The organism is Gordonia sp. NPDC003504, assembly GCF_053587995.1.
Genome location: NZ_JBSFPC010000003.1, coordinates 1 through 57,671, shown reverse-complemented (window position 1 = coordinate 57,671; position 57,671 = coordinate 1). Strand labels below are relative to the sequence as shown.

Sequence of the window (57,671 nt, the reverse complement as noted above, 5' to 3'; positions counted from 1 at the left end):
CACCGAGGAGACGACGACGTACGAGACGCCGGAGACCACCACGGAGACGACCACCGAGGAAACCACCACGGAGGAGACGACCACCGAGGAGTTGCCGGAGACCACACCGGCCGGCTGACGCCGGGCTCGGCCCAACGCGAGAACGTCCCCGTGAGCGCGGCTCACGGGGACGTTCTGCTGTGATCGGCGAGGTGTGCCGGTCACCATCTGTTCAACGCGCAGCGGACGTCGCGGCGACGATCCCTACCTGTACCAGCCGGGCATGGTCGTCGACGACGAGGACGTCGGCCGCCAGTCCCGGCCGCAGATCGCCGACACCGTCGAACCCGAGGGTGCGTGCCGGTGTGCGCGAACACATTTCGACTGCGGCGATGAGCGCCTCGGCGGTCACGATGTCACCGCCGGACAGTCCGCGGGCGGCGCGCCGGAACAGCAGGGCCATGGTCGCGGTGCTGCCCGCGATCGCCCCGGTGTCGCGGACCCGCGCGACCCCGTCGATCACGTCGACGTCGAGGACCCCGAGCCGGTAGGACCCGTCGGACATGCCTGCCGCGGCCATCGCATCGGTCACCAGCGCGACCCGGCCCACGCCGGCGACCCGCTCGACGTAGGTGGCGAGGTCACGGTGGATGTGGACGCCGTCACCGACGAGTTCGACGGTCACCCGCTCGTCGGATAGGAGGGCCAGCACCGGTCCGGGTTCCCGGTGGCGCAGTGGCCGCATCGCATTGTACAGGTGAGTACCGACCCGCGCGCCGGCGTCGATGGCCGCACGGGTGCGGTCGTAGGTGGCCTCGGTGTGGCCGAGGGCCACCACCACGCCGGCGTCGGCGAACTGCCGAACGGCGTCAATGCCGCCGTCGAGTTCCGGTGCGAGCGTGACCATTCGGATGGTCTCCCCACCGACGCGCAGGATGTTCGCGATCTCGGCAGAATCCGGGTCGCGCAGGGTGGCCGGGTCGTGGGCGCCGCATCGCGCGTGCGACAACCAGGGCCCTTCGAGGTGGATGCCGGCCACCACACCCGCCTCGACCAGTGGCCGCAGGCGCCGGACGTGCGTGATGAGGTCGTCAGACGACGCACTGACCACACTCGCCAATGTTGTTGTGGTTCCCTGGGATCGGTGGAATTCGACGGCGGTGTGGACCTCGGCGGTCACGCCGTCGGTGTAGCTTCCACCGCCGCCACCGTGGACGTGCATGTCGACGAAGCCGGGGACGAGCGTGGCCTCTGGAAGATCACGATCGGCGGGGCTCGGCGGGAGTCCCTCCCCGACGTCGGCGATGCGTCCGTCCTCGACGGCCAGCCACCCCGGCTCCAGGGCGCGCCCGCCACTGATGATCCTTGCCGCCGTGACGATCTCGCGGGAAGTCATCTCGCAGGAAGTCACAGTGTCTCCGTCACCTTGCGCAGCCCGCGTGGGGTGTCGGGGTCACCGCCCCGCGCGATGGCCAGGTGCAGGGCCAGTTGCTGGAACGGAATGATCTCCAGCAGCGGCGAGAGTGCCTCGGGAGCGCCGACGGGAAGTTCGACACCGCCGGTCAACTCGGACACGTATTCCGTTGCGCCGACGCCGAAGACGTCGGCGTCACGTTCGGCGAGACGTTCCAGGACCTGGACCATCGCCGCACCGCCGGCACCCTGCGGCACCACGGCGAGCACCGGGACCTGCGGGTCGACGGTCGCCAGTGGTCCGTGCAGGAGATCGGCACCGGAGAATGCCTGCGCCGACAGGTACGAGGTCTCCATCAGCTTCAGCGCGGCTTCCCGCGCCGTCGGATAGGAGTAGCCGCGGCCGGTGGTCACCAGCCGTTGGGCGAACCGATACCGTTGCGCCACAGCACGAATACGAAGCTCGCCGCCCAGTACCGTGGCCGCCAGATCGGGCAGGGCGTGCGCATCGGACCCGTCGCGGCCGGCCATCCCTTCCGACAGCAGGTACAGCGCCAGGAGTTCGGCAGTGTAGGACTTCGTTGCGGCAACGGACTTCTCGGCTCCGGCGTGGACCCGGACCTCGAGTTCGGCGGCGTCGGCCAGCGGTGAGGAGTCGGCGTTGGTGATGGCGAGGGTCATCGCTCCCTGTTCACGGGCCACCTGCACCGACTGCACGAGGTCGGGGGAACCGCCGGATTGGCTGACGGCGACGTAGAGGACGTCACGCAGATCGGGGCGGGCGCCGTAGACCGTCATCGTCGACGGGGAGACCAGTCCGGCGGGCAGTCCGTGCCGGATCTCGATGAGGTACTTGGCGTACAGCGCGGCGTGATCGCTGGTGCCGCGGGCCACGAACTGGACGAAGCGGGGTTTCCTCTCGGCGATATACCGTGCGACGGAGAGTATTTCGTCGGCTCCCTCGCGGAGCAGTCGTTGCCAGGCGTCGGGTTGTTCGGCGATCTCGGCGGCCATCAGGTGGCCGGGCTGGTCGGTGACGGGTGTTCGGGTGAGGGTGTTCATGAGTGTTCTCCTTGAGGTGTGAGGCCGACGTCCGATGCGAGACGCAGGTGGCCGGACCGGGCGGCAGGTCGGTCAGTGGGTGTCGAGAAGTGCGGCGGCGAGCCGTGCGGCGCCGTGCACCGGGTCGACGCGCAGCACCCGGATGTCGGTGATGTCGCGGGGTGCGACGAGGTCGCGGAGGCGGCGCTGTAGTTCGGGTTGGTGGACGACCTGTCCGCCGGCCAGGACCACCGGACCGGTGGAGCCGAGACGGTCGGCGACCTGGCCGATCAGGTCGGCCAGGGCCGCAGCCGCGGCGTCGATGATGTCGTTGCTGCGCGAATCCCCCTGGGCGGCAAGCTCGAAGACGACGTGGGCACGGCGCGCCCAGAACTGGCGGTCGGCGCGGGTGTAGAAGAGGTCGTGCAGGCCGGCGACGCCGTCGACCTCGCATTCGGCGGCCAGACGTGTCGACAGCGGGGCCGGTGAGCGGCCGGTGTCGTCGTCGCGCAGGGCTCGTCGCACCACTTCGCGGGCCACCCAATAGCCGCTGCCCTCGTCGCCGAGGAGGTGTCCCCATCCGCCGGCCCGGGCGTCGGTCTCACCGGTGCGGCCCCAGGCCACCGATCCGGTGCCGGAGATCAGGGCGATTCCCTCGTCGAGGCCGGCCGCGGCCAGAATGAGGTGGGTGTCATGCACGACACCGATCGCCGCTCCGGGAACACGCTCGGCGAGAAGCTGTTCCAGTCGTGCGACGCTGGCCGGGGTGTCGGCGCCGGCGGAGCCGGCCATCACCGCATGGACGCCGGCGGCACCGCCGAGCGCCTCGATGGCGTCATCGAGTTGCCGTCCGGCCTCGGCCACGCCCATCGACGAGACGTTGGCGCTGCCGACGATGGTCTCGGCGACCACCTCACCGTTCTCGGTGCGTATCGCCTGGGTCTTGGAGCCGCCGATGTCGAAGGCGAGGGTCACGACCGTGCCGCCCGCCGCCGGGATGGTGGTGGCCGTGGCGGTTTCGGTGGATGCGTTCTTCATCGTGACACCTGTGTCCGTGTGGTGTTCTCGACGACGGTCGTGGCCGGCCAGCGGCCGCCGTTCTGCCAATAGTGTTGGATGTCTTCGAGTTTACGGCCCTTGGTCTCCGGGGCCAGGAAGTAGACGAAGACCATGCCGATGACCGCGAATCCACCGAAGACGGCGAAGGTTCCGGCGCCGCCGATCGCGTTGATGAGCGAAAGCGTGAACGCCGCGACGATGGCGTTGGCCACCAGGTCGGAGGTGAGCATCGCCGACGATCCCTGCGAGCGCAGGCGGGCCGGGAATGCCTCGCCGGCGTAGACCCAGACCAGGGCGCCGAAGCCGAAGGAGAATCCCATGGTGAACACGACGAGTCCGGTGAATCCGAGGATGTGCGCGGCGGTACCGTCGCCGTGCATCGGGCCGTAGGTGACAATGAGCATGCCGGTGGCGATCACCATCGCGCCGATGCCGCCGAGCAAGATGGGGCGTCGTCCGGCGCGGTCGACGGACAACAGCGAGATGATCACCGCGGCCAGGCCGGCCACCTGCACCAGCGCGGGCAGCATGAGGGTGCCGAAGTCGCCGGTGAAACCCATGTCCTCGAACAACTTCGGGCTGTACTAGACCACCGCGTTGATGCCGGTGATCTGGATCAGGAAACCGAGGCCGACGACGAAGACGGTGGCGCGCAGCCACGGACGACGGAACATCTCGGTGATGCGGCCGGCGGACTCCTCGGTCAGTGCGCGCTGCATCTCGCCGATCTCGGTGTCGACGTCGGCGTCGGGGTCGATGGCCCGCAGCGTCGCCCGGGCCTCGTCGACCCGGCCCTTGGAGACATACCAGCGCGGGGTGTCGGGCATCGTGATCAGGATCAGCGTGACCAGCAGGGCCGGGATGGCTGCGAGGCCGAGCATCCAGCGCCACGCGCCGTGACCGGCCAGGAAGTAGCCGATGACGTAGCCGGCGATGATGCCGACGATGGTCGCCACCTGGTAGGCGACCAGCATCGCGCCGCGGGTGCGTGGGGGTGCGGATTCGGCGACGAAGACCGGTACCACCACGATGGACACGCCGACGGTCACCCCGAGTAGCAACCGCGCTCCGAGAAGGGTCACATTGGTCGGCGCGAAGGCGCTGAACAGGGCGAACAGGCAGTAGGTGGCGCCGACCGCGACCATCGACCGCTTACGGCCGATGCGGTTGGCGAGCCAGCCGGCGAAGATGGCTCCGACGATCTCGCCGATGACGACGGCGGTCGCCAGTGCCTGTTTACCCGTATCTCCGAGTCCGAAGTCGGCGGCGATGAACTTGAGTGCGGCGCCGATGTTGCTGCTGTCGTAGCCGTAGATGACGCCGATGCTGGCGGCCGCGATCCCGACGAGCAGGCCCGACGACCTCGCGTGTACCGGGGGTGTGAGTGTTGCCATGTCGAGTGCCTCTCGAGCGTGAATTTATTGGTGTAGACCAATTGGGAGTGCAGTTAGATTGGCATATACCAATATGGGCCGTCAATGGGTACGCTCGGATTCATGTCGACGTCCTCCGTCCGGACGGCACCCGCTTCCGGTGACCGTGCCCCGCAGCCACGCTATTTCCAGGTCAAGCTTGCGCTCGAGAAGCGCATCGCCGAGTTGGAACCGGGGATGTCGCTACCTCCCGAACGCAAACTCGCCACGGAGTTGGGAACCTCGCGCACGACATTGCGCCGAGCGCTGGCCGAACTCACCGCCGAGGGCATCCTGAGCAGCACCCAGGGCAGCGGAAACTATGTGGCCCCACCGAAGCTGGTGCATGTGCGGCAACTGACCTCGTTCAGCGACGACCTCGGCGCCGCCGGCCTGGCCGTGCACTCGGAGATCATCGATGCCGATCAGCCGTCCACCGACGCCGATCTCGCCACCCACCTCGACATCGACAAAGGCGCCCCCGTCGACCGCCTGGTCCGCCTGCGTATCGTCAGCGACGAACCACTGGCCCTCGAAACCGCCTACCTACCAAGACCTTTGGACGGACTCGTCGATGCCGTCACCACCAGCGGCTCGCTCTATGCGACCCTGGCCCGGTTCGGCATCGAGATCTGCGACGTCGAGGACAGCGTGCAAACCGCGCTGGCCACGCCGGATCAGGGACGGCACCTCAAGGTCGCAACCGGAACCCCACTGCTGCTGATCGAACGCACCTCGCGCGACGCCGACGGCCGCATCGTCGAGTGGACCCGATCGTTCTACCGCGGCGACCGCGTCAGATTCGTCGCACGCGGAACGCTCTGAGCCGCTCCACCCCACTCACAGCGCTCTCCACCTCACTGGGCTGACCCGCACCCGGCCGGCCCACTCGCGCGAAGAACCACCCCAGCACACGTCTCGACAACCGGTGACGACGCTCGACCAACAGAAAGCCCTCCCCGGCCACGGGCCGGGGAGGGCGCTGGTTCTACCTTCTGGTCAGGCGCTGGCCGACTCCAGTTCGTCGGACGCTGCCGCGTCGGTGACCGGCTTGGTCCGGGTGAACTCCAGGTGCGGATCGGCGACATCCATCGCGAACGACTTACGGTCCTTGTAGTAGCTCATCGACATCGACCACGGCTCCTCGACGCCCTGCTTGGGCAGGTTCGCCAGCGACCGCTGGACGTATCCGGCGCCGAAGTCCAGCAGCGGACGCGTCCCCATGTCCGGGTCTGCGATCGGCCGCACGGCCGGGTAGCCACGCGCATCCATGTACGCGAGCAGGCGGCAGAAGTGCTCGCACAGCAGACCCACCTTGAGGGTCCACGACGAGTTGGTATATCCAATGGCCAGTGCGAAATTCGGGATTCCACTGAGCATGAAACCGCGGTAACAGACGGACGTGGACATCTCGACGGGCTCACCGTCCACGCTCAATGCCACCCCACCGAACAGTTGCAGGTTGAGTCCGGTCGCCGTGACGATGATGTCGGCCTCGAGTTCCTCACCACTTTCGAGCAGGATGCCCGTCTCGGTGAACGTGGCGATGCGGTCGGTGACCACCGACGCCTTGCCCTCGCGGATCGAACGGAACAGGTCGCCGTCGGGTACCGCGCAGAGTCGCTGATCCCACGGGTTGTACGGCGGGTTGAAGTGCTTGTCGACGTCGAAGCCCTCGGGCAGGAGCTTCTTGTTGATGGCGCGGATGACCTTTCGCGACGCGTTCGGGAACCGCTGGCAGGCCTCGTACAGCAGCCGCTGCTGCGCAATGTTCTTCGCACGCGCCAGCGCATACCCGCGCTCGTCGCCGAGTACCGCGCGACCGATGTTGGCGACCGGATCGTGTTTGGGCAGCGGAACGATGTAAGTGGGTGTGCGCTGCAGCATCGTGATGTGCTCGGCCTTCTCGGCCATGGCCGGAAGCAACGTTACCGCAGTGGCACCACTACCAATCACCACGACCTTCTTGCCTGCATAGTCGAGGTCCTCCGGCCAGTGCTGCGGGTGGATGATCTGACCGCCGGCGCCGGTGAACCGCTCCACGCCCTCGAACTGCGGGGTGAACCCTTCGTCGTAGTTGTAGTAGCCGGCCCCGGAGAACATCCAGTTGGCCTTCATCTGGATTCGCTCGCCGGTGTCGGTGCGGTCGATGTCCACCGTCCACAGGCACTCCTGCGACGACCATTCCGCCGAGATCACCTTGTGGCGGTAGCGGATCTTGTCGCCCAGGCCATCCTCGTCGATGGCCTCGTGCAGGTAGTCGAGGATGCGGTTGGCGTCGGCAATGGACTGCTTGTCGGTCCACGGTTTGAACGCAAAACCGAAGGTGTGCAGATCCGAATCCGATCGAATGCCCGGGTACTTGAACAGGTCCCAGGTCCCGCCCGGGACGTCGCGACCCTCGATGATCGCAAACGACTTGGCCGGCAATTCCTTGGTCAAGTAGTGCGCGGCACCGATACCGGAGATGCCGGCACCGATGATGAGTACGTCGACGACGTCGACGCTGGGGGCTGTCTCGGGCATCTGTTGCTCCTCGTACATGGCCAGGAATATGACACCCGGCGTTGTTACATTCCAGCATGCGGGTGCGCCGCACGTCACACCAGGGACGTTGTGCACATATTCGGCATCACTGACAGTGCATAATGCCACAATGGATGGAGAATGGCCGGAGGTCTCCCCCGAGGTGCGAGACCTGATCCGTCAGGCGTCGATACTGGTCACCGACCCGCCCGCCGGCTGGGTCGATGTCCTGCACGACGCCTCCCTGTCCGGGGTCCGGATGAAGACCATCGCCGACGACCCGGTCCTTGCCGAGGGCACCCGGCGCACCAACCTGGCCAACACGATGCGCTGGGCACATCACAACGTCAGTCACCCCGGTGAGCGCGTGCCCGCCCAACTCACCCCGGAGATCATGACCGCCGCCCGCGACCTCGTGCGTCGCGGCCTCGACGAATCGTCCCTCGACGCCTTCCGCACCGCACAGAGCGCCGCCTGGCGACTGTGGATGGACATCTGTTTCGAACTCACCGAGGACCCGACGGTGCTGCGGCAACTCCTCGACGTGACCTCGTTGTCGATCTCCACCTTCATCGACGACACCGTCACTGCGATGAGTGAGCAGATGCGCGCCGAACGCGAGGAACTCTCGCGGGGCACGCACGCCCAGCGGCAGGAAGCAGTATCTCTGGTGCTCGAGGGAGCACCCATTCCGCTCGCCCGCGCCGAGTCACAGCTCGGGTACCGGCTGTCGGGCCCGCATACCGCACTTGTCCTGTGGAGCGTCACCCCTGGCGCTGCAACACAATTGGAGTCCGCCGCACAGGAACTCTCCCGCGCGACCTCCGCCCGCCGCACGCTGCCCATCGTCGCCGGCGCGTCGTCGTGGTGGATGTGGCTGCCCGCCAACGGTATCGGCGATCCCGACTTGTCGTCGTTCGCCGACATCCGGGTCTCGGTGGGTCGCCCCGCCGTCGATGTGGAAGGCTTCCGGTCGAGTCACTTTCAGGCGCTGAGCACCCAGCGTCGACACGCCCGCCTCGGCGCGAGCCGACAGGTCGTGCACTACGACGACATCCGCCTGGCATCGCTGTTGACTGCCGATGAAGCCGCGGGAAAGGAGTTCGTCACCGATACCCTCGGTGCACTCGCCGATGCCGACGATGAGCTCGTCGACACCATTCGCACCTGGATCGGTCTGCAGTGCAACACCTCCCGCACAGCAGAGACCATGTACACCCACCGCAACACCATCATCCGACGGTTGGCCCGCGCCGACGAACTCCTCCCCCGACCACTCACCGATGCGCTTGTCGACATCGCCGCCGCGCTCGAGATCATGCGATGGCGCGGGTGAGACACACGTCGATGTCGCGGTCATCGACACCGAGGAGCCGTCACAAACAGCTTCTACCTGCCCACTCCTGTTCAGCCACAACCATTCACCCTCTGTCCGGCGAACCGTGAGGCGAGAAAGGCCACGGCATCGGCGCTCCACGGTGCAATCGCCTCGGTGTGACTGCGCCCGGGGTACACCCGAAACGTCGTCGGAACCCCACGTCGGCAATATTGAGACGCCAGCGCCGCGACGTCACCGGTGATCATGATCCCGTCACCGGTGTTGTCAGACTTGCCGATTCCGAGGAACATCGGCGCCCGTGGTGTTCCCTCCGATCCCATCACGTTCTGCCGGACCGCATCCCGCATCCCGGGCACATTGATGAGGCCGCCGACACCGGGCCGCAGTAGCGAATAGTCGGTGAGTCCGGGGTATTTCGAGGCGAAGTCGATGATGCATTCGCCGCGCACCTGGGCCAAAACCTGAACCCCCTTGGGGGAAAGGTAATTCGACAGTCCGAGGTCAAAGGTCTCGTCGTAGACGGTCATCAGGGCGGGGATCACCCCGGCCCATTTCTGGCTACCGTCGACGTAGGCAAGGTTGTTCTCGGGATTCACCAGCACGCCGCCCGCCGCTGCCCCGATGATGTTGAGCTCTGGGGCATACCGTGGCGCGATCTCGGCACCGAATCCGGTGGGTACCGAACCACCGGAGTACCCGTAGAGTCCGACCGGAGTACTGTTGGGCGCCTTCAGGTATCGCAGTGCTGCGCGCACACCGTCGAGTGCGGCACGACCGGATTCCAGGCCCATCGTCCAGCGCAGGTTCTCACCCTCGTAGTCGGGCACCGCCACGGTGTATCCGGCCGCGAGGAACCCAGCGATCATGGCCGCGTCCACCGGTGCGTTGGCGGTCTCACCGCCCCGCAACGAATACGACGGGTCGCATTGCGCACCGAGCGCATCGTAGAAGGCGTGATAGGAGATGAGTCGTCGCGGCGCCCCAGCGGCGACGCCGGGCGGCGAGATCACCGTGGTCACCGTGGACGCCGGAGCACCGAACTGGTCGGTGGTGCGGTAAAGCAGCTGCGTCGCCGTCGCGGGAAGTCCCTGCCCGCGGAGGCCGAGTTGCACCACTCGCGAGTCGAGGATCGCACCGGGCGCGGCACCCGGCAGCGTGCCGTCGGCGGTATAGAACGGGTCCGAGGTCGGCAGCTCCGGTGGGGCCGCCGACGCCGGTGGTGCGGTGAGGACCGCAGCCACGACCACCCACGCCATCACGACGACGAGAACACACCGGCGGAACGCCGCCGGACCAGTTGTGCGCATGCGGTTATCATCACCCATGGATCTGCCGACGGCAGCGAAAGCCGCGAGGAGAGCGTCGGCTCAGGCGGTCCGTGCTACAAACGCAGAGGTGAACCGTTACCGAGAGGTCATCCGGGGACTGCCCGCCGTCACCGGTGCGGTCGTCGTCGCGCTGACCGTCGCCTGCTCGGCGCAGGCCGGCAACGGCCCGGCGGCCGCAGACTCAACCGGGCCAGACCTCACCCGGACGGACACTTCCCAGTCCTCGACGGCCCCCTCGACCACCCGCATGTCCCCGACCCAGGCCGCCTCACCCGCGCCGCTGCCACCGATCTCCGATGCGGCCCGTGCAGTGGGTTTCGTCGACGTGCGATCGGTGGTTCCCGGCGCGATCATCGATCTCCGATATGCCACCGCCGACAATTTCGTGGGTGTGCAACTCTATCCATCCACCGCCCGGTGCCTGATTCACCAATCCCTGGCCGACGGACTCCGCGCAGCGGCCGCGCAACTGGGTGCGGTGGGTGACACCCTCGTCTTCTGGGACTGCTACCGCCCACACTCGGTGCAGGTGACGATGTACGAGAAGGTGCCCAACCCGGCGTGGGTGGCCGCACCCGGGCCGTATTCGCGCAGTCACGAATCCGGCCGGTCGGTCGATGTCACTCTCGCGACACGTCACGCGGACTGCCCGGCACATCGACGCATCGACGGCTACTGCCTCGTCGACATGGGTACCGATTTCGATTCCTTCACGCCTGCGGCAACAGCCTTCGCGACCGACGGGGTGCCCGCGACCGCGCAGCAGTCACGGGTCCGGTTGCGCAGCGCGATGGCGGCGGGTGGGTTGTCGGTCTACAGCGGCGAGTGGTGGCATTTCGACGGTCCGGGCGCCGGAGTGCAACGCCCGATCATCGACGTGCCGTTGACGTGATGATCCTCAGATGCGGGTCAGGGTCGAGGTGATGACGAATGTGCGCTGCTGTGACTGGGCGAAATAACTCGACCGATAGGACAGGGTGCCGTCGACCGCGGGTGTGAGGGTGATCTGCGACGTGACACATGTGCCCTGATCGATCGTCTCGGTCAAGGCCACGGTGCTCCCCTGCCGACCGGTCTCGGTCCACGTGCCCGAGCATCCCAGTTGGGGATATCGAACGGTTGCGGTGACCGGCGAGCCGGGGTTGATCTGCGCGACGACATCGAATCCGGTCTGATCACCGCCGACCGCACCCCGCCAGTTCCCTGCGAGGGACGCCGGTGTCGCGGCCGAGCTGGTCGTGAGTGGCTGCGACGCTGCGGTGGTGGGGGTGGTCGGGGCCGCCGGCGTCGGGGCGGAACTGTCGTCGTCGGACATCACGATCACCGCGACCACCGACGCGATGGCGATGAGCAGAACGATCGCCACACCGGCCAGCAGCCATGGAGTCGCGTTCCGCCGGTGACCTGGGCCGACCGGCGGTGGCAGAGTCGGCGGCAGGGTTGGCGGCAGGGTTGGTGGCAGCGACCGAGGCACTAACGGTGACGGTGGTACGGGCTGCGATGCAGGTACCGGTACCGGCACGGACTGCGGTGCCGAGACGGACTGCCGGTCGGTGACGTGCCGCGTGACCGCATCCGGTCGGATCATCGTCGGCGGGCCGGCGAGCGCCGCCGTCGCGTCCGCGGCCAGCGCCCCGGCGGTGGGGTACCGATCCTCCGGATTCTTCGCCAACGCGCGAGCGATGACACCGTCGAGTGCCACGGGGAGGTCGGGTCGGCGAGCACTCAGTCGGGGCACCGGGTCATAGGCGTGTGCACGAATCATCGCGGCCACGTCGGACGGCGGGAACACGGTCGATCCGGCCAGCAATTCGAACAGCGTGCATCCCAGGGCGTAGATGTCGACGGCCGGTGTCATGGGATCGGTCGAGAACATCTCGGGTGCGGCGTAGGCCATCGTTCCGACGACGTTGCCCGTGCCGGTGAGTCCGGTCGATTCGGTCAACAACCGCGCGACACCGAAGTCGGCGAGCAGGGCGCGACGGGACGGTGCGCGCTGGGCCCACGACGGTGTGACCAGGATATTTGCGGGTTTCACGTCACGATGCAGGGTGCCCTGCGCGTGTGCATGGTCCAGTGCGGATGCGGCCTGGCCGATGAGGTCGACGATGGGCTCCGCCGGGAGCGGTCCGGGACTCTCGCGCACGATCTTCGCGGCGTCGTCACCGTCGACATACTGCATGGCGATCCACATCGCGTCGCCGTCGATTCCGGCATCCTGGACCGCCACGATGTTCGGGTGGTCCAGCCGCGCGGCCAGGTCGGCCTCACGGTGAAACCGTTGCCGGAATACCGGATTGCCACCCAACCCGGCAGCGAGCACCTTCAGCGCCTGCCTGCGCGGGAGTCGCGGGTGTGTGACCAGGAGACCGTGCCCATCCCGCCAGAACCCGGGGGCCGGATGACCGTGTATCCACCGATCACGTCGCCCTCGCCGAGCAGTGCCCCCGTATCGATCATCACGCGCTCCTCGGTCGGCTACGACTCCCCAGCATCGTGGCTGTCGGGAAAGGAATCAATTGCCGTGCCGGAACGCCCGCCGAACAGACGACGGGCGTGGCGGTCCCGATCCGCCTCGCCCGTCATCCCTCACCGCCCTCGACCGTTCTCCAGCCTCACCCCGCCCCACACACCGCTCATGCGGTGGACACGGCCGAACGCCTCGCAGTCGCGGCGGAGCGGGCAGCCGGCACACACCAGTGCGGCATGGGCAAAATCGTCGGTGGGGAACGGAAACCAGTCTTCTGGGTCCTCCCACTCCGCCGCGCATCGTGCATGTCGCCAGTCGGGGACGGCGCTACGGGCGCCGGGCAGCGCGGTCGGAGGCCGCTGATCCATCGTGGTCATCGGCGGCCTCCTTCCGTGAGCCGCGCTGCGCGGCTACTCGATTGCGTATCCGAGAGCGAAGAGCTCCCAGACCTCCTTCTGGTCCTGCGCCCACGGGTCGTGGACGAAGGGTGCGTGGCGCAAGGACATCGCGGCTTCCCGCGGGGTGCGGTCGGCCTTGAATCCGTTGCAGGACTTGCACGCCGCCACCTGGTTGCCGAAAGTCGATCGGCCACCCCGTGATTGCGGAACGATGTGGTCGACGGTGTCGGCCGGCCCCTCGCAGTAGGCGCAGATCCACTGGTCGCGACGCAGGATGGTGGCGCCGGATGCGTAGGAATCCATCGACTTGCCCGCAAACGGACGGTAGGCGTCACGTTTGATCGCAACGACCTTGTGGATCGGCTGGCTGATGCTCGGTGAATGCACCACCCGAACCAGCGGTGTGCCCTCGACGTTGCGGGCGACACCGGTGGTGAGCAGCACCGCCGCGCGACGCCAGGTGACGCGGGCGAGTATCTGCAGGCTCGCGTTGGTGACGAAGATGGTCGTCATGGCCACTCCTCTTCGGTGGGGCGGATTCGTGTCCTACGAACCCGCCATGCACCACCGTCGGGAGGTCAGCCTTCGAGCAGGCCTACTCCGGTGGCACAGTGGATGAACAGACTGTGAATGGGTGCTGGGTCGTGCTGCTGATCGAACGTGCGATACGTCGATAGCTCACGCCGACAACCGAATCCGCGATCAGCGCGTCGCCGTGATTCGTTGGCGGTCATTCGTGCCACCTCCTTCCAGTGATGCTCGCATTGTGCTGCGCTCAGTCATTGGTGAGATTGTTCCCACCAAACGCGCCCAGGGTACCGCCGCTGCGGGGTGCCGTCCACGCATTTACCGTCGGCCTCGGCGGGTCGGTGCCGACGATGACGCCTCACGTGTAGGGCGAGCCGGGCGAGGTGGTGTCGAGGATCAGGCCCATCACGATGGCATCCCACAGTTCGCCGCTGGTCGCCGGTAGTGCCGATACAGGCGGCCTTCGGCTACGCAGCCGAACTTCTCGTACAACGCGATGGCCACGCGCCCGCCGACGGTCGCGATGAACTCATCGGCGTCATCGGGCACGGCCGGGCGGATCACCCAGTGGTGCGGCATTGCTCCGGTCGCCCGCACCGCGGATCACCGATCCCCGCCCAGAATCTCGCGGATGTCACTCGCGGTGAGGGCAGCGCCGAACATGTCGCCGTCGTCGACCACTGCGGAGAACAGCGCACGCTTCTTGGTCTGCAGTTCGACAACCCGTTCCTCGATGGTTCCCGCCGACACCAGGCGATAGACGGTGACACCTGTGCTGCCCGATGCGGTGCATACGGTCCACGGCCTGCGCCTCGGCGGCCGTATTCCACCACGGGCCGCGGACGAAGCGATCAGATCAGGCCCCCATACCCTGGCTAATTAGGTAACCCTAAGTTAGGCTGGGCGGCGTGGCACCCCCCGACCTCGGCGACATCCAGGAAACCCTTCTCATCCCGCTGTACGGGCGGGCCAAGGACGCCCGTCGATCCGGTGGCGGCATCCTCGGTGACCGAAAAGCGATCGAACTCGTCGACGCCATCGACTACGACTTCGCCAAGTTTCGCGGCCCGTCGCTCGCCGGGGCGGTCCTACGTGCCGACATCTTCGACGGCTACATTCGCGATTTCCTCGCCGAACACCCCGAGGGCACCGTCGTCGATCTCGGATGCGGACTGTCGACCCGGTTCGACCGCCTCGACAACGGGCGGGTGCGCTGGTTCGATCTCGACGTCGACGACACGATGTCGTTGCGCCGCCGGTTCTTCGATGATTCCGACCGCTACACGATGATCGCGGCATCGCTGTTCGACGACGCCTGGCACGCCATCGTCACCGAACGTGGCGGACCGATCATGCTGGTCACGGAGGCGGTACTGCTGTACTTCGACGAGTCCGAAGTCGTCGACGAACTGCGCTCCCTGGCAACAGCTTTCCCAGGTTCGCCGATCGCTTTCGATACCGGCGGCTCGCTGATGATGAAGAGCCAGGATCGCAATCCGGTGTTCAAAGCCGTTCCGGCGCGGATGAAATGGATCTGCGACGATCCCAGGACCCTGGAGCCCTACGGTCTACGGCTCGTCGAATCGAGAACGCTCGCCCAGCCACAACCGACCGTGGCCCGCACCTGGCCGGCGATCTACCGCTACGGCATGCGGGCCATCGGGTGGACACCGATGGTCACCGGATATCGCATCAATCTGTTCACCGCCGACGCCGGTTCGGCGTCGGCGTAGGTCCGGCGGCGTCGGCGCAGGTCCGGGTTCGCTCCGAAAGACTCTCGGCGTCAGCGATTCTGTGCCATCGTAGAAGGCAGGGTCGGACAACCATCTGATTCCGGGCACCACCCCCGGTGAGGAGTCATCATGTACCGCACCAGTATTCGCGCGTTCGTCGCCATCATCATCTCCACCGCCGCCGTCGCCATCGGCCTGTCGGTCGCATCGCCTGCCGCAGCGGCATTGCCGATGCCGAGCGGGTACTACGCCGGCAACGTCACGAGCTTTCCGCCCGGTAATACGGTCTGGTACGGCAAACGCTTCACCGGTGGTGCCGTCATCAACAACACCGCGATCGGGTGGGCGTTCCCCGGGCGCGCATACCCCGGCCGTTCGGTACTGAACAATGCACCGGTGATCGTCGTGGACTACAGCGGGACGTCGATCGGCTTCGTCCGGGATGAACTGACACCCGACGGGCGGGGCGGGTACTGGGGCGACACCATCAACGGTCGGGCAGTGTTGCTGAGGTTCCATCTCGCCCGCGGATGAGCTGATTTCGGCGAACGCCTGCGTACACCGTGTCCGCGTGTCAACCATACGAGGGAGCCACACGCGAAGGAGACGGATCAGTATGAGCGACGCTGCCGAGGACAACCCCACCGAAATCCGCACAGACGTCGTCATCATCGGCGCGGGCCTTTCCGGGATCGATATCGCCTACCGACTACGGGAGCGCAACCCCGAGGTCACCTACGCCATCCTCGAACGCCGCGAGCGGATCGGCGGTACGTGGGACCTGTTCCGCTATCCAGGGGTGCGTTCCGACAGCGACATCTTCTCTCTCAGTTACCCGTTCGAACCGTGGCGGCGTCCCGAGGCACTCGCCGACGGCGAGCACATCCGCAGCTACATCGCCCACACCGCGCACACTCATGGCATCGATGACCACATCCGGTTCGGTCGCCGCGTCACCTCCGCGGACTGGGATTCGGCCACCGACACCTGGACGCTGACGGTCACCTCCGATGCCGGCGACGAGAAGCATCGATGCGGGTTTCTCGCGTTTGCGACCGGTTACTACGACTACGACCACCCCTACACTCCGACCTTCGCCGGGATCGGCGACTTCACCGGCCGGGTGGTTCATCCGCAACATTGGCCGGAGGATCTCGACTACTCCGGGAAACCGATCGTGGTCATCGGCAGCGGCGCGACTGCGGTCAGCCTGATCCCCGCGCTGGCCCGAACCGCGTCACACGTGACGATGTTGCAGCGATCGCCGTCCTACATCTACTCCTCACCGCAGAAGCAGTACTTTGCCCCGTTGGTCCGCAAACTCCTGCCGGAGAACGCCGCGCACCGCGTCGTGCGGTCGCGCTACGCGTTGCAGACCGCCGCGCTGGTGCACGCCACTCACCGGTTCCCGAACTTCGGCCGGAAGATGATCCGCGCGGGGGTCGTCAAGGAACTTCCCGAGGGCTATCCCGTCGACGTGCATTTCAACCCCGATTACGACCCGTGGGATCAGCGGATGTGCATGGTGCCCGACGGTGACCTGTTCGCGGCCATCTCCGACGGTTCGGTGGACATGGTCACCGACACGATCGATCACTTCGAGCGCACCGGCATCGCTCTGACCTCGGGTCGCCATCTCGACGCCGACATCGTCGTCACCGCGACAGGCCTGACGTTGCAGGCCTTCGGCGGGGTCGTCATTCGTGTCGACGGTGACGAGATCAAGCCTCATGACCGGTTCCTGTTCAAGAGCCATCTACTCGAGGATGTCCCGAACATCGCCTGGTCACTGGGCTACACCAATGCGTCGTGGACGTTGCGGTCGGACCTGACGGCACAGTCGATCGCCCAGTTGGTGGAGTACATGCGAGACCGCGGCTACACCCACGCGTACCCGCATCTGGGCAGCCAGTCGATGCCCAGCAAGTCGGTGTGGGACCTCGAGGCCAACTACGTCCGGCGCAGCCCCGAGGCGCATCCGAAGTCGGGTACCCGCGGTCGGTGGCAGGTGCGGCACAACTACTACCGCGACCTGCTCGAGCACCGTTTCGACAAGGTCAACGACGGCCTCGTCTTCGGGCGTGTTCCCCGGGTCGTGGACAGTGGCATCGCCGGGCGTTAGTCGACACCGAACCCCGGAAAACACGGGCGTGACGTCGGCCACACCGCGCGGTACACTCAGCCTCATTGACACACTTAATGCAGTTTGTGTCTAAGCTCCGGCGGAGTTCCCGCCGACCGAGCCAACCGAGGAGCCGGAGGATTTGACGATGTCGACGGTGATGGCCAAACGATTCCAGCACGCCTTCAACAAGGCCACCTCCTACTACCCCGATCCGGCCAAGCCGCTCGCCGAGCCACCGGCCGACTCCGGCCTCAAGCCGGTGATGGGTGACGCAGGCATCCCGTTCCTCGGCCACACCGTCGACATGCTCGCCGACCCGCTCGCCAGCGCGATGGAGCGCTTCGAGAAGTACGGCCCGGTGTCGTGGTCGGGCTCGCTGCAGGACAACATCGTCACCCTGGTCGGACCCGAGGCCGTGGAATGTGCATGGATGAACCGGGAGAAGGCGTTCTCCAGTGAGCAGGGCTGGGAACCGATGATCGGCCCGTTCTTCCGTCGCGGCATCATGCTCATGGATTTCGGCGAGCACATGCATCATCGCCGTATTCTCCAGCAAGCCTTCGCCAAGCCGCGATTGCTGGGCTACCTCGATCTGATGACCCCGCACATCGAGAAGACGCTCGCCAATTGGGCTGTGGGTCAAGGATTTCCGATGTACACACAAACCAAGGAGCTGCTGCTCTCGCTGGCGTCGGAGGTGTTCGTCGGATCGACCCTCGAGGGGGCCGAGAACCGGCGCCTCGAAGTCGCCTTCGAGGCCGCCGTACGCGGCGGGCAGGCGATCATCCGGGCAGACGTCGGCAACTTCACCTGGGCCCGCGGCCTCCGCGGTCGTGAGACCCTGCAGGAGTACTTCCGGTCCGAGATCGGCTCGCGCCGAAGCGATCCCGGCGACGATCTGTTCAGCGTGCTGTGCCACAGCGAGGACGACGAGGGCAATACCTTCACCGATGAGGACGTCGTCAACCACATGATCTTCGTCATGATGGCCGCACACGACACCTCGACCATCGCCCTGTCGATGATGGCGCACTATCTGGGGCGCAATCCTCAATGGCAGCAACGACTTCGGGATGAGTCGCTGGCGTTGGGCAAGGCAACCCTCGACTACGACGACCAGGACAAGCTGCCCAGCCTCGACCTCGCGTTCAAGGAGACCCTGCGCATCAATGCGCCCGTCGGCATGCTCTTCCGCAAGACCATCACCGACACCGACATCCTCGGCCACTTCGTCCCCGCCGGTACCGTCATCGCGATCCACCCGTGGGCGACGATGCTTCGCGAGGAATGGTGGCCCAATCCAACCGTCTGGGATCCGGAACGCTTCGCCGCCGAACGCCGGGAAGACAAGGTGCACCGCTTCGCGTGGTCACCCTTCGGCGGCGGCGCCCACAAGTGCATCGGCCTCTACTTCGGCGGCATGGAAGTGAAGTCGATCATGCATCAGTTGCTGCTCAACTTCGAATGGTCGGTCCCCGCCGATTACCGACTCAGTCTCGAATACGGAACGGGCCCAACCCCTGCCGACGGCCTGCCGATCGACATGCGACGACGGTAGGACTGCGTCGACGATAAGCCGACCCGTCACCGCGAATCGCTGTGCACCCATTCGGCAAAACCGTTGGGCGCGCGCGAATATCGACGCGCGGAGGTGCTGACGATACCGCGGGCGGTGGCCACCGTGATCGCACCGAGCACGCCGGCCGCCGCAACCAGTGCCCGGTCCTCGCCGGTGGCCAGTGGTTCGAAACCTCCGATCGCGCGGTAGATGTCGCCGCGAATGCCCAGGTTGGCACCGTAGATCTGGGAGTGCCCGGACTCTACCGGATGGGCGAGATGCCAGCGAGTTCGCTGATGCGGTGTCAGGGGAGCTTCGTCGGGCGTGACCAGTCCCGCGACAAGATCTGCACCGGCCGAAGCGAGTTCGGCATGCGCGATCAGCCAGTCATGCGGGACCGCAGAATCGGCGTCGGTATTCGCGATCCAGTGATTGGCGAGTTCGCTGTCTCCGACGCTGCCCAGCGCCGCGGTGACGCCGAGATGGCGTGCCCCTCCGACAGTCCCGGCGTCGCATTCCACCAGCCGGGCACCATGTCGATGAGCGATCGCGGCAGTCCCGTCGTCGCATCGATCGAGCACCACGGTGACACTGACGGCCATCGGAGCACGCTTGGATACGAGTTCGTCCCGACACCTCGCGATCATGCTCAGACAGCGATCGATGAGACCTTCCTCGTTTCGGGCAGGCACCACAACATGGATGTGCGTCAGTTGGGTGTTCATGGCATCGACGACGGGGAGGAGCGGTGCCGCCAGAGACCGAGGAGATAGTCGGGGTCATGGGCTGCGTCGACGATCTCCAGATGGGAGGTGCTGTCGATGGCGGCGTGTACGGCGGCACCGTCGAGGGGCCACCCACGGATCGGGTGGCTCCAATGACAGGCGACGAGATATCCTCCAGGACTGAGGATTTGCTGAATGACAGACAACGTCCGCGCGAGCTGTGACGCACTCAGGTAGTAGCCCACTTCGGACAGGACCACGAGATCGTAGGGGCCCGTCGGGAGATGATCGGGTGCCCATCCCTCCGAGACGGTGACGTTTCGGTGCTCGGAAGTACGTCGACGGGCTGCCTCGACGGCGGCCGGCGCAGGATCGATGGCATCGACATAATCGCACATGTCGGCCAGGTCTCCCGCCAACGCTCCCACCGAACAGCCGATTTCGAGGACGCGGTGGGGTCGTGGCAGGTCGTCGAGCAAGGCCAGGGTGGCACGGCGTTTGGCGACTTCGTAACCGGAGGACACCCGCCATGGATCCCGGTGCCGACGATGCAACTCGTCGAAGGCCGAGACATCGGTGGGCGTCGGATCGAGGATGACGACCTCGAAGTCGCGGTCGAAATGATCGAGTACGTGAGCGGGAAGGATCGGAGTATCGCCCGGCTCGTCGGAGAGCCGCCGAACTTGGGAGACATGGCAGGAGATACCCCATTGCTTTGCTGAGTGTTCTGCCGCCGACAGTCGATGTATCGCCACTCCGGTACGGGGCAGTTGTTCGGGTGTTCCCCAGTGCCAGAACCAGATCGGGTACTCGCCGAGCACGCACCCGGCACGCGCCGCTGCGGCGGCGGCCGCCATGCCTGCCGCCACGTGATCGGGATGACCGTCGTGTCGCCACGGTGCCACGATGAGGGTGCTGCCGCCCATGCACATGACGGCGTCGACGATCGCCGCGGTGAGGTCTGCCCGATACGCGTCAACGCGTCCGTCAGGAAAGCCGAGTGCGGTCAGATCGATCGTTGCGCCCGTGTCACTTTCAAGGGCTGCCAGAGCACTGCGCATCTCGTTCTGTCGACGCAGGCCCAGAGCCGCCGGACTGATCGTGTTCGAACTGGGATGCGACGCCTCACCCCAGGTGGCCAGGATGACGGTGACGGTGGCTCCTGAGCTCAGGGCACGGTGGATGAGACCACCGCAACCAAGGACTTCGTCGTCGGGATGCGCGGCCACCACGACCATATTCCGGTATTTCTCGATATCGAGGACCAGCTGCGACGACGAGGCAAAGTGGTTGCGCCAGTGAACTTCCAGCGTCCCGGGGTCCGCTGGATCAAAGTCCTCGGCGGTCGTCATATCACCAGGCCCCGTCCGTCGGCGACCGCCTGCCCCAGCGCCGCGGCATCACGGTCGGCATGCTCCTGCTGCAGGTAGACGCTCAGATCTGCGACCAGCGCCGCGTAGCGGGCGTCATGTACCGCAGGCCCGGGCCCCATCGCATGAGCGGCCCGTGTCATGACCTCCTCGGCGACACCGCGCATCCCACGGCGAACATGCCAGGCCAGTACCGCACCGTCGGTGTCGTCGGCTTCGACACGGGCCGCCGCGTCGTTCAAGACGCAGCGGCCCCGATGCAGTGCCTCGTCGACAGCGCCCAGATGCATCCTGCCTATCTGATCCAGATCGTCACGGTCACTGCGTCTTCGGAGGACTCTACCGATGCCGACCGCGCCGCCGAACCACACCGCCGCGACCCGAATCCCCCCGGTCGCAAATCCGGCTCGTGTGAGGTACCAGCCATCCCCGCCCACCGGTATCGCCGCGGCTGACTCACAATGGATACTCGGCGATGCCACCGCGGTGAGGCCTCGCGCCACCCATGCTTCGGTGCCGACGGCGATTCGCGGATCGGTCAGGTCGATCGCAAACAGCCGCCTCGTGTCGGGCGAGGTCCAGGCCGTGACCAACGCGCGGTCGAGACGGTCCGCCAGAGAGCACCACGGCTTGATGCCGGAGAGCTCCCATCGATTGCCGGAATGATTCGCGTACAAGCGTTCTGGTCCTTCGGCAGCGTAGACACCCCAGCGCAGGCCATCGGCATCGAGGGCCACCGGGGAGTGGGCCTCGTCGAGGATCGTGAGCGCGTCAAGGTGTGGTTCGAGTACTCGGGCGACGGTGAGATCGATTGCCGCCACGGTGGCGAGCAGCGACCAGCGGGAGACCTCATTCGCGTGTGCTCGGGTTGCGCGGCCCAGCTCACACAGATGCTCGAGGATGGTGTTCACGGGCACCGGAACGTCGTCGACCAACGCCCTGAGGCAGTCGAGGCTCTCGCCGTCCGGCGGATCACCGGCAAGCACCACCGGCTCAAGACGCTCAGGCTGGACGGTCATGCCGCACCGTGGATCGACGATCGGACCGTGGTTCGACGTCGGAGGGTGCCGACCGTTGATGTTTCGTGGACCTCAAGAAAGTCACCTACCGCCGATGTCGGTTCAGCTGTTGCGCTCCCCGAGGCTGGAGGAACACTTCTGTGGCAGTCGCCACCTGATCATGATAGCCCGGCTACCACCGTCGGCGTGGTGGGCAATCGCGCGAGGCGAGACGAGACCGCACAGGGATGCGGTGCAACGAGTGTCGTCGATCTTCTGCCGCTGCCCGAGCTGATGGGCCGCTTCGGTGACCTCGCATATGACGTTGTCGAGATGAACCCGTCCGACCGGAACAGCTGGGATCGCCACGCGGCAGCGCAAAGGCTGCCCATCCGCCGCTGCCTCGACGGCAATCCGGACGCTGTTCGCGGTGCATGCGGGAGCACCTCGGCTGGGGTGTGTTCACGCTGCTGCGACGCTGATCTGACGGTCAGTGGGTGGGGGGTGCCGCCTGGTGCACCCCCGCGCACGCCGTCACACCATTGCCTGTTGCCCCTGGTCCTGATTAGGTATGGAAATAGGACGTATCAGGCGTCGTCAGCTGGGAGAGGCTCGCGCATGACCGGTTCGATGAGTACGGCCCCGACGATTCCTGCCGTATTCGATGACGTCGTCGAGCGCACTCCAGACGCGCCGTTTCTGGTGACCAACGAACGCACCTGGACATACCGCGAGGTCGCCGACGCCGCCGACAGCCTCGCACGAAGCCTCAACACCATCGGGGTGAGCCGTGGTGATCGCATCGCGATCGCAGCGCCCAACGGTCCGGAATGGATCCTGACCCTGATTGCCGCCACCCGACTCAGTGCGACGGTGGTGGCCCTCAACGTTCTGTACCGGGAACGCGAGCTCGACTTCATGCTCAACGAGTCCGGAGCATCGGTGCTGATCTGCTCCGACAGAACCCGAGACTTCGACTTCGCGAGGTTCCTCGAGCGTTTCCGCAATCGACTCCCCGGGGTCAAGCATTTCGTGTTTCTCGGCGACGGCGGATTCTCGACCAGCCGCACCTGGAATCACCTGATCACGGCCGCACCGAAGACCAAACAGCAGTGGGCCCCCGTGCATCCGATGACACCCGCGTTTCTGCTCTACACCTCCGGTACCACCGGAGCCCCCAAGGGCGCCATGCTCACGCACGCAAGCATTCTCGCCTCAGCTCGTGCGCAGGCGCAGCACCTGGGTCACACCGCCGACGATGCCTTCCTCGCTCACATGCCGATGAACCATGTCGGGGGTCTGACCTGCACGGTGGTCGCCGCCCTGACCATCGGCGCGCGGCTGATCCTGGTGCCGGAGTTCCATCCCCAGCATTCCCTGGAGGCGATGCTGACCCATCGCGCCACGGTCTGCCTCGGCGTCCCCACCATGTATCAGATGATGATGTCCCATCCGAGGTTCGCCGATTCCGACCGGTCGGCGGTTCGTACCTGTGTGGTCGGCGGCGCGAATCTCGAACCGGCGCTGGGTGCCCGGGTGGCCGAGGCCTTCCCGACCGCCCGGCTGGCCAACCTGTACGGACTGTCGGAGACCTCGGGCGGCGCCGTGATCTCGGGGACCGGCGACGACCTCGACACGCTGATCACGACGCTCGGTGTCCCCGTCGGGGACACCGAGGTGCGGGTCATCGATGGCGACGGCCACGACGTTGCGCCCGGCGACGACGGCGAACTCCTGATCAGCGGCAGCATCACCGCCGCTGGATACTGGCAGCGGCCCGATGCCACCGCAGCAACCTTCGGCGACGACGGGTGGGTACGTACCGGTGACATCGTCGCGCAGCGCGACGACGGCCACCTCGTGTTGCGTGGCCGTCGCAAGGAGATGTACGTCCGCGGCGGGTACAGCGTGTACCCCGCCGAGATCGAGAACCTCCTCACCTCCCATCTGCATGTCACGGCGGCGGCAGTCATCGGGATACCCGATTACAGCTTCGGTGAGGCGGGACTGGCATACGTCTCCGTCGACGAACCCGTCGACGTCGAGGAACTGTACGAGTTGTGCCGTACAAAACTCGCACCCTATAAGCAGCCCGAGGAGATCACCATCCTCGACAGGCTACCGACGACGCCGACCGGCAAGATCAACAAGTCCGAGCTCCGACGCCGGCATGCGGTGCCCGTGCGGCTGTAGCCGGTTGTCCCGGTTGTCGGGGCGTCGTCCACCGTTCACCGTCCACCACGACCATCACGGCGTGTAGGGCGTCGACCATCCCACGGGTGCGGTGATCTCCTGGTTGCTGACGCTGATCGTGCCGTCGGTGTACACGGTCATGACGCAACTCGCGGAGTCCGTCGGCGCGTAGCTCGAATTCTTCGGTAGCGGTTGGGGAATGGTGACCGTGGTCGACATCTCCCAGACCGTGTCGACGTCGGAGTCACGACGACCGTCGCTGCTGATCGCGATCTGGAGGTCCTCGCTGATGATGGTCTTCCGGACATCCCCACCACTGAAGCGCACCGCGGCCGCCCGGTCGGCGGCGGCACCGGCGTCGATCCCGTTGTTCTGCTGATACTCCGCGGCGACCTCGTGCCGGAGCGCCGCCTCACACGCGGTGACGGACTCGGACTTCTTGGCGCCGGAGTCTCGGTGTGCAACCGCCCAGCAGACCGCTGCGATCACCACGACGACCAGCACCCCGATCGCGGCGACCACGATGCGCCGACGCCGGGGGTGCGGGTGCAGGGAGTCTGAGAGCCGGGAGTCTGAGTGCCGGTTGCTCATCCGTCGTCCCTGCTGGGCAGCTTCCATCCGAAGGTCGCGGTCGGTGGTCCGTCCTTGGCGTACAGGCGTGCCGGGCGGCCCCCGGCCGCCCGGGTGACCGGCGACCCGGTCGCGTCGGTTTGTGGTGCCAGCAGCGGCTGCACCCGTCGGTTGAATGAATCCCGCATCAGCCGCCGACCGAGGATGGCCTCGTGGAGTTCGCGCAGTTCACTGAGGGTGTAGGGCTGCGGCAGCAGGTTATCCGGATCCGGGCGGTCCTCGTAGCGTTCCCGAAGACTGTCGGTGGCGGCTGCAATGATCTGCGTGTGGTCGTAGAGCAACGCCTCGCCTGAGGTGAGCGTGCCGGCGGGCGTCACCGGCACCAGCTCACCGACCACATCCGTCAGCTGCGCGGCAGGCAGTGCGACGGCATGCGCGATCGAGATCGTCCATCCCCGAGGATCTCGATCAGGATCATCGAACACCCGCAGCAGGTGCGGGTGTATGTGATCGGGCGAGAGCCCCAGTTTGAGTTGGAGTACCTCACCGACGGTGTCGGCGACGGTGCGTCGTTCGCGGATGAATCGCCCCGGCAGCATCGCGGTGCCGTCGTCGTCGCGTTGCACGACCACGCACAGGGTCGCATCGACGACGCTGAGCACAGCGATGTCGACGGCGACGTTGGGTCGCGGATAGTCGGTCAGTCGACTGGTTCGCGCAGCAGCCACGGAAACACCGTATGCGAGAATCTGCGTAAAGTAGTAATCTCAGAATCGCGCAAAGTCGCCTCGGTCGGATGCCGGGGCGGAGAGAAGGAGTCAGACCATGAAGTTCTCCGCCGCCCTCGATGTCGATGTCGTCGCCCACGAGACCGCCGACGAGGTGACCGTGATGCTCGAACTGCAGGCCCCCGCAGCGCCGGCAGCCGATGCGCCACGCCCACCGACCGCACTGCAGATCGTGCTCGACCGCAGCGGCTCGATGTCCGGACCGCCGCTGGAAGGAGCCCAGAAGGCGCTGACAAGTGTTGTCGCACAGCTTGATCCGAAGGATGTGTTCGGCGTCGTGGCGTTCGACGACGCCGCGATGGTCGTGGTACCCGCGGCACCCCTGGCCGACAAGCAGCGCGCCGTCGACGCGATCGGCGCCGTCACCCCGGGCGGTTGCACCGACCTGTCGTCGGGATACCTGCGCGGCTTGCAGGATCTGCGTCGCGCCGCCGGTGCGGCCGGGATCTCCGGCGGGACGGTGCTCGTCATCAGTGACGGCCACATCAATCGGGGTATCCGCGATCACGACGAGTTCGCGAGCATCGCCGCCAAGGCCGCCGCTGAGGGCATCGTGACCTCCACGCTCGGTTACGGACGCGGCTACGACGAGTCGCTGCTCGAGGTGATCACCCGGGCCGGCAACGGCAATCACACCTTCGCCGACGACCCCGACGCCGCGGGCGCCGCCATCGGTGCGGAAGTGCAAGGCCTGCTGGCAAAGTCGGCCCAGGCCGTCACACTCACCGTGCGCTACGTCGAGCAGGTCAACGAACTCTCGCTGTACAACGACCTGCCCGCACACCAGACCGCCGACGGCGAGGTGATGATCGAGCTCGGCGACCTCTACGCCGAGGAAGGTCGGAAGTTGTTGCTGCGCATGGGCGTCATCGGACTCGCGGCGCTGGGTCTCGCCCAGATCGCGACCCTCGAACTGCGGTGGGTGGAGACGGCGACCCTCACCGAACACACGGTGACCCTGCCCATCTCGGTGAACGTGGTGCCCGGCGACGAGCTCGGCGACCGCATCCCCGACCCCACCGTGCAGTCGGAGAAGCTGTATCAGGAAGGGCAACAGGCAAAGCTGGAGGCGTCGCGCGCCTACGAGTCCGGCGACACCGCCGCCGGACTCGAGTACCTCGCCCAGTCGCGGGCGAGTTTCCTCGACGCGATGGACGTGGCCGGCGCGCCCCCGGTCGTCGGTGCCGCCGACGAGATCGCCTTCCTGGATCAGTTGGAGGCCGAAGTATCCACTCTCGGAGCCGGTTACGCCTCCAAGCGTTCCCGCGACTCCTACCAGCAGAGCAACCGCAAGCGGGGGCGTGGGTAGGCCGCACCGTCCTGTTGCCGACCCGCCTCCCCAACCCCCGCTGGTCGAGTGGCCTCCCTTCCGCCGGTGCGAGCCGCCTCCCCCCGCTGGTCGAGTGGCCTCCCTTCCGCCGGTCGAGTGGCCTCCCCCCCGCTGGTCGAGTAGCCGACGAGCTAGCGAGTCGGCGTATCGAGACCACCACCTCGCCGGTCACGCCGGTGCGAACCGCCTCCCTTCCGCCAGTCGAGTAGCCTCCCCCCCCCCCCGCTGGTCGAGTAGCCGACGAGCTAGCGAGTCGGCGTATCGAGACCACCACCTCGCCGGTCGAGCCGGTGCGAGCCCCCCAGGGCGAGCGCCGAGTCGAGACCCGGTGACACGACGACGATCCCCCACCACAGCACACGCCGCGAGAGGACCCACATGCCCTCACTCACCGACATCCAACTCGACCGCGCCCACGGCACCCTCCTGGGCACAGCCGTCGGCGACGCCCTCGGCGTCCCGTACGAGTTCGGCCGACGCCTCGGCCCCACCGACATCCCGGAGATGATCGGCGGCGGACTCGGCTCCTATCAGCCGGGCGAATGGAGCGACGACACCTCCATGGCCGTCGCCATCGCGACCGCCGCCGCCGAGGGTCACGACCTCACCTCCGACGCCGGGCTCGACGAGGTCGCCCGCCAGTTCCTGCGCTGGCTCACCGACTTTCCCGACAACCGCCCGCCGGACATCGGCAACCAGACCTACGCCGTACTGTCGGCGACGCGACGCAGGCTGCACGACGATCCCGACGCGCCGGTCGGCACGATCATGCGGGAGGAGTCACTGATCCACGCCGCCGAGCATCCACGTTCGGCTGGCAACGGCGCCCTCATGCGCACCGCACCGGTCGCACTCGCCCACCTCGACGACCGCACCGCCCTCGCCGAGGCCGCCCGCGCCGTCGCCGGACTGACCCACAGCGATGCACTGGCCGGTGACTCGTGCGTCATCTGGTGCGAGGCCATTCGCATCGCCATCCTCGACGGTCGCCTCGACATCCCCGCCGGACTCGACCTCCTGCCCGCACGACGTCGCGATCAGTGGTCGACGTGGCTCGAGGAGGCGGCCACCGCCGATCCGGCCGGCTTCGCCCCCAACGGTTTCACCGTGAGAGCGCTGCAGGCCGCGGCAGCGGCTGTCCTGCAGACACCCCCCTCGTCGGCGGATGCGCATCAGCATCTCGTCGAATCCCTCTATACCGCAATACGTATCGGCGACGACACCGACACCGTCGCGGCCATCACCGGCGGATTGTTGGGAGCCCGGTGGGGGGCGAGTGCGGTGTCGGGGACCCACCGCGACGCCGTGCACGGTTGGCCGTTCGTCGACGGCCAGGCGACCACGCATGCCGATCTGGCAACGCTGACCGACGGAGCCTTGTCAGCGACAGCCGATGAGGTGCGCTCCTGACCGCGCACACACGCAGTCAAGCGACGTCGACCATCGGAACGTCTGCCGCCGCGCACACCCGAAAACTGTCGGACCCTCGTGGAATGATCAACCGCGAGAAGGATCGAACACAGCACCCGACGAGAGGACGACGAATCATGGAGAGCGCGAACGCACATCCCGCACCGGTTCCGCTGCCCACGCGTCGTCCCCGCCTCGACATCGGCTGCCTGCGCCCGGCGGAGGCACAACCGATGACCTCGGTGGCGCTCGCCGTTCGACGGGTGGCCGACGCCCGGTATGTCTACTGCGCCGCGGGCTCCGACGACGTGGAGTGGGTCGGCCGGGTGTCCGCGCCGAGCACGCACGTCGCGATCCTCGATGCCCTCGTCGACATCCGGCGTCGCGCGGCCGGGCAATCACGATTGCGGTTCGCCGTCCAGCTTTCGGCCGGAAGTCCTCTGTGGCGCAGCAAGATCGAGATCGAGACACTGCTTCCCGGGGTGCTTCTCGAGTTCGCCACCCCCGCGGACGCGGCCCTGTTCCACAAGGCCCACACGCGGATCAACGCCGAAGTGGTGCCGGCGGCTCCGAGCGCCCAGGACTTCGAGCCGGTGACGGTCGCCACCGACGGATCGGTGCGCGGGTCCATCACCGGCTGGGGCTGGCTTGCCACCGACGGCAGGTACGGTCTGCGCGGGTTTTCGCACTGCCGCAAGGTGATCGGGTCGAATCCGGTTCTCGTCGCTGAGCTCCGCGCGATCGATGACGCCGTGCGGGCCATTCGTCACGCACCGTTGACCGTCCTCACCGACAGCCGGCTGGCCGTGGCCATGGTGCGCAAATGGGCTGCGGGCATCACGGTTCTCCCCGACGGCTACACCACTGACCGTGGTAACGGTCCGGCCGGCCTCGTCCAGGCACAGCGGCGCATCCAGACGCACCGCGACCGCATCGACATCGTGTGGCAGCCGGGCCATCGCGGTCACCTGCTGAACGAGGGTGCCGACGCCCTCGCGCGTCTCGCCTCGCGGCGACTGACACCGGGCAACGACCTCACGAACGCCGAGTATCACCGACGCGCACAGGGGTTGGCCGGCGGGTTCGCCGACGCCTTCCGCGCCGAGCACGTCGGCGAATCGCGTGCCTCGTAAACCGCCACTTCGACCACAGCGCCGAGGGGTGCCGGCCGCTCCGCCGCTGCCGGCACCCTCCCGCTCTTTCCCGGCGGCGCACTTCATTCCCCTGCCGGGCCGGTTTCCCGAGGACGTCGTCGTCGGCCACGACGGAATGCTCTACTGCGGGGTGGACGGTGGCGGCATCGTCCAGATCGATCCGGATGGCCACACGACGCGCATCGTCGCCGACACCGGCGGCCGCCCCCTCGGGCTCGAGCCGACTCCCGAGGGTCTCATCGTCTGCGACGCCTACCGGGGCCTACTGACGGTCGACGTCGCGACCGGCACGGTGACGACGCTCGTGTCCGAGATCGACGGTGTGCCAATGAACTTCTGCTCCAATGCCGCCCTCGCCCCCGACGGCACGATCTGGTTCACCGAGTCGTCGACGCGGTTCGGATTCGACCACTACCTCGGGGCGTTCCTTGAGCACCGCCCGTCCGGGCGACTGCTCCGCCACGACGTCGACGGCGCCACGTCGGTTGTCCTGACCGACCTCGACTTCCCTAATGGCCTCGCGCTCACCCCGTCCCGCGACGCGCTGATCCTCGTCGAAACCGCCGGTTACCGACTCAGCCGCGTCAACCTGAGCGACGCCCGGCGGACAATCCTCATCGAGAACCTGCCCGGGTTTCCCGACAACCTGTCGCAATTCCGCGACGGACGCGCCTGGCTCGCCCTCACCAACCCGCGCAGCCCATCCCTGGACCGCGCCGGGCGACTTCCCGCCTGGGTCCGTCGCATCGCCTGGCGCCTACCCGGCCGGCTGATGCCCGGTCCCGACGACATCGTGTGGCTCCGTTCGATCACCTCCGACGGTGAAGTCATCGACGACATCCACACTCACCGCGACGACTACGAAATGGCGACCGGCGCCGTCGAATACCGCGGATTCCTGTATGTGGCCGGGCTGCGCCGCACCGCGCTCCTGCGACTCGATCTGTCCGCTTTGGCGATCACAACCCGGCGTCCGTAAGTCGCTTCATCAGACTCACCTTGCGGGAGTGCGTATTTCGCAAGACCGCGACCCGCTCGACGAACTCGTCGTCGTCACCACCGCGGTGGTACACCTCCTGCAGGTCGGTCAGCAGGGCGACCGCGCAGTCGTAGTCGGCGGCCTTGGTGGCCTGCATGTGCGCCTCGACTCGCGACCAGCTCCGCACGCGGTCCTCGGACAACTCGGCCAGCCGCCGCTCATGGGCGGCGAGCCGCTCGCGCTCGATCCGGGCCTTCTCCCGCGCACGTTTGCGCGCCGCCGACCGTTCCCGCGTGGTGGCGAGCTGGTCGGCACGCCGCAGGAGCTCGGCGACGAGGGGCCCGGCGGGCGCGTCGACCCGCGGCAACGATTCGCGATACCGCCCCATCAACTCGAGATGCACCTGACGCTGCCCGTCACGCAGCACCCGGACCAGCAGCGCGTCCTTCTCCGTCGCGGCAAGACCTCGAACAAAGCTCTCGTACTCGTCGGTGGTGTCCTCGATGTCGGCGGAAGACTCAGCGGCGGCTCGGAGCAGATCGTCATCGACACGCAGGTAACGGGCCAGTGCACGTTGCGGCGACGTGAGGGCCCGCAGTCCGGGCGGAACAGGTGGCGTCGGCGTCGATTCGTCCTCGTCGTCGATCAGGACGCCGTTCTCTCGCACCCACCGAAACGGGCGACTCTGCGCCGCAAGCCAGCCCAGATACAGCGCCCGGAGATCACCGGCGGCGAGTTCCCCGCGGATTCCGACCATCGACGACAGCATCGCGGGTGCGTCGAGATCGTAGTCGTCGCCCTCGTCGTTGCTCGTCAGATCGATGATGACGTGCTCGTCGGTCGACCAGATATCGACCTCACCGTCGACGATGTAGCTTTCGTACGCATCGAAATCCGCCAGCGCGATCGGGATCCGAACCATCAGCCGGTGGGTACCCCAACTGGTGACGTGCAGGTGCGCGTCGTACCACAGTCCCATCAATTGCCCTGGGCTGCCCCGAAAGTCGCCGTAGTCGTACTCGTTGACGAAGCTGGTGGCGGTGATGTCCGCACGTGACGACAGCCCACGCATCTGCGCTTGCTCCTCGTCGCCGAGCGGCCGATCGATCGCGACGAACTCGTAGTACTGGTACTCACTCATCGCGGACCCACAGATTCGTCGCGAACCGCCCGGAACGTGCTGCGCATGCCCTGGTGGAAGGTGATGCGGCCGGCGATCACCGTGGGTTCGACGAACGTGACCCACCCGGCGCCGCTCGCTTCGTCGTTGTCGTCGAATCCGACCCACGTGAAGTCGACCCGCGACGGGTCACGGTCACCGGGCGGCTCCCAGTCGATTCCGCCTTCGACCGCGATGAATCCCAGCAAACCCAGGCCATGGTCGTCGAAGATGATGAACGCCGGCCCCATCAGGTCGATGGTGTCCTGGTCCCACTCGCTCATCTCGGTGATGCGCCAGGAACCCACGAGGTCGGAACGCACAAAGGGAAGGTGATCGGTCATGGTGGCCACTGTACGAGGAAGCACCGACAGAACCGGTGGCGCACGGATCGGCCTCGACGACGTGGGCCGAACACAACCGACTCGGCTGCAGTCATACGACTGCAGCCGAGTCGGAGACGAATGCACACCCGGGAACACGTGCCGCCCAACACGGGAGCGCAGGATGCGGCGCTGGACTCCCCCGACGACGAGCTCAGCTGTCCATCACAAGGACTGACAGCCGTAGGAATCCAACGACATCATCTGCGTCGAGTGATGCAGGAATCCGTTGAGAACGTTCGTGTACCTCGTACCCCGACCGCACGGAAGGGAAGACAAACCCTCGCCGCGCGACTTACCGTGGCAATCAACGGATTCGACAGATCGGGATGGACTCGCCCGTGGCGGGGTCTTCGAAACTCCTACGCACCACCGGGATTCCCTCTCTGTCATCATCAATTCTACTGAAGGTGCGCCACTTTCAGTAGGGACGAAAGTCCCTGATATACACTAGCGGCGATATCCGATGCGCCATAACGGATGTCGCCACAACGGCTCAGCCCAACATCTCCCGGATGTCGGACGCGGTGATGGCGGTACCGAACAGTTCCCCCTCGTCGATGGCCGCGTCAAACAGTGCGCGCTTTCGATCCTGCAGTGCCACAACACGTTCCTCGATGGTGTCCGAGGACACCAACCGATACACGGTGACCGGACGCTGCTGACCGATCCGATGTGCACGGTCGATGGCCTGCGCCTCGGCCGCCGGGTTCCACCACGGATCACACACGAAGCAATAGTCTGCCTCGGTCAGATTCAGACCGAATCCACCGGCCTTCAAGCTGATCAGAAACACCTGCGTTCCACCCGAGGTGAATTCAGCAATGGCAGAAGCACGTTCACGTGCCGTCTTGCTGCCGTCGAGGTAGCTGTAGGCGATCCCGGCGTCGGCGAGGTGCGCACGGACGATGGCGAGGAATCCGGTGAACTGACTGAACACCAACGCACTGTGCCCTTCGGCGATCAGCTCCGGCAGACTCTCCATCAGGAACTCGACCTTCGCCGATTCGACTCCACCGTTCGTCTCGTCGACCAGTCCGGCGTGCAGACTGAGCTGGCGCAGCAGACTCAGCGACCGGAACACCTGGAAGCGGTTCTTCTCCCAATCACCGAGCAGTCCCAACACTTTCTGGCGTTCCCGGGCCAGCCGGGTGTCATAGATCTTGCGGTGCCGGGGAGCGAGTTCCAGCATCATCGCCTGCTCCTGCTTCGCCGGCAGGTCCAGAACCACCTGGTCCTTGCGGCGGCGCAGCATGACCGGTTTCATCCGGCGGCGGAGCGTGTCCATCCGGCCCGACTTTTCACCGGACTCGATGGGTTTGCGGAAGTAGGTCTCGAAAGCCTTGGGGGACGGGAACAATCCCGGAGCGGTCACCGACAGCAGCGCCCACAGCTCCATCAGATTGTTCTCCATCGGGGTACCGGTGATCGCCAGTTTGAACGGCGCGTCCAACCGGCGGGCGCACTGGTGGGTCTTACCGGTGTGGTTCTTGATGAACTGCGCCTCGTCGAACAGCGCTCCATCCCAAGAGAATTCGCTGATGTCGTCGAACATCAACCGCAGCAACGTGTAGGAGGTGACCACGACGTTCGCGTCGCCGACCGCCTCGGCAGTCGGTATCCCCGACTTGGCCTCGGTCGCGACGATCGACGTGACCCGCAGCGAAGGGACGAAGCGTCGGGTCTCGGCCACCCAGTTCGGGACAACGCTCGTCGGCGCGATCACCAGGTAACGCACGTCGGGGTTCTTCTTGGCCGCCCGCGCCATCAACGCCAGCGTTTGCAGCGTCTTGCCCAGACCCATGTCGTCGGCCAGGATTCCGCCGAGATCGTTGTCGGCGAGGAAGCTCAGCCAGTCGAGGCCGTCCCTCTGATAGTCACGCAACGTCGCCTTCACGGTACGTGGAGTCGCCACTCGCCGAGGGGGTTTGGCCGCGGCCAGTTTGGCCATCCGGGCCTGCCACGCCTTGAGTTGCGCATCGACGACACCGAGTTCGAGCAGTTCCTCCCACAATGTCGCGTTCATCGACGACGTGTTCACCCGGTCGTTCTCGATCTCGCCGAGTTGCCGTGCCTCGGAGAGTAATTCGGACAGGCGTCGCAACTCCGGGGTGTCGACGCCGACGTAGGCGCCGTCGTCGAGGACGATGAACGACGACCCCATCGCGAGTTCGGAGATGAGCTGTCGCAATGGGATCTCCCGGTCCCCGACGGTCACCGCCACATTGAGGGCGAACCAGTCGTTGCCGGTGCCGTCCTCACCGGCACCGAATCGGATCTCCGGCGTCGCGTCCAGGTAGTGGTAGTCGGTGGCGATCCTGTTGTCGATCAGGATGTTCGGCTCCTGCTCGAGTTCCGGGAGGATCTCGGTTGTGATGAATGCCGCGTCCACCGGGCGCATATCCGCCGCCGTCCGCAGGATGTGCTCCGGGAGGTCCCCGATGCCGATCTCGTCGGCCAGGACCTGGTCGAGAAGAGTGACCGCCTCCTGCGCGCGCGGACCCGGGTGACTCACGGTTTCCGCACGCCACGAGACCCGCGCCGACATCACCCAGTGGGCGGTCGTCGTGGCCAGCATGATCAGCTCGTCGCGGATCGATTTCCACAGTGCCGCTTCGGCTGTCGCGTCACGGTAGGGGGTGGCGCCGATCGGTTCGTTGACGTCGAAGACGTGTCGCTTGTCGTTGACCAGGTAGCCCACACTCCAGGTGTACCGATGATGATCACCGGCATCACTGAGGGTGAGCACGGCGACCGGCCCGGTGATCGTCGGCGGCGTGAGCAGGCCGTCGGCGACGGCCACGGCGCGTCGGCGTTCGATGCGGGGGAGGAACTCCAACGCGAACTCCGGCAGATCCGATTCGGGCACGGTCACGGTGCGGGTCCGGGTGGCGAACTCGACCTCACCGAGACTCGGCACCGGCTCGGCGAACCCGGCGAGTGTCAGGGTGTCGTCGGCGATGTAGGAGAGTCCGTGCCGTTGGGGCCCGGCGGTGCCGAGCAAGGACACCGCTCCGGGCTCGACGGCGGTGCCGTCGACCCGGATGACCGCACTCACCCGCGCGCCGTCGTCGTCCTTTGTCACGTCGTAATCGATTGTCGCCGAACCCAACTGCACCTTGGTGACGGGGAAGCTGCGCGTGGTCTGCGGGATCAGCGTGACCCCCGCATCGACGGCATTGCGCAACGCCGGCCAGAGAGATCGCGGCGCATTCGTCAGCGACAGCGTGTCGGGATTGCTGACGTAGCTGTTGCGGTGCAACACCTGATAGATCGTGCGCAGGGCGTCACAGTGCGCGACGTCGAGTTCGGTGTTGTGCGTGAAGAGGACGTCCTGCCAGGTCCCACCGGTCTTGATCCACTGGCCGCGCTTGCCCATCACCATCGGCCGAACGTGCAGGCCGGGTTCGGGCATGAACCGCGACGGCTCACCACGCCCGACGATCAGGGCCAGCGGCCGGCGTTCCGGCTCACTGTTCTCGGTGCCGACGACTCCGCCCAGCGCGGTACGCCAGGTCGGGGCGATCGGCTCCCCAGGAGTGGGCGCGGCGATCGGCCCGGCACGCCGCGAGTCCTGGATCGCGACCAGGATCAGGGTGGCCGCGTGTTTGCAGCGCATGCCGACCGGACAGCTGCATCGTGTCGCGGCGAGGGTCTCCATCGACGGTGTTCCGCGGAACAGTACCGACACCCGATATTGCTGCGGCCCGCTCCCCTGGCACGTTCCGGACAGGACCTGACCGTCCGAGGACCACCCGTAGGTCCGGATCATCCCGCTGCGGCGGTACTGCATGGCACGCTGCAGCGTCGTCGCACCGAACTCGCGGCGGAGGTCGGCGTCGGAGGCGATCAGAGCAGGTGGGACCACGTGCCGCAGGGTACCGGGTGACGACCGATCACGGCACACGCACCAAGGGCAGCACAGCCTGAGCCCGTGTCATCCCGTGTCATCCCGTGGAGCCCACCCATGCCCGAACTGTTCGAGATCACCCGCCTGATCCAGGCCGATCCGCCCATCACCTTCAGCATCCTCACCTCGCCCGACGGCCACGTGGTGGCCGGCCTGCGCGCGAGGCTGGGAATCCTCGCGCGGACGGTCCAGTCGCGCTGAAACCCTCGGTCGGCGGCAGGGTTTGCCCATTTCTAGACATTCCCCAAGTAGCCGAACGACAAAACCCCAGGTCATGGCTTCCGGCTACCGGGCCCGATGTCTAGAAATGGGCAACGACTTGCTCGACACCGCTACTTCTTCGTCAACGACGACTCTTTGTACGCCGCCTTCGCCCCGGTCTTGTCGGATTCGACGATCCAGAAGGGCTCGCCGTCGCTCGCGTCGAACTTCTGGCCGTCGAAGGTGAAGGGCGAGGAGCGTTTCTCGCGTGCGGTGCCGTGTTGTCTGCGACCACCTGCGGTCTCGCCGAGTCGGGCACCGCGCTGGCGGCTACTCCTCCATCCCCCGCTGGGAGAGTTCGTTGGCATCGGCCCAGCCGACGATGTCGCCGCGGTTGATCGCGACGGCCAGCAGGTCGGGGAACGCATCGGGGGTGCAGGCAAATGCCGGGATACCCATGGCGCCCAACGCGGCGGCGATGTCCCGGTCGAAGGAGGGCGCGCCCTCGTCGGACAGCGCGAGCAGCACCACCACCGTGATGCCGTCGGCGCGCATCTGCGCTACGCGCTTGAGCATCTCGTCGCGCACGCCACCCTCGTACAGATCGGAGATGAGCACGACGATGCTGTGCTCGGGGCGGGTGACGAGACCCTGGCAGTAGGCGATGGCCCGGTTGATGTCGGTACCGCCGCCCAGGGTGGTGCCGAACAGCACGTCGACGGGGTCGTCGAGTTCGTCGGTGAGGTCGACGACCTCGGTGTCGAAGACGACGAGGGAGGTCCGCACCGACCGCATGGTGGCGATGACCGCACCGAAGATCGACGCGTACACAATGGATCTGGCCATCGACCCGGATTGATCGATGGCGAGGATGATGTCCTTGCTGACCACCTGCGCGCGGCGGCCGTGGCCGACGAGGCGTTCGGGCACAACGGTTTTCTGTTCGGGCAGATAGTTGTGCAGGTTGCGGCCGATGGTGGCGTTCCAGTCGATGTCACGCAGCTTCGGCCGGTTCACCCGGGCCGCGCGGTCGAGGGCGGCGCCAACGGCGCTGCGGGTGCGGTCGGCGATGCGGCGTTCCACCTCGTCGACGACCTTGCGGACCAGTGCTCGTGCCGACGCCTTGGAACTCGCCGGGATGGCACGACCGAGCCCGATCAGGGTGGTCACCATGTCGATGTCGGGTTCGATGCTGTCGATGAGTTCGGGTTCGGTCAGCAACGCGTACAGGTTGAGGCGTTCCACGGCGTCGCGCTGCATCACCTGAACCACGGTGGACGGGAAGTACTCCCGGATGTCGCCGAGCCACCGCGCGACCGACGGCGCCGACTTGCCCAGTCCCCCTTTGCGGGAGCCGCCGCCGTTGTCATACAGCGCGGCGAGTGCATTGTCCATGGCGAGATCGGCTCCGCCGAGGGCGGGGAAATCGTCGGCGGCCGGATCGCCGAGGACGAGTCGCCAGCGGCGATCGCGATCGGCCGCGGCGCTGTTTGATTCAACATTGTTGTCGGTCACGGCAATCCCAGGATTCCGGCGACGACGGCCACCACGGGTGTGGCGAGCTCGGCGTCGAAGGTGGTGACGGTGGGGACGGGAGCGGGTCGCTGCCCGTCGAGGGCGGCCGCGCGGTTGCCGATGTTGCGACGCACCGACGGGTCGAACACCCCGAAGGTCCGGCGCAGCAACGGGAGGACGTCGGTGAAGTCGTTGTCGCCGAGGCCGGTGAGCCAGCCGTCGAGGATGACCAGCAAGTCGCGGTCGTGGACGAGGAGCAGCCCGCCGTCGCCGAGGAAGCCGTCGATCCATTGCGCTTTGGCGGTCGGTGTCGATCCCGTCGACAACGCGAACTGCAATCGCGTTGCGGCGTAGGCGGTTTCGATGCACCCGCCGTCGAGGAGCAGTCGGGTGGCGCGGCCTACGAGGAGTCCGTTGACGTCGGTGCGGTCGGCGATCGCGTGGAGTGCACCGGTCCACCTCTGAGTGTCGCCGGTGTCGAGGAGGGCGACCACCTCGTGGACGGCGTCGAGGCGTTGCTTGAACTCGTTGGCGGCGTCGTCGTTGAGGCTGGAGATCGCGGCGGGGATGCCGACGCACACACGTGTCAGCAGCGACGACGCCACCAGGCCGAGGGCGGCGGTGTCGGTGCCGCGGACGTCGCCGTAGCGCTGGGCCCGCCCGAGCGCCGGTAGGGCCTCCATCAGTTGGGCGACATCGTGATTGACGGCGGCGCGGTCGCGCAGTGCGGTGAGGATGGTGGGGATGACGTCGACGAGCTCGGCGAGCAACGCGAATTCGAGGGCCCCGGTGACCTGTCCGAGTGATGTTCCGCCGCTCGCTGTGTCGGCGACCTTCGCCGCGGCGGCCCCGTACACCGTGGTGCCCCACACCGATGCCATCACGATGTCGATGACGTACTCGGGGCGCCACGCAAGGATCCAGCCCTCCTTGAATGTGCCGGTGCCGGTGACCTCGTTGGGTGTGCCCCAGTCGACGCCGAGGATCTGCAGTCGGTGTAGCAGCAACGATTTCGCCTTGTCGGCGGGTTTGCGGAGGTCCAGGACGAGTTCTCTGACGACCGGATCCATTTTGAGGCGTGCGGATTTCGCGGTGGCGGTGACGTCGGCCTGCAGCGGGACGACCGGGGCGTCGGCGGGGACGGCACCTAGGCGTTCACCGATGACGGCCTCGCGGTACATCAGGTCGGCGAGGGCGGTGTCGCCGTGACACATCACCGACAGGGTGGCCTCGCTGATCTCGGCGAGACCGGCGAGGGGTCGGCGCCGCAGCACGGCGAGTGTCTCGGCGAGTCGCGCGGTTTCGATGATGTGCGCCGAGGACACATCGATGTCCTTGTCGCGCAGCAGGTTGGCCTGGTGGATGAGCCAGCGGACGATGACGTCGTCGTCGGTGGTGAACAGGTGGTGATACCAGCCGGGTGAGATGACACCGGCACCGTAGCCGGAGGCGGTGGCCAGGCGGGAGTGGGTCCAGGGAACCCAGGCGAGGCGGCTGCGGAGTTTCGGTGCGCCCTTGAGGGTTCGGGTGTCGGCGGCCGCGGGTGGGAGTTTCCCGGCAAGTGCCGGTGCGTGCCAGGCACCGCAGATGACGGCGACGCGCTGCACTCCGTCGCGTCTGAGGGCCTTGCGGATCGCTTGGCGCATGTGGGCTTCGCGGCGGGCCTCGTGCCGGGCTTCGGGGTCGGAATTGTCGGTGACCTGCAGGAAGTCGTCTTCCCGCAACGCCGCCATCGCCTCGGTGATGGCGTCGAAACCTGCTCCCTCACCCCGGGTTTCGATGACGTCGTCCCACCAGCGTTCGGGGTCGCCGTACCCGGCGGCGGTGGCGAGGGCACCGATGGGGTCGGCGCGGTACACATCCATCTCGCTGGGCGCATCCATCTCGCGGGGCGGATCGATCTCGCGGGGCGGGTCTGTCTCGCGCGCGGCCCCAGCCTCGGTGCGGTGCGCGAGCACCATGGAGGTGGGGAGGTCGCAGAATTCGACCGGCACCGCGTGGGTCACCGCCCAGCGCATGGCCTGCCATTCGGGGGAGAACTCGGCGTACGGCCAGAATGCGGCACGCGACGGATCGTCGGCGGCGTAGCCGAGCAGCGCGACCGGTGGCGCCATTCCCGGGTCCGTCACCGCCGCGATGAGATCCGACGCATCGGCCGGCCCCTCGATCAGGACGGCGTCGGGTCTGATGCGGTGCAGTTCACTGACGACGGCCCGCGCCGATCCCGGTCCGTGGTGGCGGATGCCGAGCACGTAGGTGCCCGGCGCCACCGTGTCGGTGGCGCCCTTGGCGGTTTCGGCGGTGGTCACCGACATCGTCAGCGCAGCGCTCCGCGGGCCGCGCGGTAGAAGTCGGCCCAGTCATCACGCTCGCGGACAACGCTTTCCAGATACTCGGTCCAGACGACGGCGTCGGCGGAGGGATCTTTGATGACGGCACCCTGGATGCCGGCGGCGGTGTCGGCGGGGCGGAGGACACCGTCACCGAAGTGCGCCGACATCGCGATGCCGTGGGTGATCACCGAGATCGCCTCGGCGGTGGAGAGCGTGCCGCTGGGTTGTTTGACCTTGGCGCGGCCGTCTTCGGTGACCCCGGAACGCAGTTCACGGAACACGGTGACGACGCGCCGGATCTCCTCGGCGGCCGACGGCAACTCCGGCAGATCCAGTGACTTGCCCAGTGCCGCAACACGTTGGGTGACAATGGAGACCTCTTCGTCGGCGGTGGCCGGCAGGGGCAGCACGACGGTGTTGAAGCGTCGACGCAACGCGGAGGAGAGGTCGTTGACGCCGCGGTCGCGGTCGTTGGCGGTGGCGATGACACTGAAACCCTTGGTGGCCTGCACTTCCCGGCCGAGCTCGGGGATGGGCAGGGTCTTCTCGGACAGAATGGTGATCAGCGCGTCCTGCACGTCCGACGGGATGCGGGTCAGTTCTTCCAGTCGGGCGATCTTGCCTTCCTGCATGGCGGTCATGATCGGCGAGGGCACCAGCGCGTCGGTCGACGGCCCTTCGGCGATGAGTCGGGCGTAGTTCCAGCCGTAGCGGATCGCCTCTTCCGGGGTGCCGGCGGTACCCTGCACCAGGAGTGTGGAGGTGCCGCTGATGGCGGCGGAGAGATGTTCGGACACCCAGGTTTTCGCGGTACCCGGCACACCGAGGAGCAGCAGCGCGCGGTCGGTGGCCAGCGTCGCGACGGCGACCTCCATCAGGCGACGCGGCCCGATGTACTTCGGCGTGATCTCGGTGCCGTCGTCGAGGGTACCGCCGAGTAGGTAGGTCACCACCGCCGACGGGCTCAGCAACCAGTTGGCCGGTCGGGCAGCGGTGTCGTCGCGCGCCAGTGCCGCAAGTTCGTCGGCGTAGAGCTGTTCGGCGTGCGGACGGAGGAGGTTGTCGGCGGTGGTCATGGCAGCTCCCTGGTCAGGACAGATCGGATACGGAGGGCTTCGGACAGCGTCGCGCAGGGGATGATGGCGTGCGGATGACGTTCCCGCACAATGGTGATCATCGACTGGAAGTCATCGGTCGCGGGCAGTCCCGTGGACATCAGATCGAACAGGGTGAGGACGTTCCCGCGGACGAGGCGAGTATTGGCGAGCATCGAGTCCAGCAGCCGCAGGGCGTGGCGCGCCATCTGGTCCGACCAGGGTGCGGGCAGCGCATGCAGTCCGACCAGTTGCCGCTCCGCCGCGAGCGAGGGGAAGGCGCGCACCACGGCATCCGGGTCGGCGAAGGCGATGACCCGGGCGGACGCGCCGGGATGGCTCATGAGCGCGGTCGCCCAGCGTCGGTCCTCGAATGTGACGGCGGCCGAACACAGTCCCTGCACAATCGTGGCCTCGTCGGAGTCGGTCGCGGCAACGATCGTCTCGGGCGGCTGACCGAACTGCTGCTCCCAATGCCCCGGCGGGATACGCGACAGCAGTTGCGCCAGAACATGATCACCCAGCGCCACGCCCTTGGGTGCGGTGAGGTTGATGCCGTCACGAGCGAGCGGTGTACCCGCCGGGCCGAGCGTGTCGAGGTCGAGACCACTCGACCGCAGCACAAAGCCCGACTCTCCCGCCACCCACTCCATCAACCCGACAGCCGCCCCCACCAACTGCCGCCGATGCGCCGACCCGTCCACCCGGTCGAGAATATCGGCTGCGACAGCCCGGATCTTCCCGCGTCGATCATCGAGTGCAGCCTCGAGGAACTCCTCGTCGTCGAGGGAGACCTGTCGAAACATGGCCGGTAGCAGCAACTCCCTGTCGGTGCCCGATTCCCCACTCCAGCCGACGGCCAGCAGTTCACGCGCCGCACCGGGATCACGCTCGCGCAACGCTGTCAGGTAGGCGACACGCTCTGCGGGTTCACCGTGCGTCCACGCGGACTGGTCGGGCGGAGCGCTCACGAGCGACGAATCATCCAGCACTGCTTTGATTTCCGGCGCCTGCCCGACGAGCCAGCGTCCGCGAGGTCCGACGATGGTGGAGATCGCCGGTCGCAACGTTGCGTGCCGTGCGGTCCGCGACAGCAGGTACGGCAGAAGGGTCGCGGGGGGTCGTAACCCCGAGTCGGCCAGCAGGTTCAGACACCACTCGGCCATCCGCGGCGTCATCTCCATGGCGCGAACGGCGTAGGTGGAGACCACCTGCGGCATGGCCGCGCGCGGATCTTCCGGGGCCACCGGAATCGGCTCCGCAGACACCGACTCGGGCCCGCACGCGGCACGGGCCGCAGCGGTGAGCGAGGCCACCTGCAGAGCGAAACGAGCCGGATCACTCTGCGCTGCATCAGAGTCCGGTAGGTGTACAGCGATGACGGGATCGGCTCCCGCCGGAGTCACCGGTCGACTGCGAACCCCGACCAATGCTGCGGAGACGATCTCCTCCCAGCTGCTCACAGTGCGATCACCTCGCCGTCGCAGATCACCGACGCCACCTCGAGGCCACCGGACCCGAGTTCCCCGAACGCCGAGATCCGCCGGCCACCTGCGACGGCGAGCAGCAGCGGCCACGCGTCGCCGATCTCGGCGACCGGGATGGCCGAGCCGGTGGCGTCGATGAGTGCGGGCGCTTCGGACGCCATCCGCCCGAAGCGGCCGTCGATGAGCACAGGCCAACTCAGCGTCCACGGATCGTCGGCGATTGCGCGGGCACGGGCGCGCCGAGCGTCGGCGATCGTCGTCGGTTGCAGCGAATCCAGGGGATCGAGCTGCGCGGGCAACTGTTCCGACGGCGGTGTGGAGTCGTCGTAGAGACAGCGCAGCCCCGGCGCCCCCGGGTAGAAGTGCATGGTGGTGGCGATCGTGGCGCCGGGAACGGGTCGTAGTGGCAGGGTGGCTCCGGTGGGGGCGTAGTCGAGCAGCATGCCGAAGCGTCGGGTGCCGGCACCCCATACCCAGGTGCGGCGGCTCTGGAGGTGATCTTCGTCGGTGTCGCGGCGACCGAGACACAGCCACAGGTCGGTGATGCCCGCACCGGCCAGGACGTCGGCCTTGGCAACCGGATAGCCGACGTGGCGTCGGACGGTGGCGGCGAGGTCGTCGGGAAGCTGGTCGATGCGCTGATGCGCGGTGGTCAGCGACCAGAGCCGGCCATAGTCCTCAAGGAGTCGGCTGGGCCAGTCGACGGCGTCGTCATCGCCTCCGAAGAACAGGCCGGGGAGCCGGCGGACGCGAGCGGCGAGTCCGGGCGCCTGGGCGTCGACGAGGCGCGCGGCGACCGCGTCGAAGCGGCTGTAGGCGTCGACCTCCGAGCCGGCCAGGCCGTGGCCGACTTGGTCGGTGAGCCAGAGTTGCAGTTCGTCGATGCCGCCACGGACTCGGTCGACGCGTTGCGCCGCGGTCTTCGCGGCGCGTTCGGGATCCTTGGGCGCCGCCGGTTCCACGGCCTTCTTCCCGGCGCGTTCGACGCGTCCGGCAAGCCACGCGGCGGCGTAGTCGGACGGCTCGGCGGCATCGGGTACCTCGTGCTGCGCCCACAGCAGAAGCAGGCCGAGGGCGTGTTTGCAGGGGAACTTCCGCGATGGGCACGAACATTTGTACGCGGGTGACGCGAGCTCGACGATGGTCTGATACGGCGTCGTCCCGCTGCCCTTGCACAGGCCCCAGACCAGCAGGTCGGTGGCGCCCAGATCGGTCCATGGGGTCGGTGTGGCGAGCTTCTGCCCTGCCGTGGCCGATGACGCGTCGGGCGCCGAACCCAGCACCTGATCGGTCGTCCAGCGGTCCCCCATGGGTTTCACACAACCACATCCACCCGACATCCGTCGTCGGGAAACCCCGGCAGACGGCCGCGGAGCAGTGGTGACGGTGAACCCATCGCGTGGGCACGCGTCGACCAGGGTGTTGATCGGGCGCAGCAACTGCCGGTCCATCGGGTGTGACGATGACCCCGCCCGGCCCTGCTGTCACGCCCCGCCAACGACGGGCACCGTCACCGTCTGCCCGTCACCCGCGGGAATCGCCACCGGCAGCGAGTCCTGGCCGCCCCGATAGTTGGTCGATCCTCCCGATATCACCACGCGTAGCCGATGCCCGGTCTCGAAGCGGTGCACGATGGCGGGCACGGTGACGGTGACCGGCCGCGAGGGATCAGCGATACGTGCCGGCGCCACCAGATTCCCGACCGTCGTCGCGTTGCCGACCGCGTCCACGTCGACGATCCGGAGAAACAGCACGAGTTGCCTCTCAGCGGGCATGTTCGCCGGGACCGTGGTACTCACCCGCACCGCGACGCGTGGCGAACCGACCACGTCGAGCGGTTGCGCCAGTGCCGCGGAATCCCACATTGCGGCGGTTCCCGGCACATCCCGTTCCGGGACGCTGATCAACCCGAGCGAATCGGGATGGTCGTGGGTCGTCGGCAGGCCCCACGGGGGTGTGATGAACCGCGCGGCACCCGGACGCGTACGCACCCCCTGGGCCGCTAGCCGATCGGTGGACGAGAGTCGATAGGTCAGTGCCGATCCCACATCGGCGGAGTCGACGGAGTCGGCGTAGGCGTAGGCGGGCTCGGTGTCACCGTCGACGCGAATCCAGTTGCGGAAGTATGAGAATCGCGGTCCCGGCGATGCCGTTGTTCCCCGGAGATGGTGATCCCTCCACGCCACGATCCTGCGCGTGACGTACTGGGTGGCGGGATCGGGGGCGTTCTCGACGTAATCTCCGGTCTCCGGCAGAGCGGAATGACCACCGCTCATCCAGATCATGTCGGTGTCGACGCCCCGCGAGGTCAGCCCACGATAGGTGGCGACGGCCTCGTTCAGATTGAACAAGATGTCACTCTGCCCCTGGAGAAGCAGCGTGGGGATGCGAATCCGATCGAGATAACCTGCCACCGACCCGGCCCGCAGCCGTGCCACCACGTCCGGCGTGACGACACCCGTCGTCACCGCCTGCGTCACCGCGGTGCAGATCTGCGTCGGGTAGTTGGGGCAGCCGGTCAGTCGCGTCGGGTCGACGTCGCCATGGGCGAACCCCGACGCCACGCCCGCGAAGACAAAGAACGCATCCCAACTGGTCTTCGGCGCTCCGGGGACCCGGGTCGAGACGCCCACTGTCTGGCCGGTGCTGTTGGGCGCCAGCGAGTAGGACAGATCATTCCACGTGGCCATCGGGGTGATGGTGTCGATCCGCGGATCCATCGCCGCGGCGGCGAATTGGACTTGTCCCCCGTAGGAACCGCCGACCATGCCGACCCGCGGGTCATTCGGATGCGCGCGGCCGTCATGCGCCACCCCGTCGCGCATCACCACATCCAGGGCGGGCGCACGCTGGGTGTGTGCGGCATCGAGGTAGGCGTTGGCCTTTCCGCCGAGATAGTCGACGAGGTGCGCGGCGGCTCGGCCGTCCGGATCGGGTGTGTCAAAGCTGATGCGGCATCCCGATCCGCCGAAGCCGAGTCCCGAGTACGCCAGCACCACATAGCCACGGCGCGTGAACATCTCGGCCATCGGCTTCAGGTCATTCTTGGAGCCGCCGAAACCATTGGTGGTCAGGATCGCCGGCGCGCGGTGCGCCGAGTCCACCCCGGCGGGGACGTAGACGTCGGCGACGACGTCGCAGGGCGCACCGTCCTCACCGGTCGCCTCGAAGTGCCTGGTACTCACCGAATGGTTCGGTGTAGCGTCGAATGCGATCGGGGTCAGCGCACCACCTGCAAGAGCCGGACCGACGGTCGCCACAGCCACACCCAACGCCAGTCCCAGGGCGGCCGTCCGACGGCTGCGTCGTCTCATGACACCTCCACCACATGGTTGTTCACCGCAGACCGCCTGCGACCCTGACGTGGTACTGATGACTGTGCGCGGTGTGGAGGGCGAGCACAATGAGTTTAAGTTTTCGGGTCGGTGTGCCCGGTATGCGGGTGCGGGTGTCGACGCGGGGTGTCCGCGCGTCGGTCGGGCCGCGGATAGCGCGCGTCCACGTGGGTACGGGTCGTACACGCGTGTCGAGCGGGATGGGGCCGTTCTACGCGTCGACGGCGCTGAGCCGCAGCCGCGGCGTGAGTCGAGGACGGTCATCGACGACGCGGAGCGGCGGGCCGTCGCCGACCCAGCTCGCACGGGCACAGCGCGCCGCGCAACGCGCGCAGCAGGAGGCCGAGCGTAACGCCGCCATCGAGCAGCTTCGGCAGTTGCGTCGTGACACCACACGCGCACATCTGGAGCGGTTCGCGATCTCCTCCGCGCCGATCATTCCGCCGCCGCCGCCGATCCCGGCGGAAGCCGTTCGCGCACAGGCCTACTCGATCTACCAGCAAGGGCTCGGGCTATTTGCACGCAAGGAGAAGGAACGCGCCCGCGTTCAGGCCGATGCCGCGGTCGCGGCCTACGTCGACAGCGAGTCACGGCGCCTGGCCGGGATCCACGCCGAGCTGTGCGACGGAGCCGATGCGTGGTGGACGGCAGTGTGCGCCAACGATGAACAGACTGTGTGCGATGCGGTCAATGCCGCGTTTGCGGATAACCCCGCAGCCGGATGCGCTGTCGGCGTCGACGGTGCGTCGTTGTCGGTGATCATGCGGCTGCAGGATCTCGACACCTTGCCCGATCAGATGCCGTCGACCACAGCCGCCGGACGGCCCACCCTCAAGGCGATGCCCAAACGGGAGCGGATGCTGTGGTGGATGCACATCCTCGCCTCGAATCTCGCGGCCACGGTGCTCGAGGCGCTGGCCACCGCACCGTCGATCACCGAGGTGAACGCGGCGGTTATCACCCGGATGCCCGATACTCATCGGCTCGGCTTGGTGGCCTACGGTTCGTGGTCGAGGACCGCCATCGAGCGCGGCCCGTGGGGGTGCGCTGACGACGCGTGGCGGATCCTCGACATCGGCACCGACGTACAGTGCAGTATTCGGACGACCGCCTCGGGCAACATCTCCTCGGTCGTCAAGCCGTTGCCGCTCGACGAGCTCCCCGGTGTCGCAACCCTTCTCGCCAACTGCGACGACGACGGAGATGCGGCACTGGCAGATCTGGATGCAGATCTCGCGAGCAGCACGCCGGTCTCCGAGCCCGACCCTCCGAATCCCTTCCGGCTCGCGCCCTTTGACCACTGGTTGCAGACGCGTGCGGCACCGCCCCCGGCCGCTCCCCCAGCCCCCACCCCGATTCGGCCGGCGCCGATCGCCGAACCCACGCCGTCGCCCACACCCGTCACTGCGACCCCGCAATCCCCTGCCCCACAATCCCCTGCCCCACAGTCCCCTGCCCCACGACCTCCCGCGCCGCAACATCCTGTCCCTGTCGGGGACGACCTGAGCGCGGGCCAGTCCGTCGTGATCGGTGACGCCGCCGCGATCCCGCTCCGCATCACCTTCACCACCGCGGGCGCCGATGCCGATCTGGTTTTCCTTCTCCTCGACCGCGATGACAAGGTGCTCGACGACAATGCCATGATCTTCTACAACCAGCCCGTCGGCGACGGTGTCACCTTGATCAGTAAGCAGCACACTGGTTCGGCCACAGTCGAATTGGCGGTGGTCCGGCCTGGCGAGGTGGGGCCGAGTGTCGCGAAGGTGTTGGTCGCCGCGAGCATCGACGCCGCCTCCGGGGCGACGTTCGACTCACTTGGGCTGTGCCACATCCGGATCGGCGCCGAGAATCAATGCTGGTCATTCACACCGAGTCCGGAACCGCAGGTTCGGGCTCTCATCCTCGTGGAGATCTATCTGTATCGCCCGGCCGACGCCGGAGCACGGTGGAAACTGCGCGCGCTCGGACAGGGATGGGACGATGGGCTGGCGGCGTTGGCTCGTGCATACGGCGTCAACGTCGACGGGTGAGACACGAGCCAGCGCAGCCACCTAACTGTGCGCGTTGTAAATCGCCTCTGCCAGTTCGACTTTGATGTTCTGGAACTCCGGGGTGGCGATCACGTCGGGTGAGCGGACACCATCCGGAGAGTCACCGGGCAGTTCGATTCGGCGGTCGATGGTCACCCGCCCGGGGCGGGCACACATCACCAGCACCCGCGTCGACAGGAACACCGCCTCCTCCACCGAATGCGTGACAAAGATGATCGTCTTGCGTTCTCGTCGCCACAGATTGAGCAACTCCACCTGCAGGCGTTCACGGGTGAGCGGGTCGAGCGCACCGTAGGGCTCGTCCATCAGGATGACCCGCGGATCGTTCACCAGGACGCGGGCGATCTGCGCGCGTTGCTGCATACCACCGGACAGTTCGTACGGTCGTCGACTGCCGAAGCCGCCGAGCCCGACGGTTTCGAGCATCTCGGTGGCCTTCTGGGCCCGTTCGGCTTTCGGCATTCCCCTGGCTTTGAGCCCGAATTCGACGTTGTGCTGCACCGACAGCCATGGATAGAGCGTCGGAGCCTGGAACACCACGCCTCGTTCGGGTGCCGGACCGCGGATATGGCGCCCGCCGATCATCACAGTGCCCTCGGTGGGTTCGAGGAATCCGGCGATGATCTGCAGCAGCGTGGTCTTGCCGCAGCCGGACGGTCCCACCAGGCAGACGAATTCGCCCGGATCGATGGTGAGGTCCATCGGGGAGAGCGCGACCACCTGGTCGTCGCCGGAGCCGTAAGTCTGGCCGACCGACGTCAGGGTGAGCCGGTCGGAAAGGTCTGCGCCCGTCTCGTTGTCGGGGTTCGTCACGGGTTCGGTCATTGGCCCGCCACCTCCTTGATCGCGGCGGCGTACACCGCATTGTCGTAAACCTGCTGCGGGCTGACACCGTCGACCTCACCTTGATCCTTGAGGAACGACGCGGTGTCGAACAACGAACGGGCAAGTCCCCCACCGAACCAGCGAGGTTCAGCCTGCTCTTTGGCGGTCAGGTAGATGTAGCCCTTGAGTTGGGTGCGTACCTGATCCGGTGTGACGCCGAGCTGACCGGAGATCCTCGCGACGGCTTCCTCCGGGTTCTGCGTGATCTGCTGGACTGCCCAGTCCTGCGCCATCGTCCACAGTCGCATCGCGGCCGGATTCTCCTTCACGAAATCGGTTCGCGCACCGGACAGATCGAAGGTGGGGCTGCCGGCGTCGGCGGTGTCCTTCGCGGTCATGATGACGTGGCCGTCGCGGGTCAGCTCCGACAGCGTCGGTTCCCAGATCCATGCGGCATCGATCTGTCCGCCCTGCCAGGCCCCGAGAATCGCACTGGGTTCGAGGTTGATGACGGTGACCTCGGAGGTCAAACCCGCCTTGGTCAGGGCCGCCATCAGGCTCAGATGCGAAGTGGAACCGAACGGGACCCCGATCTTCTTGCCACGCAGCTGATCGACCGAGGTGATCGAGGGATCGCGGACCACCAGTGACTCGGCGCCACCGATGACGTCCTGAATCCACACCACCGACACCGGCAGGTTCAGCGGCGCCGACAGGGCCTTGGCGGCCGGTGCCGAACCGAAGAGCCCCAGGTCGAGTGAGTTGGCACCGAAGGCCCGCACCACGTCGGCGCCCGAGGAGAACTGGGTCCAGGCGATGTCGGCGTTCGGCATGCACTTGCCGAGGATGTCGGAGTCCTTGACAACGAGGTCGCCGTTGGGGATCTGTTGGTAGCCGATGCGGATGGTGCCGGTGATCGACTGGTCCGGCGTGACCGGGCAGGACACCTCGGTGATGAGTGATCGACTTTGTTCTCCGCGACCGGATTCGACGATGCAGCCGCTGGTCGAGATCGCCACCGCGGCGCACAGGCCGACGACGGCAAGTGACCGTCGCAGCCGCCGCGGTCCGCGGTGCGGATCGGGTGTGGGGTTCATACCTTTCCCTTCCACGGCGCCACCAGGATGCCGATCCACTTGAGGATCGAATCGAGGACGAGGGCGGTGATTCCGATGACGATGATGCAGGCGATGACCAGCGGCGTGCGAAGCTGGGTGCCGGCGATGTAGGCGAGTCCTCCGATGCCGGGGATGCCGTTGTTGAGTTCCGCGGCAACGACTGTCGTCCAGGCGAATCCGACGGCCAGACGAATGCCACCGATGATGTCGGGGGCTGTCGCGGGGAGGATGACTCCGCGGATCACCTGTCCGCGTGAGGCGCCGAGGCTGCGCGCCGCGTTGAGGTAGTCGGCCTTGACGCCGTGGATACCACTCATCGTGGCCACCGTGACCGCAGGGAAGGCGGCCAGGAACAGCAACCAGATCTTGGAGGTGTCGCCGATGCCGAACCAGACGATGAGCAGGCTGAAGTACCCCAGCGGCGGTAGCGCGCGGAGGAAGTTGAGGTATGGATCTACCGTGGTGGCAATGACTTTCGAGGTACCCATCGCGATCCCAAGCGCGATGCCGACGATGATTGCCAGTCCGACTCCGGCGAAGATGCGCTGCAGGCTTGCGATGAGGTGTTCCCACAGGAAGTAGTTCTGTTCGCCGAGCACCTCTCGCGGCACACCGGGTGCCACCTGATGCCAGGTGTTGGCGCGCACGAACGCATCCCACACCGCTCCCGGTCCGGGCAGGTACAGCGGTTTGATGACGCCGGCGGCGGTGACTGTCCACCACAGCAGGACGAACACCACCAGGGCGGCGATCCGGATTCCCCAGTGCCGCAACGTTGATGACGAGGGCGTCAGACGGCTGGTGATGGCGCTGGTCATACCGCCGCCGTTCGATGAACCCGTTGGGCGCTGGTCTGATCACGCGCCAGCAGCAGCATGGAATCGACGTTGACGTGCGCCGGGCGGGTGGCCACCCAGGTGACGGCGTCAGCGACGTCGTCGGCCGACAACGGGGTGAGTCCGTCGTAGACGGCGGCGGCACGGTCGGTGTCGCCGCCGAATCTGTTGATGGAGAATTCCGTCTCCACCATGCCCGGGTCGATCTCGCAGACCCGCACCGGTTCGCCGAGTAGTTCCAGTCGCAGCACCCGCGTCAGTGCGCGCACCGCGTGCTTGGCGGCGTTGTACCCGCCGCCGCCGAGATACGGTTCGACGGCGGCGATCGAGCCGATGGTGACGACTGTGGCGCACGCCGACGACCGCAGCAGCGGCAGCAGTCCCCGGGTGACGCGTAAGACGCCGAGCACGTTCATGTCGAACATGGCCTGCCAGTCGGCGTCCACGGATTCGGCGATCGAGTCGGTGCCGATCGCGCCTCCGGCGTTGTTGACGAGGACGTCGGCACGGTCGAGGTCGGCACAGAAGGTGATGACCGAGCCGGGATCGGTGACGTCGAGGTGGCGGACGATCACCTCGCAGTTCGGGTGGTCGGCGCGGATCTTGCCGGCGAGGTCGTCGAGGCGCTCAACGCGCCGTGCGCCGAGGAGCAGGTCAAAGCCCGCATCGGCGAGCTGAGCGGCGGTCGCGGCACCGATCCCGCTGCTGGCGCCGGTGATGACCGCCCGTGGCCGGATGTCGGTGGAGTCGGACTGGTGTGCCATGAGGCGATTCCCCCTTCGTGTGGTGATGCGTCGTCTGTCTGCGGCGGCGATCGCCGCGTCGTGAACTCAGACTGTCGAAGATCTGGAGCCCCGAGAAGGTCCACTGGTACGGAGTTTGACGGTGCCAGATGTAACCGGATGGACTCGTCGAACACCATTTGTGACGGCGTCACCAGCCCAAACCGTCTCAGGCTTCGGGCGCGAGGAACGCCGTGTTGTGCACGTCACCCCAACTGGCACTGTCAGTTGGCCCATTTCTGGCCCTTTTGCCGAGGCCAAGCTCTTGCGACGGTGGTGTCAGGCCGGCGACTACCGCGACGTTGCCACACCCGATTCACGGAGGAGCACACATCATGCCCGCACCACAGAACCCCCACGCCGCGCAGATCTACGCGGCCGATCGCGCCCACGTCTTCCATTCGTGGTCGGCACAATCGACGCTCGATCCGATCGTCATCACCGGCGCCGAGGGCTCGCATGTCATCGACGGCGACGGTAACCGGCTGCTGGACTTCTCCTCGCAGCTCGTCTACACCAACCTGGGCCATCAGCATCCGCGCGTGGTGGAGGCGATCGCCGAGCAGGCCCGCACCTTGTGCACCATCGCGCCGGCGCATGCCAACGAGGCCCGCGCCCGCGCCGCCGAACTGATCGTCGACATCGCGCCGCAGGGATTCACCAAGGTGTTCTTCACCAACGGTGGCGCCGACGCCGTGGAGCACGCCGTGCGGATGGCGCGGCTGACCACCGGCCGCTACAAGACGTTGTCGGCGTTCCGCGGGTATCACGGTGCGACGCATCAGACCATCAATCTGACCGGCGATCCACGGCGCTGGCCCAGCGACTACGGTTCGTCGGGCGCGGTGCACTTCTTCGCGCCGTTCCTGTACCGCAGTCAGTTCCACGCCGAGACGCAGGAGCAGGAGTGCGTCCGCGCCCTGGAGCATCTGCGGTCGCTGATCGAGTTCGAGGGACCCGACAGCTTCGCCGCGCTGATCCTCGAGACCGTCCCGGGGACCGCCGGCATCATGCCACCCCCGCCCGGCTACCTTGCCGGCGTCCGCGAACTGTGCGATCGGCACGGTATCGTGATGATCCTCGATGAGGTGATGGCCGGCTTCGGACGCACCGGAAAATGGTTGGCGCTCGAGCACTTTGACGCGGTTCCCGATCTGATCACCTTCGCCAAGGGCGTCAACTCCGGATATGTACCGATGGGTGGGGTGCTGATGACCCAGCAGATCGCCGAGCAGTTCGACACCCGCCCATATCCCGGCGGGCTCACCTACTCGGGTCATCCCCTCGCCGCTGCGGCGGCCGTCGCGACCATCGAGACCATGCACGCCGAGCAGGTGGTGGAGAACGCCGCGGCGATCGGCGTCGACACCCTGGGACCCGGCCTGCGCGAACTCGCCGAGCGCCACGAGATCATCGGCGACGTACGCGGACTCGGCGTGTTCTGGGCGATCGAACTCGTCTCCGACCGCGCCACCAAAGAGCCGTTGGCGCCCTACGGCGGCAACTCCCCGGAGATGAAGGCGATCGCCGATCGGGCGCGACGCAATGGACTTCTCATGTTCCAGAACATGAATCGCTTCCATCTCACCCCGCCGTGCATCGTCTCCCCGCAGGAGACCAAGCAGGCTCTCTCGATTCTCGATGACGCACTCTGCGCAGTGTGAGACTTCCTGCGTCGGGTCGGGGATCAGGGCAGCGCTGCGGCCAGCGCCCTGATCCCCGGTTCGATCTGCTCGGTGCGCAGGGAGCTGTACCCGAGCCGCAGGTTGTGATTGCGCCAGGTTCCGGGGAAGTAGTAGCGCGACCCGTCGGCCACCAGAACCCCGTGCTCACGAGCTCGCAATGCCCAACGCTTGCAATCAATCTCGGCTGGCGCCGTGTACCACAGACTCACTCCGCCGGGCGGGTAGGAGCCACCCTCATCAGGGAGTGGCAGGTACCGGTTGACCGCCGCGGTCAGTGTGTCCCAGTTGAGGCGCAGTCGACGCCGCTGACCGCGCAACACCTTGTGGTAGTCGCCAGAGGTGATGAAGATACCAAGCGCCCGTTGCAGATGTCCGGCAAGGTGTTTGGATCGGTTATGGCGTTCGGCACGCAGCGCGGCGATCACCTCGGGATGTCCGACGACGAACCCGAGGCGCAGTCCCGCGGCGAGGAATTTCGAGAAGGAACCGATGTAGAGGACCCGGCCGGAGGTGTCCATCGCCTTGAGCGACGGAGTGGGCTGGCCGCGGAAACGGAACTCGCTGTCGTAGTCGTCTTCGATGACGAAGGCGTCGCGGTCGGCGAGTTGGTCCATCAGCAGCCGTCGGCGGGGCAGGCTGAGCGTCACGTTCGTCGGGTGATGGTGGCTCGGGGTGAGGTAGATGGCGTCGAAGCCGGGCGCATCCTCGATCACCGCACCCCACTGGTCTGTCGGGACGGGAACGACCGAAGCGCCGATGCGGGAACAGATCTGCCAGGCGTCGACGTAGCCGGGGTTCTCCACCACCACCGTCGACGTCGGACCAAGGAGGACGTCGGCGATCAGTGATAGTCCTTGTTGCGCACCGGAAGTCATCAGCACCTCATCGGTGGTCGCGTGCACGCCCCGAGAGGGCAGGATCTCGTTGCACAGCGCCTCGAGCAGCAGTGGATCGTCGGAGTCACCGGCGTCGCGCACGCTGTAGGTCAGGTGCGGATTGTGTAGCGCGGCAACCATTGCCCGCTGCCACGAGCGCGCCGGGAAGGACTTCATCTCAGGCTGTGCGGAGATGAAGGGATAGGGGTAGTCCTGCCACTCGGGGAAGGCCGGCGCCTTGGTCACCGGCAGCTGATGCAGACCCGCCTGATGGCGTTCCAGTCGTGGCTGCCAATCCATTTGGATGGTCCGGTCGCGTCGTGTCGTGCGTGGCGTCGTGGGCGTCGCGGCGAGGTTCACCGGATACAGACCTGAGCGCGGGCGGCTCTCCACCAGCCCCGCGCCGGTGAGCTCCTGATACGCCAGGGCGACGGTATTACGCGAGACACCCAGTGCCTGAGCCAGGTACCTGGTAGACGGCATCGACCGGCTCGGTCCGTAGACCCCGCGCGCCAACTGGTCCTCCAACAGTGCCCTCACCTGCCGGTACAGCGGCGTCGCCGACGACGGGTCCAACGCGAGCGGCGCCGGATCACCTGCGGTTGACTTAGTCATCTGGCCTCAATGTTTCTGCTCCAACTGGCGCTTTCCTCATGACAGTACGGGGTTCAGTCTAGATCGGTGAACCTCTTGACGCCGTGGTCGGCGGCCGCCGTGATCGCGATCATCGCCGTCGGTGCACTCATCCAGGCCACCACCGGCTCGGGATTCGGCATCGTGACCGCCCCGGCGCTGATCCTGGTGGATCCGCACCTCGTGCCCGGCGCCCTGCTCATGCTCGCGACCGTGATCTGTACCGTGACGGCGTGGCGCGAACGTGCCTGGATCGACCGCGGTTTCGTGACGCGGTGTGTTCTTGCCGCGGTTCCCGGAACCGCTGCCGGAGTCACGGTGGTGCATCTCGTGGGCGGCCAGACCCTGGCCGTCATCATCGCACTGACGGTGGTTGCCGCCGGGTGCGCCGGACTGTGTGGTGTCCGCGTCCCGCTGACCACTCGCAGCACACTGACCGCCGGATTCTTCTCCGGTGCACTGAATTACGCCGCCGCCCTGCCCGGCCCACCGTTGGCGTTGACGTTCCGCGCGGCCGAGGCCGCCCGCATCCGCGCCACGATGTCGGCGGTGTTCGCGATCATCTCCGCGGCAACCGTGTTGTTGCTGGCCGCCACCGGGCGCAGCGATTCTCACGATCTTCTCGTCGCGCTGGCACTCCTCGTGCCGATGGCGGCGGGAATCCTGGCCGCCCGGGTCGTCATGCACCGGATTCCGGCGGCGGCGGTGGCCCGCGCGGGCATGGCGTTGTCGGTGATCGCCGGCGTGGGGTTGTTGGTCTCGAGCCTGTGAGGCCACGAGCATCGATGCCTGCCGGAGAACTTCAGGAAGGCGCCGGCCGGTGGAACGGCCAATGCCACAGCCCGGTCTCAGCTTGCGGCGGGTAGGCGACCGGAGATCAGCTGCTCCAACGTCTGGCGTGGCGACGAGTGAGCGATCTCCCTGACTTGCGGTCGCGTTGGCCAACCGGGCGGTCATGCCCCCAGAAGAGGGGGCATGACCGACGGTACCCACGCCACTAGCGTGACCAGAAGCAACGTCGCGTCGAATGTGCATGGAGGTCAACTGTTATGACGGCATTCAGTTTTCGGTCGGGGACTCTCGTACCGGTGGCGGTGGGACTCTCGCCGTTGCTGGCCGCCGCGGTGATCGCGCCGTCGCTGTCCACCACGCCGCCTGTTGCGGGGTCGGTGTCGCTGGCAGCTGCAGTCACCCCACTACAAGCGCCGGCGCCGTTCCGGGGTGGGCAGATCGCGGTGGTGCGCACCGACGAAGTCGTGGCGGCGATCGTCGATCAAGCGAGCACGCCGGGGGCAACGGCGGTTACTCGATCGCTCGCCGAGCAATTGCGTGCGGTGGGTGCGGACGGGCCGACCGCACCGCATAGCAGCTCTCAGTCGGGGCTTGCCGTGTCGGGCGGAACACCCCCCATCGGAACACGCTCCGGCAGAACATCTTCAGACCATGACGCGTCGGCGGCGTCCGATTCGGCGACACAGTCGTCGACGAGCGGCGCATCGGCCGGTATTCGGCGCAATACATCCGGCCCCTCGTCGGTGCCCGCCTACGTGGTCGCCGCCGCTGACCGCACCTCGGCCATACAATTCTTGTTCACGGTCTCGGCTGATCCGCAGACCGGTCTACGCGTGGTCGGCCCCACCGGGATCTTATGGATTGGCAACGGCGCCGACGGTACTGCGGAGCATCCCGACGGCTACGCGGGCGGCATCCTCTGGGGCAACGGCGGTGACGGCGTTGCCGGCGGCAAGGGCGGGGATGCCGGATTGTTCGGTGATGGCGGCCACGGTGGCGACGGGGTCGCCGGAACCCTTGATGGCGGTGCCGGTGGCCGTGGCGGATTGGTGTTCGGCAACGGTGGTGATGGTGGTCTGGGCGGCAACGGATTCCGCATCGCATTCCTCGGTGATGGTACCGCGATCACCGGAACCGGCAACGGTGGTAATGGCGGTGCCGGTGGAGCGGCAGGCTTGTGGGGCAACGGTGGCAACGGTGGTCAGGGAGGGCTCGGACTTCTCGGCCTTGACGGAGTCAACTACCTCGGCCCGACGATGACCGACCCGACTCTGAACGGCGCTGACGGCGTGAATAGCTCCAGCGGCCAAGCCAACGGCGACAACGGACAAGACGGTATGGCTCCCGGCGACGTCGTCGGCGTCAACGGTGGTAACGGAGGTAGCGGCGCCCCGGGCGACGGCTCCTGGAGCACTGGCGGCAAAGGTGGGTCCGGCGCGTCCGGATCGATTGGCGGACAAGGTGGTCGAGGTGGCGATGGCGGTGCGGGCACATACTACGGCGGCGCAGGCGGCACGGGCGGCGCCGGAGGAATCGGTGCCGCCGGTGGTGACGGTGGCGATGGTGGACTCGGCGGAACGCCAGGTGTGAGCAACGTCGTGTTCGTCGGTGGCGACGGAGGCATGGGCGGGACCGGGGGAACCGGCACCGCAGGTGGAGCGGGTGGTTCCGGGGGAGCGGGCGGCTCCGGAGGTTCCGGTGGCGTGCTCTATGGCAACGGCGGGAACGGAGCGTCCGGTGGCGTCGGCGGAAACGGCGGTAACGGTGACGTCGGCGGTACCGGAGGAACAGGTGGAGCGGGTGGCATAAGCGTCTGGGCCCCTTGGTACTCCGGGCAAGGGGGCAGCGGCGGAACCGGCGGTACCGGCGGCGCCGGAGGGGATGGCGGAGACGGAGGCGCGGGCGGCGCCGGCGGCACGACGGGTCTCTTGGGTGGTTCGGCAGGCACCAACGGCGCCGACGCTCAAGGTGGTACCGGCGGCACGGGAGGAGCCGGCGGGACGGGCGGCGCCGGCGGCTCACGGGATGACGGAGATCTGAAACCCGGCTCCGCCGGGGCCGACGGAGACCCGGGTGCTACCGGCGCTGCTGGTTCGACCGGGGGCAGCGGTACCGGCTCCTGATCGCCCGTCGTCGGCCGGTCGTGTCGGCCCGCGGCGCCCACGACGCCCCGAAACTAAACGGGAAGTAGCCCGACAAACGATCAACCGGTCCAAGATTACACGTGTGGT

46 protein-coding genes and 3 pseudogenes (1 of these 49 running past the window's edge) are annotated in these 57,671 nt (G+C 67.0%); 18 read left to right on the top strand and 31 right to left on the bottom strand.

Translation table 11 applies throughout. The annotated features are described in order from the left end of the window. A protein-coding gene (locus ACWDPV_RS07900; protein ID WP_449742486.1) for a DUF6777 domain-containing protein crosses the window boundary here: on the top strand, window positions 1–118 show its 3' end. It extends 1,505 nt beyond the left edge of the window; the window shows 118 of its 1,623 coding nt (coding positions 1,506–1,623); its start codon lies beyond the left edge, outside the window; it ends in the stop codon at window positions 116–118. Between the two features lie 93 nt (window positions 119–211). On the opposite strand, the gene nagA is transcribed toward ACWDPV_RS07900, so the two are convergent. From nagA to ACWDPV_RS07880, 4 genes and pseudogenes are all read right to left on the bottom strand, one after another. Further along, on the bottom strand, window positions 212–1,375 hold the full coding sequence (gene nagA / locus ACWDPV_RS07895) for an N-acetylglucosamine-6-phosphate deacetylase (protein ID WP_449742729.1): 1,164 nt from the start codon (window positions 1,373–1,375) through the stop codon (window positions 212–214). A gap of 11 nt (window positions 1,376–1,386) precedes the next feature. Next, window positions 1,387–2,406 carry an SIS domain-containing protein gene (locus ACWDPV_RS07890; RefSeq protein ID WP_449742728.1) on the bottom strand — a complete coding sequence of 340 codons (1,020 nt, stop codon included), beginning with the start codon at window positions 2,404–2,406 and terminating at the stop codon, window positions 1,387–1,389. A 120-nt stretch (window positions 2,407–2,526) separates the two neighbouring features. Beyond that, window positions 2,527–3,471, bottom strand: a complete 945-nt coding sequence (locus ACWDPV_RS07885) for an N-acetylglucosamine kinase (protein ID WP_449742485.1) — start codon at window positions 3,469–3,471, stop codon at window positions 2,527–2,529. Continuing rightward, window positions 3,468–4,886, bottom strand: a pseudogene (locus ACWDPV_RS07880) (sugar porter family MFS transporter). The gene ACWDPV_RS07885 and the pseudogene ACWDPV_RS07880 overlap by 4 nt, the downstream one beginning before the upstream one ends. Window positions 4,887–4,988: 102 nt before the next feature. Here ACWDPV_RS07880 and ACWDPV_RS07875 point away from each other — a divergent pair. Further along, window positions 4,989–5,729: a GntR family transcriptional regulator gene (locus ACWDPV_RS07875; RefSeq protein WP_449742484.1), complete on the top strand. Its 741-nt coding sequence runs from the start codon at window positions 4,989–4,991 to the stop codon at window positions 5,727–5,729. A gap of 174 nt (window positions 5,730–5,903) precedes the next feature. On the opposite strand, the gene ACWDPV_RS07870 is transcribed toward ACWDPV_RS07875, so the two are convergent. Beyond that, window positions 5,904–7,430 carry a flavin-containing monooxygenase gene (locus ACWDPV_RS07870; protein WP_449742483.1) on the bottom strand — a complete coding sequence of 509 codons (1,527 nt, stop codon included), beginning with the start codon at window positions 7,428–7,430 and terminating at the stop codon, window positions 5,904–5,906. A gap of 130 nt (window positions 7,431–7,560) precedes the next feature. Between ACWDPV_RS07870 and ACWDPV_RS07865 the strand changes: the two genes are divergently transcribed. Further along, on the top strand, window positions 7,561–8,766 hold the full coding sequence (locus tag ACWDPV_RS07865; protein WP_449742482.1) for a PucR family transcriptional regulator: 1,206 nt from the start codon (window positions 7,561–7,563) through the stop codon (window positions 8,764–8,766). A 71-nt stretch (window positions 8,767–8,837) separates the two neighbouring features. Here the strand turns inward: ACWDPV_RS07865 and ACWDPV_RS07860 are convergent, their stop codons facing one another. Next, window positions 8,838–10,076 carry a lipase family protein gene (locus tag ACWDPV_RS07860; RefSeq protein WP_449742481.1) on the bottom strand — a complete coding sequence of 413 codons (1,239 nt, stop codon included), beginning with the start codon at window positions 10,074–10,076 and terminating at the stop codon, window positions 8,838–8,840. 268 nt (window positions 10,077–10,344) lie between these two features. On the opposite strand from ACWDPV_RS07860, the gene ACWDPV_RS07855 reads away from it, so the two are divergent. Then, window positions 10,345–10,989, top strand: a complete 645-nt coding sequence (locus ACWDPV_RS07855; protein WP_449742727.1) for a M15 family metallopeptidase — start codon at window positions 10,345–10,347, stop codon at window positions 10,987–10,989. A gap of 6 nt (window positions 10,990–10,995) precedes the next feature. On the opposite strand, the gene ACWDPV_RS07850 is transcribed toward ACWDPV_RS07855, so the two are convergent. The 5 genes and pseudogenes from ACWDPV_RS07850 to ACWDPV_RS07830 form a co-directional block, all read right to left on the bottom strand. Further along, window positions 10,996–12,420: a serine/threonine-protein kinase gene (locus tag ACWDPV_RS07850; RefSeq protein WP_449742480.1), complete on the bottom strand. Its 1,425-nt coding sequence runs from the start codon at window positions 12,418–12,420 to the stop codon at window positions 10,996–10,998. A gap of 2 nt (window positions 12,421–12,422) precedes the next feature. After that, the gene (locus tag ACWDPV_RS07845) at window positions 12,423–12,557 is read right to left on the bottom strand and encodes a hypothetical protein (RefSeq protein WP_449742479.1); all 135 of its coding nucleotides are present in this window, start codon (window positions 12,555–12,557) and stop codon (window positions 12,423–12,425) included. A gap of 129 nt (window positions 12,558–12,686) precedes the next feature. Continuing rightward, window positions 12,687–12,935, bottom strand: coding sequence for a WhiB family transcriptional regulator (locus ACWDPV_RS07840; RefSeq protein ID WP_449742726.1), 249 nt, complete (start codon window positions 12,933–12,935; stop codon window positions 12,687–12,689). 42 nt (window positions 12,936–12,977) lie between these two features. Continuing rightward, window positions 12,978–13,478, bottom strand: coding sequence for an HNH endonuclease (locus ACWDPV_RS07835; RefSeq protein ID WP_348805719.1), 501 nt, complete (start codon window positions 13,476–13,478; stop codon window positions 12,978–12,980). Between the two features lie 618 nt (window positions 13,479–14,096). After that, a pseudogene (locus ACWDPV_RS07830) lies at window positions 14,097–14,340 on the bottom strand (hypothetical protein); the annotation flags it as partial. A 61-nt stretch (window positions 14,341–14,401) separates the two neighbouring features. On the opposite strand from ACWDPV_RS07830, the gene ACWDPV_RS07825 reads away from it, so the two are divergent. From ACWDPV_RS07825 to ACWDPV_RS07810, 4 genes are all read left to right on the top strand, one after another. After that, window positions 14,402–15,226 carry a class I SAM-dependent methyltransferase gene (locus tag ACWDPV_RS07825; protein WP_449742478.1) on the top strand — a complete coding sequence of 275 codons (825 nt, stop codon included), beginning with the start codon at window positions 14,402–14,404 and terminating at the stop codon, window positions 15,224–15,226. 129 nt (window positions 15,227–15,355) lie between these two features. After that, a complete protein-coding gene (locus ACWDPV_RS07820) occupies window positions 15,356–15,760 on the top strand; it encodes a hypothetical protein (RefSeq protein WP_348805723.1) in 405 nt (134 codons plus the stop codon). Between the two features lie 82 nt (window positions 15,761–15,842). Further along, the gene (locus ACWDPV_RS07815) at window positions 15,843–17,348 is read left to right on the top strand and encodes a flavin-containing monooxygenase (protein ID WP_348805724.1); all 1,506 of its coding nucleotides are present in this window, start codon (window positions 15,843–15,845) and stop codon (window positions 17,346–17,348) included. A 160-nt stretch (window positions 17,349–17,508) separates the two neighbouring features. Further along, window positions 17,509–18,909: a cytochrome P450 gene (locus ACWDPV_RS07810; protein ID WP_449742725.1), complete on the top strand. Its 1,401-nt coding sequence runs from the start codon at window positions 17,509–17,511 to the stop codon at window positions 18,907–18,909. 26 nt (window positions 18,910–18,935) lie between these two features. Here the strand turns inward: ACWDPV_RS07810 and ACWDPV_RS07805 are convergent, their stop codons facing one another. The 3 genes from ACWDPV_RS07805 to ACWDPV_RS07795 are packed head-to-tail and all read right to left on the bottom strand — an operon-like array spanning window position 18,936 to window position 22,023. After that, a complete protein-coding gene (locus tag ACWDPV_RS07805) occupies window positions 18,936–19,634 on the bottom strand; it encodes a glycosyltransferase (RefSeq protein WP_449742477.1) in 699 nt (232 codons plus the stop codon). After that, on the bottom strand, window positions 19,631–20,986 hold the full coding sequence (locus tag ACWDPV_RS07800) for a PIG-L family deacetylase (protein WP_449742476.1): 1,356 nt from the start codon (window positions 20,984–20,986) through the stop codon (window positions 19,631–19,633). The genes ACWDPV_RS07805 and ACWDPV_RS07800 overlap by 4 nt, the downstream gene beginning before the upstream one ends. Next, complete coding sequence (locus ACWDPV_RS07795; RefSeq protein WP_348805728.1) at window positions 20,983–22,023, bottom strand: acyl-CoA dehydrogenase; 1,041 nt, start codon at window positions 22,021–22,023, stop codon at window positions 20,983–20,985. The genes ACWDPV_RS07800 and ACWDPV_RS07795 overlap by 4 nt, the downstream gene beginning before the upstream one ends. Window positions 22,024–22,632: 609 nt before the next feature. On the opposite strand from ACWDPV_RS07795, the gene ACWDPV_RS07790 reads away from it, so the two are divergent. Further along, window positions 22,633–24,195 carry a class I adenylate-forming enzyme family protein gene (locus ACWDPV_RS07790; RefSeq protein ID WP_449742475.1) on the top strand — a complete coding sequence of 521 codons (1,563 nt, stop codon included), beginning with the start codon at window positions 22,633–22,635 and terminating at the stop codon, window positions 24,193–24,195. Between the two features lie 54 nt (window positions 24,196–24,249). On the opposite strand, the gene ACWDPV_RS07785 is transcribed toward ACWDPV_RS07790, so the two are convergent. Then, window positions 24,250–24,786 (bottom strand): hypothetical protein, encoded by a 537-nt coding sequence (locus tag ACWDPV_RS07785; protein ID WP_449742474.1) that lies wholly within the window; start codon window positions 24,784–24,786, stop codon window positions 24,250–24,252. After that, window positions 24,783–25,493 (bottom strand): NUDIX hydrolase, encoded by a 711-nt coding sequence (locus tag ACWDPV_RS07780; RefSeq protein WP_449742473.1) that lies wholly within the window; start codon window positions 25,491–25,493, stop codon window positions 24,783–24,785. The genes ACWDPV_RS07785 and ACWDPV_RS07780 overlap by 4 nt, the downstream gene beginning before the upstream one ends. Before the next feature lie 97 nt (window positions 25,494–25,590). Here ACWDPV_RS07780 and ACWDPV_RS07775 point away from each other — a divergent pair, with 97 nt between their 5' ends. The 4 genes from ACWDPV_RS07775 (at window position 25,591) to ACWDPV_RS07760 (ending at window position 30,426) form a co-directional block, all read left to right on the top strand. Continuing rightward, a complete protein-coding gene (locus ACWDPV_RS07775) occupies window positions 25,591–26,862 on the top strand; it encodes a vWA domain-containing protein (RefSeq protein ID WP_449742472.1) in 1,272 nt (423 codons plus the stop codon). Between the two features lie 399 nt (window positions 26,863–27,261). Next, window positions 27,262–28,293, top strand: coding sequence for an ADP-ribosylglycohydrolase family protein (locus tag ACWDPV_RS07770; protein ID WP_449742471.1), 1,032 nt, complete (start codon window positions 27,262–27,264; stop codon window positions 28,291–28,293). Window positions 28,294–28,430: 137 nt separating this feature from the next. Then, window positions 28,431–29,426: an RNase H family protein gene (locus tag ACWDPV_RS07765; protein WP_449742470.1), complete on the top strand. Its 996-nt coding sequence runs from the start codon at window positions 28,431–28,433 to the stop codon at window positions 29,424–29,426. 28 nt (window positions 29,427–29,454) lie between these two features. Next, window positions 29,455–30,426 (top strand): SMP-30/gluconolactonase/LRE family protein, encoded by a 972-nt coding sequence (locus tag ACWDPV_RS07760; protein WP_449742469.1) that lies wholly within the window; start codon window positions 29,455–29,457, stop codon window positions 30,424–30,426. On the opposite strand, the gene ACWDPV_RS07755 is transcribed toward ACWDPV_RS07760, so the two are convergent. From ACWDPV_RS07755 to ACWDPV_RS07745, 3 genes are all read right to left on the bottom strand, one after another. Beyond that, complete coding sequence (locus ACWDPV_RS07755; protein ID WP_348805736.1) at window positions 30,407–31,567, bottom strand: hypothetical protein; 1,161 nt, start codon at window positions 31,565–31,567, stop codon at window positions 30,407–30,409. The genes ACWDPV_RS07760 and ACWDPV_RS07755 overlap by 20 nt on opposite strands. Further along, the gene (locus ACWDPV_RS07750; protein ID WP_348805737.1) at window positions 31,564–31,929 is read right to left on the bottom strand and encodes a hypothetical protein; all 366 of its coding nucleotides are present in this window, start codon (window positions 31,927–31,929) and stop codon (window positions 31,564–31,566) included. The genes ACWDPV_RS07755 and ACWDPV_RS07750 overlap by 4 nt, the downstream gene beginning before the upstream one ends. Before the next feature lie 535 nt (window positions 31,930–32,464). Next, window positions 32,465–35,836: a DEAD/DEAH box helicase gene (locus tag ACWDPV_RS07745; protein ID WP_449742468.1), complete on the bottom strand. Its 3,372-nt coding sequence runs from the start codon at window positions 35,834–35,836 to the stop codon at window positions 32,465–32,467. A gap of 99 nt (window positions 35,837–35,935) precedes the next feature. Here ACWDPV_RS07745 and ACWDPV_RS07740 point away from each other — a divergent pair, with 99 nt between their 5' ends. Further along, window positions 35,936–36,079 carry a hypothetical protein gene (locus ACWDPV_RS07740; RefSeq protein ID WP_449742467.1) on the top strand — a complete coding sequence of 48 codons (144 nt, stop codon included), beginning with the start codon at window positions 35,936–35,938 and terminating at the stop codon, window positions 36,077–36,079. Between the two features lie 131 nt (window positions 36,080–36,210). Here the strand turns inward: ACWDPV_RS07740 and ACWDPV_RS07735 are convergent, their stop codons facing one another. The 7 genes from ACWDPV_RS07735 to ACWDPV_RS07705 form a co-directional block, all read right to left on the bottom strand. Beyond that, window positions 36,211–36,447 carry a DUF2945 domain-containing protein gene (locus tag ACWDPV_RS07735; protein ID WP_449742466.1) on the bottom strand — a complete coding sequence of 79 codons (237 nt, stop codon included), beginning with the start codon at window positions 36,445–36,447 and terminating at the stop codon, window positions 36,211–36,213. Further along, a complete protein-coding gene (locus ACWDPV_RS07730) occupies window positions 36,410–37,594 on the bottom strand; it encodes a VWA domain-containing protein (protein ID WP_449742465.1) in 1,185 nt (394 codons plus the stop codon). The genes ACWDPV_RS07735 and ACWDPV_RS07730 overlap by 38 nt, the downstream gene beginning before the upstream one ends. Then, on the bottom strand, window positions 37,591–39,909 hold the full coding sequence (locus ACWDPV_RS07725; protein WP_449742464.1) for a DUF5682 family protein: 2,319 nt from the start codon (window positions 39,907–39,909) through the stop codon (window positions 37,591–37,593). The genes ACWDPV_RS07730 and ACWDPV_RS07725 overlap by 4 nt, the downstream gene beginning before the upstream one ends. A 2-nt stretch (window positions 39,910–39,911) precedes the next feature. Continuing rightward, window positions 39,912–41,003, bottom strand: a complete 1,092-nt coding sequence (locus tag ACWDPV_RS07720) for an ATP-binding protein (RefSeq protein WP_348805743.1) — start codon at window positions 41,001–41,003, stop codon at window positions 39,912–39,914. Next, the gene (locus ACWDPV_RS07715) at window positions 41,000–42,484 is read right to left on the bottom strand and encodes a DUF5691 domain-containing protein (RefSeq protein ID WP_449742463.1); all 1,485 of its coding nucleotides are present in this window, start codon (window positions 42,482–42,484) and stop codon (window positions 41,000–41,002) included. The genes ACWDPV_RS07720 and ACWDPV_RS07715 overlap by 4 nt, the downstream gene beginning before the upstream one ends. Then, window positions 42,481–43,818: an SWIM zinc finger family protein gene (locus ACWDPV_RS07710; protein WP_449742724.1), complete on the bottom strand. Its 1,338-nt coding sequence runs from the start codon at window positions 43,816–43,818 to the stop codon at window positions 42,481–42,483. Before ACWDPV_RS07710 ends, ACWDPV_RS07715 begins: the two co-directional genes overlap by 4 nt. A 174-nt stretch (window positions 43,819–43,992) precedes the next feature. Then, window positions 43,993–45,822, bottom strand: a complete 1,830-nt coding sequence (locus tag ACWDPV_RS07705) for a CocE/NonD family hydrolase (protein ID WP_449742462.1) — start codon at window positions 45,820–45,822, stop codon at window positions 43,993–43,995. Between the two features lie 209 nt (window positions 45,823–46,031). Between ACWDPV_RS07705 and ACWDPV_RS07700 the strand changes: the two genes are divergently transcribed. After that, complete coding sequence (locus ACWDPV_RS07700; RefSeq protein WP_449742461.1) at window positions 46,032–47,873, top strand: TerD family protein; 1,842 nt, start codon at window positions 46,032–46,034, stop codon at window positions 47,871–47,873. A 21-nt stretch (window positions 47,874–47,894) separates the two neighbouring features. Here ACWDPV_RS07700 and ACWDPV_RS07695 read toward each other — a convergent pair whose 3' ends face one another. The 4 genes from ACWDPV_RS07695 to ACWDPV_RS07680 are packed head-to-tail and all read right to left on the bottom strand — an operon-like array spanning window position 47,895 to window position 51,437. Beyond that, complete coding sequence (locus ACWDPV_RS07695; RefSeq protein ID WP_348809627.1) at window positions 47,895–48,719, bottom strand: ABC transporter ATP-binding protein; 825 nt, start codon at window positions 48,717–48,719, stop codon at window positions 47,895–47,897. After that, on the bottom strand, window positions 48,716–49,816 hold the full coding sequence (locus ACWDPV_RS07690; RefSeq protein WP_348809628.1) for a taurine ABC transporter substrate-binding protein: 1,101 nt from the start codon (window positions 49,814–49,816) through the stop codon (window positions 48,716–48,718). Before ACWDPV_RS07690 ends, ACWDPV_RS07695 begins: the two co-directional genes overlap by 4 nt. Further along, window positions 49,813–50,655, bottom strand: a complete 843-nt coding sequence (locus ACWDPV_RS07685; protein ID WP_348805750.1) for an ABC transporter permease — start codon at window positions 50,653–50,655, stop codon at window positions 49,813–49,815. The genes ACWDPV_RS07690 and ACWDPV_RS07685 overlap by 4 nt, the downstream gene beginning before the upstream one ends. Beyond that, window positions 50,652–51,437, bottom strand: a complete 786-nt coding sequence (locus ACWDPV_RS07680; RefSeq protein WP_348809629.1) for an SDR family NAD(P)-dependent oxidoreductase — start codon at window positions 51,435–51,437, stop codon at window positions 50,652–50,654. The genes ACWDPV_RS07685 and ACWDPV_RS07680 overlap by 4 nt, the downstream gene beginning before the upstream one ends. Before the next feature lie 353 nt (window positions 51,438–51,790). Between ACWDPV_RS07680 and ACWDPV_RS07675 the strand changes: the two genes are divergently transcribed. Continuing rightward, window positions 51,791–53,119: an aspartate aminotransferase family protein gene (locus ACWDPV_RS07675; protein ID WP_348805752.1), complete on the top strand. Its 1,329-nt coding sequence runs from the start codon at window positions 51,791–51,793 to the stop codon at window positions 53,117–53,119. A 23-nt stretch (window positions 53,120–53,142) separates the two neighbouring features. Here ACWDPV_RS07675 and pdxR read toward each other — a convergent pair whose 3' ends face one another. Beyond that, window positions 53,143–54,630, bottom strand: coding sequence for a MocR-like pyridoxine biosynthesis transcription factor PdxR (pdxR, locus tag ACWDPV_RS07670; protein WP_449742460.1), 1,488 nt, complete (start codon window positions 54,628–54,630; stop codon window positions 53,143–53,145). Window positions 54,631–54,696: 66 nt separating this feature from the next. On the opposite strand from pdxR, the gene ACWDPV_RS07665 reads away from it, so the two are divergent. After that, window positions 54,697–55,419, top strand: coding sequence for a sulfite exporter TauE/SafE family protein (locus ACWDPV_RS07665; RefSeq protein WP_348805754.1), 723 nt, complete (start codon window positions 54,697–54,699; stop codon window positions 55,417–55,419). 881 nt (window positions 55,420–56,300) lie between these two features. Further along, window positions 56,301–57,563 (top strand): annotated as a pseudogene (locus ACWDPV_RS07660) (PGRS repeat-containing protein); the annotation flags it as partial. Window positions 57,564–57,671 lie beyond the last annotated feature (108 nt).

What these genes read in the sequence shown, in the direction of transcription:
- nagA (WP_449742729.1), bottom strand. Translation starts at nt 1,375, where the DNA reads ATGACTTCCCGCGAGATCGTCACGGCGGCAAGGATCATCAGTGGCGGG.
- ACWDPV_RS07890 (WP_449742728.1), bottom strand. Translation starts at nt 2,406, where the DNA reads ATGGCCGCCGAGATCGCCGAACAACCCGACGCCTGGCAACGACTGCTC.
- ACWDPV_RS07885 (WP_449742485.1), bottom strand. Translation starts at nt 3,471, where the DNA reads ATGAAGAACGCATCCACCGAAACCGCCACGGCCACCACCATCCCGGCG.
- ACWDPV_RS07875 (WP_449742484.1), top strand. Translation starts at nt 4,989, where the DNA reads ATGTCGACGTCCTCCGTCCGGACGGCACCCGCTTCCGGTGACCGTGCC.
- ACWDPV_RS07870 (WP_449742483.1), bottom strand. Translation starts at nt 7,430, where the DNA reads ATGCCCGAGACAGCCCCCAGCGTCGACGTCGTCGACGTACTCATCATC.
- ACWDPV_RS07865 (WP_449742482.1), top strand. Translation starts at nt 7,561, where the DNA reads ATGGATGGAGAATGGCCGGAGGTCTCCCCCGAGGTGCGAGACCTGATC.
- ACWDPV_RS07860 (WP_449742481.1), bottom strand. Translation starts at nt 10,076, where the DNA reads ATGCGCACAACTGGTCCGGCGGCGTTCCGCCGGTGTGTTCTCGTCGTC.
- ACWDPV_RS07855 (WP_449742727.1), top strand. Translation starts at nt 10,345, where the DNA reads ATGTCCCCGACCCAGGCCGCCTCACCCGCGCCGCTGCCACCGATCTCC.
- ACWDPV_RS07845 (WP_449742479.1), bottom strand. Translation starts at nt 12,557, where the DNA reads ATGATCGATACGGGGGCACTGCTCGGCGAGGGCGACGTGATCGGTGGA.
- ACWDPV_RS07840 (WP_449742726.1), bottom strand. Translation starts at nt 12,935, where the DNA reads ATGGATCAGCGGCCTCCGACCGCGCTGCCCGGCGCCCGTAGCGCCGTC.
- ACWDPV_RS07835 (WP_348805719.1), bottom strand. Translation starts at nt 13,478, where the DNA reads ATGACGACCATCTTCGTCACCAACGCGAGCCTGCAGATACTCGCCCGC.
- ACWDPV_RS07820 (WP_348805723.1), top strand. Translation starts at nt 15,356, where the DNA reads ATGTACCGCACCAGTATTCGCGCGTTCGTCGCCATCATCATCTCCACC.
- ACWDPV_RS07815 (WP_348805724.1), top strand. Translation starts at nt 15,843, where the DNA reads ATGAGCGACGCTGCCGAGGACAACCCCACCGAAATCCGCACAGACGTC.
- ACWDPV_RS07810 (WP_449742725.1), top strand. Translation starts at nt 17,509, where the DNA reads ATGGCCAAACGATTCCAGCACGCCTTCAACAAGGCCACCTCCTACTAC.
- ACWDPV_RS07805 (WP_449742477.1), bottom strand. Translation starts at nt 19,634, where the DNA reads ATGAACACCCAACTGACGCACATCCATGTTGTGGTGCCTGCCCGAAAC.
- ACWDPV_RS07800 (WP_449742476.1), bottom strand. Translation starts at nt 20,986, where the DNA reads ATGACGACCGCCGAGGACTTTGATCCAGCGGACCCCGGGACGCTGGAA.
- ACWDPV_RS07795 (WP_348805728.1), bottom strand. Translation starts at nt 22,023, where the DNA reads ATGACCGTCCAGCCTGAGCGTCTTGAGCCGGTGGTGCTTGCCGGTGAT.
- ACWDPV_RS07790 (WP_449742475.1), top strand. Translation starts at nt 22,633, where the DNA reads ATGAGTACGGCCCCGACGATTCCTGCCGTATTCGATGACGTCGTCGAG.
- ACWDPV_RS07785 (WP_449742474.1), bottom strand. Translation starts at nt 24,786, where the DNA reads ATGAGCAACCGGCACTCAGACTCCCGGCTCTCAGACTCCCTGCACCCG.
- ACWDPV_RS07775 (WP_449742472.1), top strand. Translation starts at nt 25,591, where the DNA reads ATGAAGTTCTCCGCCGCCCTCGATGTCGATGTCGTCGCCCACGAGACC.
- ACWDPV_RS07770 (WP_449742471.1), top strand. Translation starts at nt 27,262, where the DNA reads ATGCCCTCACTCACCGACATCCAACTCGACCGCGCCCACGGCACCCTC.
- ACWDPV_RS07765 (WP_449742470.1), top strand. Translation starts at nt 28,431, where the DNA reads ATGGAGAGCGCGAACGCACATCCCGCACCGGTTCCGCTGCCCACGCGT.
- ACWDPV_RS07755 (WP_348805736.1), bottom strand. Translation starts at nt 31,567, where the DNA reads ATGAGTGAGTACCAGTACTACGAGTTCGTCGCGATCGATCGGCCGCTC.
- ACWDPV_RS07750 (WP_348805737.1), bottom strand. Translation starts at nt 31,929, where the DNA reads ATGACCGATCACCTTCCCTTTGTGCGTTCCGACCTCGTGGGTTCCTGG.
- ACWDPV_RS07740 (WP_449742467.1), top strand. Translation starts at nt 35,936, where the DNA reads ATGCCCGAACTGTTCGAGATCACCCGCCTGATCCAGGCCGATCCGCCC.
- ACWDPV_RS07735 (WP_449742466.1), bottom strand. Translation starts at nt 36,447, where the DNA reads ATGCCAACGAACTCTCCCAGCGGGGGATGGAGGAGTAGCCGCCAGCGC.
- ACWDPV_RS07725 (WP_449742464.1), bottom strand. Translation starts at nt 39,909, where the DNA reads ATGTCGGTGACCACCGCCGAAACCGCCAAGGGCGCCACCGACACGGTG.
- ACWDPV_RS07720 (WP_348805743.1), bottom strand. Translation starts at nt 41,003, where the DNA reads ATGACCACCGCCGACAACCTCCTCCGTCCGCACGCCGAACAGCTCTAC.
- ACWDPV_RS07710 (WP_449742724.1), bottom strand. Translation starts at nt 43,818, where the DNA reads ATGGGGGACCGCTGGACGACCGATCAGGTGCTGGGTTCGGCGCCCGAC.
- ACWDPV_RS07705 (WP_449742462.1), bottom strand. Translation starts at nt 45,822, where the DNA reads ATGAGACGACGCAGCCGTCGGACGGCCGCCCTGGGACTGGCGTTGGGT.
- ACWDPV_RS07695 (WP_348809627.1), bottom strand. Translation starts at nt 48,719, where the DNA reads ATGACCGAACCCGTGACGAACCCCGACAACGAGACGGGCGCAGACCTT.
- ACWDPV_RS07690 (WP_348809628.1), bottom strand. Translation starts at nt 49,816, where the DNA reads ATGAACCCCACACCCGATCCGCACCGCGGACCGCGGCGGCTGCGACGG.
- ACWDPV_RS07685 (WP_348805750.1), bottom strand. Translation starts at nt 50,655, where the DNA reads ATGACCAGCGCCATCACCAGCCGTCTGACGCCCTCGTCATCAACGTTG.
- ACWDPV_RS07680 (WP_348809629.1), bottom strand. Translation starts at nt 51,437, where the DNA reads ATGGCACACCAGTCCGACTCCACCGACATCCGGCCACGGGCGGTCATC.
- ACWDPV_RS07675 (WP_348805752.1), top strand. Translation starts at nt 51,791, where the DNA reads ATGCCCGCACCACAGAACCCCCACGCCGCGCAGATCTACGCGGCCGAT.
- pdxR (WP_449742460.1), bottom strand. Translation starts at nt 54,630, where the DNA reads ATGACTAAGTCAACCGCAGGTGATCCGGCGCCGCTCGCGTTGGACCCG.